This is a genomic window from Leclercia sp. M-A074-M, assembly GCF_965195605.1.
Lineage (GTDB): Bacteria > Pseudomonadota > Gammaproteobacteria > Enterobacterales > Enterobacteriaceae > Enterobacter.
Map to the genome: position 1 here is coordinate 172,061 of NZ_CBDAHM010000007.1, position 56,992 is coordinate 229,052.

General features: G+C 57.1%; 52 protein-coding genes, 1 other RNA gene and 1 other annotated feature (2 of these 54 cut by a window edge). Of the genes, 28 read left to right on the top strand and 25 right to left on the bottom strand.

What is annotated here, in order from left to right; translation table 11 throughout:
* From ACOKCT_RS15590 to amtB, 3 genes are all read left to right on the top strand, one after another.
* A protein-coding gene (locus ACOKCT_RS15590) for a SmdB family multidrug efflux ABC transporter permease/ATP-binding protein (RefSeq protein ID WP_159339715.1) crosses the window boundary here: on the top strand, window positions 1–151 show its end. 1,628 nt of this gene lie to the left of the window's left edge; 151 of the gene's 1,779 nt are visible here — the last part of the coding sequence; its start codon lies off the left edge, out of view; the stop codon is at window positions 149–151.
* A gap of 196 nt (window positions 152–347) precedes the next feature.
* Entirely contained in the window at window positions 348–686 is a 339-nt protein-coding gene (glnK, locus tag ACOKCT_RS15595) for a P-II family nitrogen regulator (RefSeq protein WP_103178493.1), read from the top strand.
* A gap of 33 nt (window positions 687–719) precedes the next feature.
* Window positions 720–2,006, top strand: a complete 1,287-nt coding sequence (gene amtB, locus ACOKCT_RS15600; RefSeq protein ID WP_032616850.1) for an ammonium transporter AmtB — start codon at window positions 720–722, stop codon at window positions 2,004–2,006.
* Between the two features lie 96 nt (window positions 2,007–2,102).
* Here amtB and tesB read toward each other — a convergent pair whose 3' ends face one another.
* Window positions 2,103–2,963, bottom strand: a complete 861-nt coding sequence (gene tesB / locus ACOKCT_RS15605) for an acyl-CoA thioesterase II (protein ID WP_420193641.1) — start codon at window positions 2,961–2,963, stop codon at window positions 2,103–2,105.
* A 208-nt stretch (window positions 2,964–3,171) separates the two neighbouring features.
* Here tesB and ACOKCT_RS15610 point away from each other — a divergent pair, with 208 nt between their 5' ends.
* A complete protein-coding gene (locus ACOKCT_RS15610) occupies window positions 3,172–3,741 on the top strand; it encodes a YbaY family lipoprotein (RefSeq protein WP_103178495.1) in 570 nt (189 codons plus the stop codon).
* Window positions 3,742–3,774: 33 nt separating this feature from the next.
* Here ACOKCT_RS15610 and ACOKCT_RS15615 read toward each other — a convergent pair whose 3' ends face one another.
* Window positions 3,775–4,110, bottom strand: a complete 336-nt coding sequence (locus tag ACOKCT_RS15615; RefSeq protein ID WP_168194659.1) for an MGMT family protein — start codon at window positions 4,108–4,110, stop codon at window positions 3,775–3,777.
* A 154-nt stretch (window positions 4,111–4,264) separates the two neighbouring features.
* Between ACOKCT_RS15615 and ffs the strand changes: the two genes are divergently transcribed.
* From ffs to ACOKCT_RS15630, 3 genes are all read left to right on the top strand, one after another.
* Window positions 4,265–4,361: signal recognition particle sRNA small type (ffs, locus tag ACOKCT_RS15620), an RNA gene on the top strand.
* A 270-nt stretch (window positions 4,362–4,631) separates the two neighbouring features.
* Entirely contained in the window at window positions 4,632–4,883 is a 252-nt protein-coding gene (locus ACOKCT_RS15625; RefSeq protein WP_039032396.1) for a hypothetical protein, read from the top strand.
* Window positions 4,880–5,098 carry a hypothetical protein gene (locus ACOKCT_RS15630; RefSeq protein ID WP_032616855.1) on the top strand — a complete coding sequence of 73 codons (219 nt, stop codon included), beginning with the start codon at window positions 4,880–4,882 and terminating at the stop codon, window positions 5,096–5,098. The genes ACOKCT_RS15625 and ACOKCT_RS15630 overlap by 4 nt, the downstream gene beginning before the upstream one ends.
* A 142-nt stretch (window positions 5,099–5,240) precedes the next feature.
* Here the strand turns inward: ACOKCT_RS15630 and ACOKCT_RS15635 are convergent, their stop codons facing one another.
* Window positions 5,241–6,662 (bottom strand): PLP-dependent aminotransferase family protein, encoded by a 1,422-nt coding sequence (locus ACOKCT_RS15635; protein ID WP_325941686.1) that lies wholly within the window; start codon window positions 6,660–6,662, stop codon window positions 5,241–5,243.
* Between the two features lie 84 nt (window positions 6,663–6,746).
* On the opposite strand from ACOKCT_RS15635, the gene ACOKCT_RS15640 reads away from it, so the two are divergent.
* The 4 genes from ACOKCT_RS15640 to ACOKCT_RS15655 all read left to right on the top strand — a co-directional run bounded on the left by ACOKCT_RS15640 (window position 6,747) and on the right by ACOKCT_RS15655 (window position 12,109).
* On the top strand, window positions 6,747–7,355 hold the full coding sequence (locus ACOKCT_RS15640; protein WP_103178497.1) for a YczE/YyaS/YitT family protein: 609 nt from the start codon (window positions 6,747–6,749) through the stop codon (window positions 7,353–7,355).
* Between the two features lie 76 nt (window positions 7,356–7,431).
* A complete protein-coding gene (locus tag ACOKCT_RS15645) occupies window positions 7,432–8,505 on the top strand; it encodes a LacI family DNA-binding transcriptional regulator (RefSeq protein WP_159339719.1) in 1,074 nt (357 codons plus the stop codon).
* 104 nt (window positions 8,506–8,609) lie between these two features.
* A complete protein-coding gene (locus ACOKCT_RS15650) occupies window positions 8,610–11,696 on the top strand; it encodes a beta-galactosidase (protein ID WP_420193642.1) in 3,087 nt (1,028 codons plus the stop codon).
* A gap of 59 nt (window positions 11,697–11,755) precedes the next feature.
* Window positions 11,756–12,109 (top strand): DUF1428 domain-containing protein, encoded by a 354-nt coding sequence (locus tag ACOKCT_RS15655; RefSeq protein ID WP_420193643.1) that lies wholly within the window; start codon window positions 11,756–11,758, stop codon window positions 12,107–12,109.
* Window positions 12,110–12,141: 32 nt separating this feature from the next.
* Here ACOKCT_RS15655 and ACOKCT_RS15660 read toward each other — a convergent pair whose 3' ends face one another.
* On the bottom strand, window positions 12,142–13,710 hold the full coding sequence (locus tag ACOKCT_RS15660; RefSeq protein ID WP_103178501.1) for an EAL domain-containing protein: 1,569 nt from the start codon (window positions 13,708–13,710) through the stop codon (window positions 12,142–12,144).
* Window positions 13,711–13,967: 257 nt separating this feature from the next.
* Here ACOKCT_RS15660 and ykgO point away from each other — a divergent pair, with 257 nt between their 5' ends.
* On the top strand, window positions 13,968–14,108 hold the full coding sequence (gene ykgO / locus ACOKCT_RS15665) for a type B 50S ribosomal protein L36 (RefSeq protein ID WP_003859006.1): 141 nt from the start codon (window positions 13,968–13,970) through the stop codon (window positions 14,106–14,108).
* A 49-nt stretch (window positions 14,109–14,157) separates the two neighbouring features.
* Here ykgO and ACOKCT_RS15670 read toward each other — a convergent pair whose 3' ends face one another.
* The 5 genes from ACOKCT_RS15670 to acrA form a co-directional block, all read right to left on the bottom strand.
* The gene (locus ACOKCT_RS15670; protein ID WP_103178502.1) at window positions 14,158–14,622 is read right to left on the bottom strand and encodes a YlaC family protein; all 465 of its coding nucleotides are present in this window, start codon (window positions 14,620–14,622) and stop codon (window positions 14,158–14,160) included.
* A 263-nt stretch (window positions 14,623–14,885) separates the two neighbouring features.
* Window positions 14,886–15,104 (bottom strand): HHA domain-containing protein, encoded by a 219-nt coding sequence (locus tag ACOKCT_RS15675; protein ID WP_032616864.1) that lies wholly within the window; start codon window positions 15,102–15,104, stop codon window positions 14,886–14,888.
* 8 nt (window positions 15,105–15,112) lie between these two features.
* Window positions 15,113–15,505, bottom strand: coding sequence for an Hha toxicity modulator TomB (gene tomB / locus ACOKCT_RS15680; protein WP_103178503.1), 393 nt, complete (start codon window positions 15,503–15,505; stop codon window positions 15,113–15,115).
* A 489-nt stretch (window positions 15,506–15,994) separates the two neighbouring features.
* Complete coding sequence (gene acrB, locus ACOKCT_RS15685; RefSeq protein WP_103178504.1) at window positions 15,995–19,135, bottom strand: multidrug efflux RND transporter permease subunit AcrB; 3,141 nt, start codon at window positions 19,133–19,135, stop codon at window positions 15,995–15,997.
* Window positions 19,136–19,157: 22 nt separating this feature from the next.
* Window positions 19,158–20,351: a multidrug efflux RND transporter periplasmic adaptor subunit AcrA gene (gene acrA, locus ACOKCT_RS15690; protein WP_156654007.1), complete on the bottom strand. Its 1,194-nt coding sequence runs from the start codon at window positions 20,349–20,351 to the stop codon at window positions 19,158–19,160.
* 142 nt (window positions 20,352–20,493) lie between these two features.
* On the opposite strand from acrA, the gene acrR reads away from it, so the two are divergent.
* Window positions 20,494–21,147 carry a multidrug efflux transporter transcriptional repressor AcrR gene (gene acrR, locus ACOKCT_RS15695; RefSeq protein ID WP_103178506.1) on the top strand — a complete coding sequence of 218 codons (654 nt, stop codon included), beginning with the start codon at window positions 20,494–20,496 and terminating at the stop codon, window positions 21,145–21,147.
* Between the two features lie 110 nt (window positions 21,148–21,257).
* Window positions 21,258–24,605 (top strand): mechanosensitive channel MscK, encoded by a 3,348-nt coding sequence (mscK, locus tag ACOKCT_RS15700; protein WP_103178507.1) that lies wholly within the window; start codon window positions 21,258–21,260, stop codon window positions 24,603–24,605.
* Between the two features lie 29 nt (window positions 24,606–24,634).
* On the opposite strand, the gene rsmS is transcribed toward mscK, so the two are convergent.
* Both rsmS and priC read right to left on the bottom strand, forming a co-directional pair.
* The gene (gene rsmS / locus ACOKCT_RS15705; RefSeq protein ID WP_103178508.1) at window positions 24,635–24,793 is read right to left on the bottom strand and encodes a pleiotropic regulatory protein RsmS; all 159 of its coding nucleotides are present in this window, start codon (window positions 24,791–24,793) and stop codon (window positions 24,635–24,637) included.
* 12 nt (window positions 24,794–24,805) lie between these two features.
* Window positions 24,806–25,333, bottom strand: a complete 528-nt coding sequence (gene priC / locus ACOKCT_RS15710; protein WP_103178509.1) for a primosomal replication protein N'' — start codon at window positions 25,331–25,333, stop codon at window positions 24,806–24,808.
* A gap of 50 nt (window positions 25,334–25,383) precedes the next feature.
* Between priC and ACOKCT_RS15715 the strand changes: the two genes are divergently transcribed.
* The 9 genes from ACOKCT_RS15715 (at window position 25,384) to ACOKCT_RS15755 (ending at window position 34,742) form a co-directional block, all read left to right on the top strand.
* Window positions 25,384–25,752 (top strand): DUF454 family protein, encoded by a 369-nt coding sequence (locus tag ACOKCT_RS15715; protein ID WP_103178510.1) that lies wholly within the window; start codon window positions 25,384–25,386, stop codon window positions 25,750–25,752.
* Between the two features lie 152 nt (window positions 25,753–25,904).
* Entirely contained in the window at window positions 25,905–26,456 is a 552-nt protein-coding gene (gene apt / locus ACOKCT_RS15720; RefSeq protein WP_010428187.1) for an adenine phosphoribosyltransferase, read from the top strand.
* Between the two features lie 89 nt (window positions 26,457–26,545).
* Window positions 26,546–28,474 (top strand): DNA polymerase III subunit gamma/tau, encoded by a 1,929-nt coding sequence (dnaX, locus tag ACOKCT_RS15725; protein ID WP_103178511.1) that lies wholly within the window; start codon window positions 26,546–26,548, stop codon window positions 28,472–28,474.
* Window positions 27,804–27,868, top strand: a sequence feature (DnaX frameshifting element). Its footprint overlaps the gene before it by 65 nt.
* A 53-nt stretch (window positions 28,475–28,527) precedes the next feature.
* Complete coding sequence (locus tag ACOKCT_RS15730) at window positions 28,528–28,860, top strand: YbaB/EbfC family nucleoid-associated protein (RefSeq protein ID WP_014882811.1); 333 nt, start codon at window positions 28,528–28,530, stop codon at window positions 28,858–28,860.
* A complete protein-coding gene (gene recR, locus ACOKCT_RS15735) occupies window positions 28,860–29,465 on the top strand; it encodes a recombination mediator RecR (RefSeq protein ID WP_103178512.1) in 606 nt (201 codons plus the stop codon). Before ACOKCT_RS15730 ends, recR begins: the two co-directional genes overlap by 1 nt.
* Window positions 29,466–29,576: 111 nt before the next feature.
* Complete coding sequence (gene htpG / locus ACOKCT_RS15740; protein WP_103178513.1) at window positions 29,577–31,451, top strand: molecular chaperone HtpG; 1,875 nt, start codon at window positions 29,577–29,579, stop codon at window positions 31,449–31,451.
* Between the two features lie 179 nt (window positions 31,452–31,630).
* Window positions 31,631–32,275 (top strand): adenylate kinase, encoded by a 645-nt coding sequence (adk, locus tag ACOKCT_RS15745; RefSeq protein ID WP_103178514.1) that lies wholly within the window; start codon window positions 31,631–31,633, stop codon window positions 32,273–32,275.
* A gap of 137 nt (window positions 32,276–32,412) precedes the next feature.
* Window positions 32,413–33,375, top strand: a complete 963-nt coding sequence (hemH, locus tag ACOKCT_RS15750) for a ferrochelatase (protein WP_103178515.1) — start codon at window positions 32,413–32,415, stop codon at window positions 33,373–33,375.
* Window positions 33,376–33,437: 62 nt separating this feature from the next.
* On the top strand, window positions 33,438–34,742 hold the full coding sequence (locus ACOKCT_RS15755) for an inosine/guanosine kinase (protein ID WP_103178516.1): 1,305 nt from the start codon (window positions 33,438–33,440) through the stop codon (window positions 34,740–34,742).
* A gap of 76 nt (window positions 34,743–34,818) precedes the next feature.
* Here ACOKCT_RS15755 and ybaL read toward each other — a convergent pair whose 3' ends face one another.
* A complete protein-coding gene (gene ybaL, locus ACOKCT_RS15760) occupies window positions 34,819–36,483 on the bottom strand; it encodes a YbaL family putative K(+) efflux transporter (RefSeq protein WP_103178517.1) in 1,665 nt (554 codons plus the stop codon).
* Between the two features lie 233 nt (window positions 36,484–36,716).
* A complete protein-coding gene (locus tag ACOKCT_RS15765) occupies window positions 36,717–37,922 on the bottom strand; it encodes an MFS transporter (RefSeq protein ID WP_159339724.1) in 1,206 nt (401 codons plus the stop codon).
* 163 nt (window positions 37,923–38,085) lie between these two features.
* On the opposite strand from ACOKCT_RS15765, the gene ushA reads away from it, so the two are divergent.
* On the top strand, window positions 38,086–39,738 hold the full coding sequence (ushA, locus tag ACOKCT_RS15770; RefSeq protein ID WP_103178519.1) for a bifunctional UDP-sugar hydrolase/5'-nucleotidase UshA: 1,653 nt from the start codon (window positions 38,086–38,088) through the stop codon (window positions 39,736–39,738).
* Between the two features lie 102 nt (window positions 39,739–39,840).
* Here the strand turns inward: ushA and ybaK are convergent, their stop codons facing one another.
* The 3 genes from ybaK to copA form a co-directional block, all read right to left on the bottom strand.
* The gene (gene ybaK / locus ACOKCT_RS15775) at window positions 39,841–40,320 is read right to left on the bottom strand and encodes a Cys-tRNA(Pro)/Cys-tRNA(Cys) deacylase YbaK (protein WP_103178520.1); all 480 of its coding nucleotides are present in this window, start codon (window positions 40,318–40,320) and stop codon (window positions 39,841–39,843) included.
* A 199-nt stretch (window positions 40,321–40,519) separates the two neighbouring features.
* Window positions 40,520–41,314 carry a TraB/GumN family protein gene (locus ACOKCT_RS15780; protein WP_103178521.1) on the bottom strand — a complete coding sequence of 265 codons (795 nt, stop codon included), beginning with the start codon at window positions 41,312–41,314 and terminating at the stop codon, window positions 40,520–40,522.
* A 75-nt stretch (window positions 41,315–41,389) separates the two neighbouring features.
* Window positions 41,390–43,888: a copper-exporting P-type ATPase CopA gene (gene copA, locus ACOKCT_RS15785; RefSeq protein ID WP_159339725.1), complete on the bottom strand. Its 2,499-nt coding sequence runs from the start codon at window positions 43,886–43,888 to the stop codon at window positions 41,390–41,392.
* A 106-nt stretch (window positions 43,889–43,994) separates the two neighbouring features.
* Here copA and cueR point away from each other — a divergent pair, with 106 nt between their 5' ends.
* Window positions 43,995–44,405, top strand: coding sequence for a Cu(I)-responsive transcriptional regulator (gene cueR, locus ACOKCT_RS15790; protein ID WP_103824084.1), 411 nt, complete (start codon window positions 43,995–43,997; stop codon window positions 44,403–44,405).
* Here the strand turns inward: cueR and ACOKCT_RS15795 are convergent.
* The 8 genes from ACOKCT_RS15795 to tesA all read right to left on the bottom strand — a co-directional run bounded on the left by ACOKCT_RS15795 (window position 44,402) and on the right by tesA (window position 52,308).
* Window positions 44,402–45,118 carry a DUF3142 domain-containing protein gene (locus ACOKCT_RS15795; protein WP_103178524.1) on the bottom strand — a complete coding sequence of 239 codons (717 nt, stop codon included), beginning with the start codon at window positions 45,116–45,118 and terminating at the stop codon, window positions 44,402–44,404. The two genes, cueR and ACOKCT_RS15795, sit on opposite strands and share 4 nt — an antisense overlap.
* Entirely contained in the window at window positions 45,088–47,232 is a 2,145-nt protein-coding gene (locus tag ACOKCT_RS15800; RefSeq protein ID WP_420193669.1) for a hypothetical protein, read from the bottom strand. Before ACOKCT_RS15800 ends, ACOKCT_RS15795 begins: the two co-directional genes overlap by 31 nt.
* Before the next feature lie 16 nt (window positions 47,233–47,248).
* On the bottom strand, window positions 47,249–47,707 hold the full coding sequence (locus ACOKCT_RS15805) for an NfeD family protein (RefSeq protein WP_214422573.1): 459 nt from the start codon (window positions 47,705–47,707) through the stop codon (window positions 47,249–47,251).
* Window positions 47,707–48,618, bottom strand: a complete 912-nt coding sequence (locus ACOKCT_RS15810; protein WP_103178526.1) for an SPFH domain-containing protein — start codon at window positions 48,616–48,618, stop codon at window positions 47,707–47,709. Before ACOKCT_RS15810 ends, ACOKCT_RS15805 begins: the two co-directional genes overlap by 1 nt.
* A gap of 177 nt (window positions 48,619–48,795) precedes the next feature.
* On the bottom strand, window positions 48,796–49,650 hold the full coding sequence (locus ACOKCT_RS15815) for a hypothetical protein (protein ID WP_103178527.1): 855 nt from the start codon (window positions 49,648–49,650) through the stop codon (window positions 48,796–48,798).
* 323 nt (window positions 49,651–49,973) lie between these two features.
* Window positions 49,974–50,828: a co-chaperone YbbN gene (locus tag ACOKCT_RS15820; protein ID WP_156654014.1), complete on the bottom strand. Its 855-nt coding sequence runs from the start codon at window positions 50,826–50,828 to the stop codon at window positions 49,974–49,976.
* A gap of 57 nt (window positions 50,829–50,885) precedes the next feature.
* Complete coding sequence (locus ACOKCT_RS15825; protein WP_103178529.1) at window positions 50,886–51,695, bottom strand: SDR family oxidoreductase; 810 nt, start codon at window positions 51,693–51,695, stop codon at window positions 50,886–50,888.
* Window positions 51,685–52,308, bottom strand: coding sequence for a multifunctional acyl-CoA thioesterase I/protease I/lysophospholipase L1 (gene tesA, locus ACOKCT_RS15830; RefSeq protein WP_103178530.1), 624 nt, complete (start codon window positions 52,306–52,308; stop codon window positions 51,685–51,687). Before tesA ends, ACOKCT_RS15825 begins: the two co-directional genes overlap by 11 nt.
* Between tesA and ybbA the strand changes: the two genes are divergently transcribed.
* The 3 genes from ybbA to ACOKCT_RS15845 all read left to right on the top strand — a co-directional run bounded on the left by ybbA (window position 52,279) and on the right by ACOKCT_RS15845 (window position 56,704).
* Window positions 52,279–52,965 (top strand): putative ABC transporter ATP-binding protein YbbA, encoded by a 687-nt coding sequence (gene ybbA / locus ACOKCT_RS15835; protein WP_159339728.1) that lies wholly within the window; start codon window positions 52,279–52,281, stop codon window positions 52,963–52,965. The two genes, tesA and ybbA, sit on opposite strands and share 30 nt — an antisense overlap.
* Complete coding sequence (gene ybbP / locus ACOKCT_RS15840) at window positions 52,962–55,376, top strand: putative ABC transporter permease subunit YbbP (RefSeq protein ID WP_103178532.1); 2,415 nt, start codon at window positions 52,962–52,964, stop codon at window positions 55,374–55,376. The genes ybbA and ybbP overlap by 4 nt, the downstream gene beginning before the upstream one ends.
* 182 nt (window positions 55,377–55,558) lie before the next feature.
* Complete coding sequence (locus tag ACOKCT_RS15845) at window positions 55,559–56,704, top strand: porin (RefSeq protein WP_156654017.1); 1,146 nt, start codon at window positions 55,559–55,561, stop codon at window positions 56,702–56,704.
* 215 nt (window positions 56,705–56,919) lie between these two features.
* Here the strand turns inward: ACOKCT_RS15845 and mnmH are convergent, their stop codons facing one another.
* Window positions 56,920–56,992: the final stretch of a tRNA 2-selenouridine(34) synthase MnmH gene (gene mnmH, locus ACOKCT_RS15850; protein WP_420193644.1), read on the bottom strand. Its footprint extends 998 nt past the window's final position; only the last 73 of its 1,071 coding nucleotides appear in the window; its start codon lies beyond the right edge, outside the window — the gene reads right to left on this strand; its stop codon occupies window positions 56,920–56,922.

The following is a 56,992-nucleotide window of genomic DNA, read 5'->3' on the forward strand; positions in this document are numbered from 1 at the left end:
CATTCTGGTGCTTCATCGCGGCCAGGCGGTTGAGCGCGGTACCCATAAGCAACTGCTTGAGGCGAAAGGGCGTTACTGGCAAATGTATCAACTGCAGCTCGCTGGCGAAGAGCTGGCCGCCAGCGCGCGGGAGGAGTCCCTCAGCGCCTGATGCACTAAAATTAAGCAACCTGCCAGCCGCTGAATCGGTTGGTGCAAAAATGAAACGCACCCTGCACTGTCATGGTGCGTTTTTTTCGCCATCTTATCGCGATGCCTCGTATTCACGCCCTTTTCACTTTTGGCACACCCCTTGCAATACCACCTTCGTTAGCTCGCCAAAACCGAATTCTGACTGGAGGGGATATATGAAGCTGGTTACCGTGGTAATCAAACCATTCAAGCTCGAAGACGTGCGTGAAGCGCTCTCTTCAATGGGTATTCAGGGGCTGACCGTCACCGAGGTGAAAGGCTTTGGTCGACAGAAGGGGCATGCAGAGCTCTACCGTGGCGCGGAATATAGCGTCAACTTTCTGCCAAAGGTGAAGATTGACGTGGCGATCGCCGACGATCAGCTGGAAGAAGTCATCGACGTGATTAGCAAAGCAGCCTACACCGGCAAAATTGGCGACGGCAAAATTTTCGTTGCTGAGCTGCAACGCGTTATTCGCATTCGTACAGGCGAAGCCGACGAAGCGGCACTGTAAAACAGCAGGCACACAGTGATAGGGATCGAGAAAATGAACACAACAACACTTAAAGCAGGTCTGGGGTCTCTGGCGCTGTTGCCGGGGCTGGCAATGGCTGCACCCGCGGTAGCAGACAAAGCCGATAACGCCTTTATGATGATTTGCACCGCGCTGGTGCTGTTTATGACCATTCCGGGGATCGCGCTCTTCTACGGCGGCCTGATCCGCGGCAAAAACGTCCTCTCCATGCTCACCCAGGTGACGGTGACCTTCGCGCTGGTTTGTGTGCTGTGGGTGGTTTACGGCTACTCGCTGGCCTTCGGGGAGGGCAACGCCTTCTTCGGCAGCTTTAACTGGGCGATGCTGAAAAATATCGAGCTGACCGCGGTAATGGGCAGCTTCTATCAGTACATCCACGTGGCGTTCCAGGGCTCGTTCGCCTGTATCACCGTCGGGCTGATTGTCGGGGCGCTGGCGGAACGTATCCGCTTCTCCGCCGTGCTGATCTTCGTGGTGGTGTGGCTCACGCTCTCCTACGTGCCGGTGGCGCATATGGTGTGGGGCGGCGGCCTGCTGGCCTCTCATGGCGCGCTGGACTTTGCGGGCGGTACCGTTGTGCATATCAACGCCGCGGTAGCGGGGCTGGTGGGAGCATACCTGATCGGCAAACGCGTCGGTTTTGGCAAAGAGGCCTTCAAACCGCACAACCTGCCGATGGTCTTTACCGGCACGGCTATCCTCTACTTCGGCTGGTTTGGCTTTAACGCTGGCTCAGCAAGCGCAGCAAACGAAATCGCGGCGCTGGCCTTCGTGAATACCGTTGTGGCGACAGCGGGCGCAATCCTCTCCTGGATCTTTGGCGAGTGGGCGGTACGCGGCAAGCCTTCGCTGCTGGGTGCCTGTTCCGGTGCCATTGCCGGTCTGGTGGGCATCACCCCGGCCTGTGGCTTCGTCGGTGTCGGTGGCGCGCTGATCATTGGTATCGTGGCAGGTCTGGCCGGTCTGTGGGGCGTAACGGCGCTGAAACGTGTTCTGCGTGTGGACGACCCGTGTGATGTCTTTGGTGTGCACGGCGTGTGCGGCATCATCGGCTGTATCATGACCGGTTTCTTCGCCTCAACGTCCCTTGGCGGCGTGGGTTATGCGGAAGGCGTGACCATGGGTCACCAGGTTCTGGTTCAGCTGGAAAGTATCGCCATCACGGTGGTCTGGTCGGGTGTGGTGGCCTTTATCGGCTACAAGCTGGCAGACATGACGGTGGGGCTGCGCGTACCGGAAGAGCAGGAGCGCGAAGGTCTGGACGTCAACAGCCACGGCGAGAACGCATACAACGCGTAAAGTTAAAGTATTGCCCGGTGGCGCTACGCTTACCGGGCCTACGGATTGTGCTTTTGTAGGCCGGGTAAGGCAAAGACGCCGCCCGGCTTTTTCATATCATCCGCGGTTACGCATCACCCCTTCCTGCACGGTGGAGGCCACCAGCACGCCATCCTGGGTATAAAACTCACCACGAACAAAGCCGCGAGCGCTGGATGCCGAGGTACTCTCCACGCTGTACAGCAGCCACTCATTCATATTAAACGGACGGTGGAACCACATCGAATGGTCGATGGTGGCAACCTGCATCCCTTTCTCAAGGAAGCCCACACCATGTGGCTGCAGGGCAACCGGCAGGAAGTTGAAGTCGGAGGCATAACCCAGCAGATATTGATGCACGCGGAAATCTTCCGGCATCGCGCCGTTCGCGCGGATCCAGACCTGACGAGCCGGCTCGGCAATATGGCCCTTCATTGGGTTGTGGAACTCAACCGGGCGGATCTCCAGTGGTTTATCGCAAAGAAACTTCTCTTTAACCTGCGGAGGCAGCAGATGCGCCAGCGCACGGGCAATGTCCGTCTCGGAACGCAAATCGTCGGGTGCGGGGGCAGGGGGCATCGCTTTCTGATGCTCATAGCCCGGCTCCGGCGCCTGGAATGAGGCGGTCATGTAAAAGATTGGCTTGCCGTTTTGCACCGCCGCCACGCGGCGGGCGCTGAAACTGGTGCCGTCGCGCAGGACTTCAACGTCATACACGATGGGCTTCTGGCTGTCGCCAGGGCGCAGAAAATAGCTATGAAAGGAGTGCACAAAGCGCTCCTGGGGTACGGTCTCTTTTGCAGCGTAGAGGGCTTGTCCCACAACCTGGCCGCCGAAAACCTGGCGTAGCCCCAGATCTTCGCTTTGTCCCCGAAAGAGTCCTTCTTCAATTTTTTCCAGGTTTAATAATGTCAGCAGATTGCTTAATGCCTGACTCATAGTCGTCCTCAATTAATACGCCGTGGCGAAAGATACGCAGAGTATAACGCAGAAATGCAAGTGGTCCGATGGGTGCAATAATCTGAATAACAGGGGGATTCCAGGCATAAATAATTGATCTGTGCCACACTTAGTCTCGTTATCTTTATGTTAACCACTCATCTGGCGGTATCGATCCCGCTGGTGCATTGATGATAAGGAGAACTCAATGAAACTCGTGCACATGTTAAGTGGTTTAGCGGTAGCGGTTGCTCTCTCTGCCTGCGCGGATAAAAGCGCAGACATTCAGACGCCGGCGCCGAACCCTAACACTGCTGGCGTAGCGACGCAGCCGACCATTCAGCAGCCAAATGTCTCAGGTACAATCTGGATCCGCCAGAAGGTGGCTTTACCGCCGGATGCAGTGTTAACCGTTACTCTGTCTGATGCCTCGCTGGCGGATTCGCCATCGAAGGTTCTGGCGCAGCGGGCGACGCGTACCGAGGGTAAACAGGCGCCATTTAAATTTGAACTGCCGTTTAACCCGGCGGATGTTCAGCCTAACGCCCGCATCCTGCTGAGCGCAGCCATTACCATTGACGATAAGGTTGTCCTGATGACCGATATCGTTAAACCGGTGATCAATCAGGGCGGTACCAAAGCCGATCTGGTCCTGGTGCCGGTACAGCAGACCTCGCTGCCGCTGCAGCCTGGCGGCGGTGCGCCGACAACTGTGCCGTCAACGTCACCAACCCAGGTTAGCCCATCTACGGCTACGCCGGCGCCAACCCAGCTTTAATGCTTCATGCCCCTCTCGTCTGAGAGGGGCTATTCAATACCGCCAGCGATAACGCTGCATATCAATTTGCCCACTTCCCGACACCTGCACACCTTCGCTGAGTAAGGCCTGACGCTGGCGCTGTAAATCTGGCCCGGTTAAGGAGATTGCTCCGTGGCGGTTGACCACCCGATGCCAGGGCAGGGTGCTACCTTCAGGCAGCCTTCTCAGCACACCGCCTACCTGTCGCGCTGCACGGGGAGAACCCGCCAGCTGCGCCACCTCGCCATAGGTGGTGACCGTGCCTTCGGGAATCGAGGCCACTATCTGCCATACCCGCTGGGGAAAAGAGTCGTGCTCGTCCATTTTGTGCTCCTGTGTTAAGGGCATGATAAAGATTTACGGACAAGACAGGAAGAAAGTGCCCACTCTGTAAACGCTTTGCGCAATAAAACATCACCCGGACGCGGTTAACTTGCAATTGCTATCCCGTACAGTGATAATGCGCCAGCGCGTTGGTTAACAACGCTCTCAATGGGGGCTCTGTTGGTTCTCCCGCAACGCTACTCTGTTCACCAGGTCAGGTCCGGAAGGAAGCAGCCAGGGCAGACGACGTGTGTGCCGGGATGTAGCTGGCAGGGCCCCCACCCATTTCTGCTCTTCTCAGCATCGCTTCATATCCATTATCGCCATTATCCCCAACAATAGTGCGCGTATTATATATTTTTAAACCGACCTGTATATTTCGCAAATTGTCATCATACTGAAACATGGTTGTCATTATTCTGTCATAAATTTTCTGCAGGGTAAGTGTGACATTTTTATGATGTATAAGCAGAGAATATATATCTGGATAATAATGTTAACTTCGTGTATTAATTTAAGAAAAAATAGCCAGGGATGTAAAAACGATGACGACTGCAGTCCTGAATGTAAAAATTGACGAAGCGCTGAAAGAGAAACTTCGTCATTATGCCGAAGTGAATAATGAGAATCTCAGCGTTACCACTGAGAAGCTGCTGCAGATGGCATTTGCTGTAGCAGATGAGGCGGGAGTGACGGAGGAGGATATCGACAATCAGCATACGGAAGAAGAGAGTGTAGCTCCATTTACTCCTAAAGAAATCAAGGCACTAAGAAAAATTCTGAAGAAGAAAAAATGAAACAACATCAACAATCCACCGCCAGCAGCTACTCCGAAGCCTGCACGCTTCTGCGCTCTGGCTATGTCAAACATGTCCGCCTGGGCTGGGACGTTGGCAGTGATGAGTTCTTTCGAATTGCGTCTGACTGGTGTGATACCGGCGCAAAAATAAAGAAAGAAGGCGATAGTTTTGTTATTTCCCTGAAAGGTTTTCCTATTCCTGCTCAGCACTGACCTCCCATGCTGAAAATGTCTGACTGTAACAATTACAGTCAGACATTTTTAAATTGCCCGTTATGCGCGATTATTTGTGCGCCCGCTCACTTTTTTCCCGTAATTAATATCAACGTTGCAGTCGCCCACGGCGAAAAGGCGATTACACCAGGGTACGTTTTACGTTTTGCCCACCGTTAATCAGCGCCAGCCACAGCGGCTTGATCCGCACCAGGGCGTTTTCCAGCGCCATTGGCTCCAGAGAGAAGGGCATGCGCAGGTAGCGGTCAAACGCCCCGGAAAGCCCGAACCGCGTCCCGGTCCCCAGATGAATACCCGCCGCTTCGGCGCGGGTGGCGAGCTGAGTGGCCAACATATCCGGCAGTTCCACCCAGTAGGATAAGCCCCCTTCCGGCACCTGGAAACGCCAGTCGGGAAAATGTTCCCGCAGTAGCGCGGCGCAGCCATCTCGCCGCTCACGCAGCATCTGCCGTCGGGCAGGTAAAAAGGTTTCGCCCTGCTCAATCAACCACAGGGTCGCCAGCTGTTCCAGCAGCGGCGAGCCGAGATCGAGCGTATCGCGCGTTTGCGCCAGCGTGGCGATGGTGCGCGCCGGGGCGCGAACCCAGCCCAGACGCAGGCCGCCCCAGAAACTTTTTCCCGCCGAGCCGAGGGTAATGACATTGCCGTTCGGGCAGAAGGCAGCCAGCGGCGCTGGGGGAGGTGCATCGAACCAGAGATCCACCATGGTTTCATCGACGACCAGCAGAGTGCGGGCCCGGGCAGCCACGGCGGCGATAGCTTGCCGGCTCGTCGCATCCATGCAGCGGCCCGTGGGATTGTGGAAATCCGGCATCAGATAAGCCAGGCGCGGCGCGGTCTGGGCGAGGGTGGCGGCAAAGCCGTCAATATCCCAGCCGGTCTGCGGCAGCGAGACACCTACCGGTCGGCAGGAGGCGCCCTGGATGGCGGCAATAGCCAGCGGGTAAGTGGGGTGATCCACCACTACCCGATCGCCTGGCCCGGTGAACATGCGCAGTACCAGCGCCAGCCCGCTGACGGCACCGTTAACCACCATCACCTCTTCTGCCCGGGTCGGCAGGCCGCGCGCCGTATAGCGTGCGGCAATGGCTTCGCGCAGGGCCAGCAGTCCCAGTTGGTCATAGCCTGTTTGCGTCAGATGCGGCGTCATGGCGGTCAGGGCATGGGTATAGGCCTGATGGATCTCCGGCCCGGCTCCCAGCGCGGCGGTAGAGAGATCCAGCGCCGCACTGGCGTTGGCGCGGGTAGGGGGTGTGCGGCTGTTGGGCAAGATCACCCGCGAGCCGCTACCGTGTCGGCTTTCGAGGTAGCCCTCATCCCGCAGATGGGCAAGGGCGCTGCTGACGGTGGTCCGGCTGACTTCCAGCGTTAAAGCCAGCTCCCGCTCTCCCGGCAGGCGTGTATCCAGCGCCAGCCTGCCGTCCAGGATCAGCAGGCGCAGGGCATCGGCCAGCTGTCGCCACAGCGGGGTACGGGAGGGGCTCCCCTGCCAGTGACCCAGCAGACGCACTAATGACTGACTTCCAAATCGACGTGATGACACAGGCAGTCCACTTTTTGAAAACTGGTCATTAATCATAGGGCCATTTCAGGCAATGATAAAAGCAGAAACCATCGGAGAGCGATCATGTTACGTCGATTACTTCAGCTTTACGTCGGATTAAGCCTCTATGGCCTGTCAACGGCGATGTTTGTGCGCGCGGATCTGGGGGCCGATCCGTGGAATGTCTTCCACCTGGGGGTGGCAAAACTGCTGGGAATGGATATTGGCACCGTTATCATTCTGACCGGTGTGCTGGTGCTGCTGCTGTGGATCCCACTGCGCCAGCGCCCGGGGCTCGGCACCATCAGCAACGTGATTGCCATCGGTCTGGCGGCCGATGTCGCGCTGGCGTTTATTCCGGCTATCGATTCGCTGATGGCCCGCTGCGTATTGCTGGTCAGCGCGGTTATCGTAAATGCGCTGGCGACCGGCATGTACATCGGGGCCGGATTTGGCGCCGGGCCGCGCGATGGCCTGATGACTGGTATCAACGCCCGCACCGGCTGGTCGGTTCGCAGCGTGCGCACGGCGATTGAGATTTCAGTTTTGCTGACTGGCTGCCTGCTGGGGGGCACTTTTGGTGTCGGTACCGTGCTCTATGCGTTAAGCATCGGCCCGCTGATCCAGATCTGTCTGCCATGGTTTCGTCAGAGACCGCGCCCGCTAGTCCCGCAGCCTGAGCGCGTTGTCTGATTTTGCGAAGCGCTCACATGCTTTACGCCAGGCGTTATGACAGAATAGGTACCTCTGTCACTGCAACGCGAAGCGCATGAAAGCCATAACGCTCTATGATGTTGCCCGCCTCGCGGGCGTCTCTTATCAAACCGTCTCACGGGTCATTAATGATGCGGCCCACGTCTCGGCCCGGACCCGGGAGAAAGTGCTGCAGGCGATGGCCGAGCTGCACTATGTTCCCAATCGCGGCGCCCAGCAGTTGGCCGGTAAACGCACCCGCACCCTGGGGTTGATTACTACAGATCTGGCCCTGCATGCCCCCTCGCAGATTGCCTCAGCGGTGAAGACCCGCGCAGGCGAGCGCGGGGCGAGCGTGCTGATCTCGATGGTGGAAAATCCCCAGCAATGCATGGCGGCGCTGCAGGAGCTGCTGGCCCAGCGCGTGGAAGGGCTGCTGGTTAACGTGCCGCTCGAAGAGGCCCAGGCAGAAAGCCTGCAGGCGCAGGCCCTTCCGGTGCCGGTACTGTTTCTTGATGTCTCCCCTGACGCCCGGGTACACAGCCTGGTGTTTGATGCCGGACAGGGGGCCACTCTGGGGGCGCAACATCTGCTGGCGCTGGGCCATCAGCGGATCGCCCTGCTTGGCGGGCCACAAAGTTCCGTCTCTGCCCGGGCGCGTCTTGCCGGCTGGTTGTCTGCCTTAGGCGATGCGGGCCTGGAACCGTGTGCGGTTGCGGAGGGGGACTGGAGCGCGGCTTCAGGTTATGAAAAAGGCCATCAGCTGCTGGCGGGGGCGACCCTCCCGCAGGGGATCCTGGTGGCGAACGATCAGATGGCCCTTGGCGTGATGCGCGCCTGTGCCGAAAAGGGTATTGCTGTGCCGGGCCAGATCTCGGTGGTCGGTTTTGACGATACCACCGACAGCGCGTGGTTTACCCCGCCGCTGACCACGGTTCGTCAGGCGTTCCGTGAGGCGGGACTGCGCAGCGTGGAGTGGTTACTGGCGCAGCAGGGGACGAGTGAAGCAGCCCCGGCACAAACCCGGCTGCCGGTGACGCTTGTCGAGCGCCACTCCACCGCCCGGGAAGGGATCCCGCAGGGAAGTGAAGATCTGGCCCGTCAGCTTAAATCGCTGGCGCTGCTGGCCGAACAGCTGGCGCGTCGTTAACGCTTTTGTGATCGCCATCGCTTCATGACGCTCTCCCCCTTTACCCTGGCAACCTGACAGGGCATTGTAGCCATAAATTGTGAGCGCTTCGCAAAGAGGTAACTATGTCCCATCCTGCTTCGCTGACCCTCAGCACACTTCTTGCCCGTCGTGACTGGGAGAATCCCGGCGTCACCCAATGGAACCGACTTCCTGCCCACGTCCCGCTAAGCGGCTGGCGTGATGAGCACGCCGCGCGGGATGAGGAGCCAACCCCGGCCATCCGCTCGCTGAACGGTGACTGGCAGTTCAGCTTCTTTCCTGCACCCGAGCAGGTTCCCGACAGCTGGACGCAGGAGGATTGCGCGGATGCGGTGGTGATGCCCGTTCCCTCCAACTGGCAGATGCAGGGCTTTGATACGCCGATCTACACCAACGTCACCTATCCTATTGCGGTGGATCCGCCCTTTGTCCCGGCTGAGAACCCGACCGGTTGTTACTCGCTCACATTCGAGATGGACGCCAGCTGGCTGGAAAGCGGTCAGACGCGACTGGTCTTTGACGGCGTCAATTCCGCCTTTCACCTCTGGTGCAACGGGCAGTGGGTGGGCTACTCCCAGGATAGCCGTCTGCCTGCGGAGTTTGACGTGTCTGCGTTCCTGCGGGCAGGCAGCAACCGGCTGGCGGTAATGGTGCTGCGCTGGTGTGACGGCAGCTATCTTGAAGACCAGGATATGTGGCGGATGAGCGGTATCTTCCGCGACGTGACCCTGCTGCATAAGCCAGATACCCATATCGCCGACTATCACGTTGTGACGGAGCTGAACGCCGATTATGACCGCGCACAGCTTCAGCTGGGGCTGACCCTTGGCGGGAACGACTACGCAGGCTGTGAGGTGAGCGTAAACCTGTGGCGGGACGGAGAGCGTATCGCCAGCGCCATCGGCACACCGGGCTCTGCGGTTGTCGATGAGCGCGGAAGCTGGCAGGAGAGGGTAAATGTTGCACTGAAGGTGGAACACCCGGCGCTGTGGAGTGCGGAAATCCCCGCCCTTTACCGGCTGACTCTGGTGTTGCATGACGCTCAGGGCCAGATCCTGGACGTAGAAGCCTGCGATGTGGGATTCCGTCGTGTCGAGATCGCAAACGGGCTGTTGAAGCTCAACGGCAAGCCGCTGCTGATCCGTGGCGTAAACCGTCACGAGCATCACCCTGAGCGCGGACAGGTGATGGACGAAGCCACCATGCGCCGCGACATTGAGCTGATGAAGCAGCACAACTTTAACGCCGTGCGCTGCTCGCATTACCCTAACCACCCGCTCTGGTATCGCCTGTGCGATCGCTATGGGCTCTATGTGGTGGATGAGGCCAACATCGAAACTCACGGCATGGTGCCGATGAGCCGCCTGGCTGACGATCCGCGCTGGCTACCCGCCATGAGCGAACGCGTCACCCGCATGGTGCAGCGCGATCGTAACCACCCGTCGATCATCATCTGGTCTCTGGGCAACGAGTCTGGTCATGGCGCCAACCATGACGCCCTTTACCGCTGGGTGAAAACGACCGATCCTGGCCGTCCGGTGCAGTATGAGGGCGGTGGGGCGAATACGGCGGCGACCGACATCGTCTGTCCGATGTATGCCCGCGTCGATCAGGACCAACCCTTCCCGGCAGTACCGAAATGGTCCCTTAAAAAGTGGATCGGTATGCCGGATGAGACGCGTCCGCTGATCCTCTGCGAATACGCGCACGCGATGGGCAACAGCTTTGGCGGGTTCGCTAAATACTGGGAAGCCTTCCGCAAACATCCTCGTCTGCAGGGCGGTTTCGTCTGGGACTGGGTCGACCAGGCGCTGACGAAGCATGACGAACAGGGCAATCCTTTCTGGGCCTACGGTGGCGATTTTGGTGATAAACCGAATGACAGACAGTTTTGTCTGAACGGGCTGGTCTTCCCCGATCGCACGCCGCATCCGGCCCTCTATGAGGCCCAGCGCGCGCAGCAGTTCTTCACCTTTACCCTGCAAAGCCACTCCCCGCTGGTGGTGGAGGTGCAGAGCGATTATCTCTTCCGCACCACGGACAACGAGCAGTTACGCTGGTCGGTAATGCGGAATGGCGAGGTGCTGGCCACCGACGTTGTGGCGCTGGACATTCCGCCACAAGGGACGCAACGGCTGGAGCTCGCTCTGCCGCAGTGGGCATCTGCACCGGGTGAACTGTGGCTGAACGTTGAGGTTATTCAGCCTGCCGCCACGCCGTGGTCCGCTGAAAACCACCTTTGCGCCTGGGAACAATGGCCCTTGCCAGCGCCGTTATGCATCGCGACACCGAAGGCTGCCGGAGCCATTCCACAGCTGATCCATGAGGATGACGCGCTGGTCATAACCCATCAGCAGCAGCGCTGGCAGTTTGATCGCACCAGCGGCAATCTGACGCAATGGTGGCGCGACGGCGTGCCGACATTGCTTTCGCCGCTGACCGATAACTTTACCCGCGCCCCACTGGATAACGATATCGGCGTCAGCGAAGCGACCCGCATCGATCCGAATGCCTGGGTGGAACGCTGGAAGGCGGCAGGGATGTACAGCCTGACGCCGCGTTTGCTGCTGTGCGAGGGAGAGCAGCTGGCGCAGGGGGTAACGATCGCCACGCTCCAGGCCTGGGAGCACAACAATCAGGTGCTGTTCCTGAGCCGTAAATGCTGGCGCATCGATAGCCAGGGCGTGCTGCACGGCGACGTTGAGGTGCAGGTGGCGAGTGATATGCCAGAGCCCGCCCGAATCGGGCTGAGCTGTCAGCTGGCGCAGACGCCGCAGACCGTAAGCTGGCAGGGGCTCGGGCCGCATGAGAACTACCCGGATCGCAAGCTCGCTGCCCGTCAGGGACGCTGGGAACTGCCGCTTGCTGAGCTGCACACTCCCTACATTTTCCCGACCGACAACGGCCTGCGCTGCGATACGCGTCAACTGAATGTAGGGCAGCATCAGCTGGAGGGTGATTTTCACTTCTCGGTAAGCCGCTACAGCCAGACGCAGCTGCGCGAGACCTCGCATCACCATCTGTTACGTGAGGAGCCCGGCTGCTGGCTGAACCTTGACGCGTTCCATATGGGCGTTGGGGGCGATGATTCCTGGAGCCCAAGCGTCTCTCCGGAGTTTATCCTGCAGGTGAAAAAGGTGCGTTACGCCTTTAGCTGGCAACAGAACTAAACTTAATCGCTGATGCGGCCACACCGCGTGGCCGCACGTTCACTTCGGAGGTTTATCTGATGAAGTATGTCGACGATTTTGTGGTTGCCGTGCCCGCAGATAATAAGGAGGCTTATCGCGAGCTGGCGGCGAAAGCCGCGCCGCTGTTTAAAGAGTTTGGCGCGCTGCGTATTGTTGAGTGTTGGGCAGATGACGTACCCGACGGCAAATTAACGGACTTTCGCATGGCGGTGAAGGCGGAAGAGAACGAAGAGGTGGTTTTCAGCTGGATCGAATATCCTTCAAAGGCGGTTCGCGACGAGGCGAATCAGAAGATGATGAACGATCCCAGAATGAAAGCGTTTGGCGAAGCCATGCCTTTTGATGGTAAGCGCATGATTTATGGCGGCTTCTCGCCGCTTCTGGACGAATAAGCGTGACGCCCGGCGGCGCTTCCCGCCGGGCGTTAAGCGTGGCTCTCGGGATCGAGATTCGTTTCCGCCCACTGGATAAACGCCTCTTTCGGCAGCGCCTTGCTGTAAAACCAGCCCTGGCCGTACTGCACACCGTGGCGACGAAGCCATGCCAGCTGGCCTTCGGTTTCAATACCTTCTGCTACCATGTCCAGATCGAGCGACCTGGCCATCTCTATGATGTGCGAGGTGACATTTTTATATTCCAGCGCATCCACAAACGATTTATCAATTTTCAGCGTATCGACATCCAGATCCTGAAGGTAGCTGAGGCTGGAGTAACCCGTTCCGAAATCATCAATATAGACAGAGTGCCCGGCACGTCGGAATGCGGCAATGGCCGGGGCGCTGACCGCAGGATCGGCGAACCCGCGCTCGGTGAGCTCCAGTGCAATCTGCGAAGGGTGCAGTTGCCACTGATTCAGCAGGCGGCTCAGCAGCGGAAGCACGGTGCCCGAGATCAAATCCGCCGGCGCCAGGTTTATCGAGATATGGTGGCCCGGATGCTGGCGTAACCATTCGCCCATCTCCTCAAACACTTTTTCGATGATAAGTGTCGTCAGCGGGTTGGTCAGGCCCGTCTGTTCCGCCAGGGAGACAAAAATATCGGGTGACAGATAGCTGCCGTCCGGCTGCGGCCAGCGTGCGAGGGCTTCCGCACCGGTGAGTCTGCCGCTGTTCAGATTCACAATCGGCTGGAAATGAACCTGGAATTCCCTGGCATTAATCGCATCCATTAAACGATACCGGGGCGATTGCAAACGGCGTAACACGCGCAATATAAACCAGGCTGTCAGCAGACTGATCAGGACACCAAAAGGCAGCCAGAAAATAAGCTGGTGGTGCCAGCTCTTTTGCAAAGGGGTCAGAGAGGACCACGCCACAATAGTGAAGCCCAGGTCAGATACATCGTGCCGGTTGTACATCACGCCGTTATGCTGAAAATTCGCGCGGCCATTGCGCTGCATTTCCTGAAAGACCTGCATATCCAGCTTGTTGCTGCTGGCAAAAACGATATTGCGGCGAAGCCCCACCAGGGCGACATCGATCGGCCATGAGCCAAAGGGGATCACATCGATCAGCGAGGCCGGATCGATCATGACAATGTAGTGCTCTGTACCAATCGCGGCCATATAGCGGTCGAGGCCCAGATCGTTATGCGAGGTGACCCAGGCCCGGTAGCCATCGGAGGTGATGCGCATTGCTGGCGGAAACGGGGCGGCATGGCTCACTTGTTCCAGCGAGGAGCAGCGCGGTTTCAGATCCTCAACGTAAAGAACTTCCTGAATGTAGCGCCAGGAAAAGGAGGCGCGGCGCATCGCCATCGCATGTTCGTAACTGCATGGGGTTCCATTAAAAGCGTGCATCTCCTTCAGGGCGGATTCCGCCTGGCTAATGACTCTGTCGGTACGTATCTGTACGCGCGAAGAGTAGCTGTTCAGATCATCGACAAACTTATCTTCTGCATTGCGGTGCGCCAGCCAGACACTCAGGCAGACAGGAACAAGGACAGCAATGATGAGTACACAGGTAACCACACTGACCAGGTGTCGGGTTGTCATGCTCCTGTTTCCTTTTATAACGCCGTTGTTGGGCGCCCAAGCCGATGACATTAAAACGAAAACGCCGTTGACATGTAGTGTTATAGCACGCAGTTGATAGTGAGTTCATTTAGCAATTGAGACACTGAATTAAATACCATTTTAAGTGACTTTTTCACAGAGCGAAAACCTGACGAACGCTACAGGCGCAGGTTGTTTTTGCCTCGCTACTCAGATATGCTAATTGTTATGTTATAACAAATCATAATGAGGTAGGTATGCAGGTTCTGAATTCATTGCGCAGCGCAAAACAACGCCATCCAGATTGTCAGATTGTGAAGCGTAAAGGGCGGTTATACGTGATTTGTAAATCCAATCCGCGCTTTAAGGCGGTGCAGGGGCGTAAGAAGAGACGTTAAGCGGGATAAAGATGCCTGCCGCCGATATTGGCGGCAGGCCAGGAGAGGTTCAGGCGGCCACGCGGGAGAGGGTGAAAACATCGTAGAAAGAGAGCTCGCCTTTCGTGGCGATCATCTTCTGCAGTTTCTCTTTTTGCTGGGACTCGACGTTAGGGGAATGCAGAATGTTTTCGATCAGCTGAGGAGGCACAAAGCGCGTGTTGTACCACTCACCGTTGTAGCAGACCCGGAAATCAAGCACATCAATATCTTCATAGCGATAACGCGGATTGACGTCAAAGAAGAAGAAGGCGTTAAAGACGATGAACAGGACAACCAGCAACCAGACGGAACCAATCAGCGTTTCGGATTGCAGCATCACTACCAGCGTAGCAAGCCACGCCGCATACATGGCGACAAACAGACCAGGATGTTTGCGAATAAAGCTGATGCTGAAGCGCGGCTTGTTGTCACGCTTTTCGCGAACATTGAGATCATCAATGGTTTCGGTAAGCAGGCGTTGTATCTCGGTCATCTTCTGCCCTTTCTGAATTCGACTCAATACGAAGGATCCGTATATTTTAAGTGACCACAATGTGTGTGGACAGTAACAGTTATGCTAAGAAACATCATAACAGTTACCAGAAAAGGGCGGGTGGGATGAGATGGCTGGCTGTTCAGTACAACGCAATCTTTCCCCTGGCGATAGCGCTAGCCCAGCAATGGAGAACTGCCTGTCACGCAAAGGATGAAACATCTGAACGTAGAATCTTTATCTCTGAGAGTAGTTAGACATAATCAGCGTACAAACTTCCATACAGCGGTCGGGATTTTATCGTACAGCTTATTCATCGTAAGTTCAGCCAGACGATGATCGGCTGCTGAATAGAATACCGCAAGCTCATTATCAGAAAGCTCGTATTTATTTTTTTCAATGACGCGTTCCAGGGTGTCAATGGACTGACAGCGTCGTAAACGCATCAAATAATCAGTCTTGGTTAATGGTTTATCAGACATAAATTCACCTAATTGTTTGTAATAATTTTAATCGGAGAAGCTAACGGGTTAGCTCTGCTTGCATTGACAAAACAACGAAAAAGCCGATTGCCCGATTTACGCCATTTTTGTAAATCCTGTGCGTTAATGCCGTAGCTGCTGAATAACATAAAAGTGTCATCCAGGTATTCGTCAATTTGCTCAATCAACTTATTATCTTCGTTATACTTAATTTTATAATTAAGCGCGAAGGTAGCAATATGTTCAATCAACTCGTTTAACTGCAAGTTAATGGCAGAAGTCGGGTCATTTACCCAGCCATGATTGCTTTCATCGAGATTGGTCAGGCAGTCATGGTACAGGGATTCACAAAGAAATTTCAACTGTGCAATATCTTGCCTTTTAGGCGAGTATTCGTCCATAGCGTATCCCCTTTTTGAGTGATTTTTTACTCACCGAACATCGTTGTCGGGAAGGGTACAACTGACTCAGCGTCAATGACTACTGTTATGCCTCTTGCTTTAACTATAATCTACTCTAATCAGGATTTCACCGCGCTATTACGAAAAATTACAATTACGCAGCATTTTACCGTCTCTGGCGGCCACTATGTTATATATTGTTTTATCCTGATACAGCTCTTTACTTATCACCCTGTGTGATTTCTTAACCAGTCTAAAAATCATTGGTAAGCGCGGGTGAAATCAAAAAACACCAGGAATACTCTTAATACCTAAGACGTGACGCAAAAATTTGGGAATTTCTGTAATAGAACCAGGTTAAATAGGATAAGCCGTTTAAGGGTGACATTAAATATATAAACCCTCAATAAGCTAATTTTATGATTTTTAATTGTTGAAAAAAAGGCCGCATATGCGGCCTTTTTAACGGTTAAACCCGGATGGGGGTCATCACACCGGATGATTGTGTTCGGTTTCGTCGTTCTTACGGCTGAAACGGCGACGTACGACCACGAAGAACACCGGCACGAAGAAGATTGCCAGGATGGTTGCGGTCACCATCCCGCCCATTACACCGGTACCTACGGCGTTCTGTGCACCGGAGCCTGCACCCGAGCTAATAACCAGCGGCATAACGCCGAGGATAAAGGCCAGCGAGGTCATCAGAATAGGACGCAGACGCATACGTACCGCCTCCAGCGTCGCTTCAATCAGGCCTTTCCCTTCTTTATCCATCAGATCCTTGGCGAATTCGACGATTAATATCGCGTTCTTCGCCGACAAGCCAATGGTTGTCAGCAGGCCCACCTGGAAGTAAACGTCGTTATTCAGGCTACGGAACGTGGCGGCCAGCAGGGCGCCGATAACGCCGAGCGGAACGACCAGCATAACCGAGAACGGAATCGACCAGCTCTCATACAGCGCCGCCAGACACAGGAAGACCACAATCAGCGAGATAGCATACAGGGCAGGGGCCTGGTTGCCGGACAGCCGTTCCTGGTAGGACATCCCCGTCCAGTCGTAGCCGATGCCCGCTGGCAGTTTACCTGCCAGTTCTTCCATCAGGTTCATGGCCTCACCGGTACTTCTGCCCGGTGCCGCCTGACCCAGGATCTCCATGGATGGCAGACCGTTGTAACGTTCCAGACGCGGCGAGCCGTATTCCCAGCGTGAAGTGGAGAAGGCTGAGAATGGCACCATCTGTCCGTTGCTGCCGCGCACATACCAGTTATTGATATCGCTCGGCAACATACGGTACTGCGCTTCAGACATCACGTAGACCTTCTTCACGCGACCGCGGTCGATGAAGTCGTTGACGTAGCTACCGCCCCAGGCTGCGCCCAGCGTGGTATTGATGTCACTGATAGAGACGCCCAGCGCCTGTGCTTTTTCCTGATCGATATCCACTTTGAACTGCGGTGTATCTTCCAGGCCGTTCGGACGAACGCCAACCAGCAGGTCAGGGTGCTTCGCAACTTCGCCAAACAGCTGGTTACGCGCCTGAGTCAGTTTCTCATGGCCCAGACCACCCTGGTCGATAAGCTGGAAGTCAAAGCCGGTTGCCGTACCCAGTTCAACAATCGCTGGCAGGTTAAAGGCGAAGACCATCGCATCTTTAATCTGCGAGAAAGTGCCCATCGCACGACCCGTAATGGCCTCAACTTTGTTCTCGTCGCCTGGACGCTCAGCCCAGTCTTTCAGAGAGACGAAGGCGATACCGGTGTTCTGGCCACGACCCGCAAAGCCAAAGCCGTTAACCGCAAACACCGATTCAACGTTGGCTTTCTCTTTGTTCAGGTAGTAATCCGTGACCTCATCCAGCACTTTCTGGGTACGTTCCTGGGAAGCACCTGCAGGCAGCTGAGCCATGGTCAGGAATACGCCCTGGTCTTCATCCGGCAGGAACGAGCTTGGCAGACGAACGAACAGGTAAGCCATGCCGACCACGATGATGATATAGAGCAGCAGATAACGACCGGTGCTGCGCAGGATGTTGCCCACGCTGTCGGTGTAGTGGTGCGTGCTCTTATCGAACATACGGTTAAACCAGCCGAAGAAGCCTTTTTTGTTCTCGCCGTGATCGCCTTTTGCCACCGGTTTCAGCATGGTGGCGCACAGGGCCGGCGTCAGGATCAGTGCCACCAGAACCGACAGGGCCATCGCGGAAACGATAGTGATCGAGAACTGACGATAGATCGCACCGGTAGAACCACCAAAGAAGGCCATCGGGATAAATACCGCCGACAGCACCATGGCGATACCGACCAGAGCGCCCTGGATCTGGCCCATGGATTTACGGGTCGCCTCTTTCGGCGGGAGTCCCTCTTCGGACATCACACGCTCGACGTTTTCGACCACCACGATGGCGTCATCCACGAGCAGGCCGATCGCCAGCACCATCCCGAACATCGTCAGGGTGTTTATCGAGAAACCAAAGGCCGCCAGGATCGCAAAGGTCCCGAGCAGAACCACCGGTACGGCGATGGTTGGAATCAGCGTCGCACGGAAGTTTTGCAGGAACAGATACATCACCAGGAAGACCAGGATGATCGCTTCTACCAGCGTTTTCACCACTTCGTGGATGGAGATTTTCACGAACGGCGTTGTGTCATACGGGTAAACGATTTTCAGGCCTGACGGGAAGAACGGTTCCATTTTCTTCAGTTCGGCACGGATCGCCGTCGCGGTATCCAGGGCGTTGGCGCCAGTCGCCAGTTTAATCCCCAGACCGGATGCCGGCTGGCCGTTAAACTTCGCGATCACGTCATAGTTTTCACCACCCAGTTCCACCTTTGCCACGTCGCGCAGGCGAACCTGGGAACCGTCCGGATTCACCTTCAACAGGATCTTACTGAACTCATCCGCAGAGGTCAGACGGGTCTGGGCGATGATCGAGGCGTTCAGCTGCTGGCCTTTAACCGGCGGCGTACCGCCTAACTGACCGGCTGCAACCTGGGCGTTCTGCGCTTTAATGGCGTTAATCACGTCTACCGGCGTCAGCTGGAAGTTGTTCAGTTTGTTCGGATCCATCCAGATACGCATCGCGTACTGAGAACCGAAGAGCTGAACGTCACCGACACCAGAAGTACGGCTAATAGCGTCCTTCATGTTGGCGCCCACGTAGTCGGAAATATCCTCCTGCGTCATGGTGCCGTTGGTGTTGATAACGCCGACAACCATCAGGAAGCTACTGGAGGATTTCTCCACGCTCACACCCTGCTGTTGTACTTCCTGCGGCAGCAGCGGCATCGCCAGCTGCAGTTTGTTCTGTACCTGAACCTGGGCAATGTCCGCATCCGTACCCGACTCGAAGGTCAGGGTGATCTGAACAGTACCGGTTGAGTCACTGTTGGAGGACATGTACATCAGGTTATCGATACCGTTCATGTTCTGTTCGATAACCTGCGTGACGGTGTCCTGCACCGTTTTTGCATCAGCCCCTGGGTAGGTTGCGGCGATTGAAATTGCTGGCGGCGCAATGGTTGGATATTGCGCGACAGGCAGCTTCAGGATCGCAAGTCCCCCGGCTAGCATGATGATGATGGCGATCACCCACGCGAAAATGGGGCGATCGATAAAGAAATTAGGCATGTCTTAACGGCTCCTGTTTAAGTTAAGACTTAGGTTGTTCTGACTGACCGCCTGCTGAGGCTTGCTGTTGATTGTCAGACGTGACCTCTTGCGCTTTTACCTTGGCGCCTGGGCGAACTTTTTGTAATCCGGTAATGATGACGCGATCGCCATCTTTCAGACCGTCAGTCACCAGCCATTTGTCACCAATCGCCTGGGTTGCCTTGATCTGACGAACTTCGACTTTGTCTTCAGCGCCAATCACCATCGCACTGGCATCGCCGCGCGGAGTACGGGTCACGCCCTGCTGTGGCACCAGCAGTGCGGTTGGGTTGGTCCCTTCTTCCAGGCTGGCGCGAACGAACATACCCGGTAACAGCGTATGGTTCGGGTTCGGGAAGATGGCGCGCAGGGTAATCGAACCGGTGGTCTGATCGACCGTTACGTCTGAGAACTCCAGGCTGCCGGTCTCCGGGAATTTGATGCCGTCGCTGGTGACCAGCTCAACTTTCGCTTTGCCGTTTTCCTGCTTCAGGGTGCCGTTTTCCAGCTCCTGTTTCAGACGCAGGAAATCGTTGCTCGACTGGGTGACATCGACATAGATCGGGTCCAGTTGCTGCACGGTTGCCAGCGCAGTGGTCTGGCCGTTCTGTACCAGCGCACCCTCGGTCACCGCGGATTTACCAATACGGCCGCTGATAGGGGAGGTCACTTTAGTATAGGCCAGGTTGATACGCGCGGTTTCAACGGCAGCCTTCGCAGCGACGACCGCAGCGTTAGCCTGCTGGGCATCCGCCTGCGCACTGTCATATTCCTGTTGGCTGATGTACTGCGTACCCAACAGTTTCTGATAACGGTTGACGGTCAGCTGGGCAATTTTTGCAGCAGCCTGCGCTTTGGCCAGATCGCCTTTCGCGCTTTCGTAGTTCGCCTGATAGGTTGCAGGATCAATCTGATACAGAGACTCGCCCGCTTTAACATCACCGCCTTCAGTAAAATTACGTTTCAGAATGATGCCACTCACCTGTGGACGCACTTCAGCAATACGGTAAGCGCTGGTTCGGCCGGGTAATTCTGTTGTCATCTGGAGAGGTTCGGTTTTGAGCGTCACGACACCAACTTCTGGCACCTGCTGCGCTCCTTGTTGAGCCTGTTTTTCGTCACATCCTGTAAGCGCTAAGCTGCCTGAGAGCATCAGAACGATCGCCAGAGGCGTTAACCCTCTGTTTTTGTTCATATGTAAACCTCGAGTTTCCGATTTCAAATTGATCAATGGATCAAGCGTCCACAAACCCATTGCTGCGTTTATATTATCGTCGTGCTATGGTACATACATTCATAAATGTATGTAAATCTGGCTCCTGTAAATTCACCTGCGCATGGCACGAAAAACCAAACAACAAGCACTTGCAACACGCCAACACATCCTTGATGTCGCTTTACGCTTGTTTTCGCAACAGGGGGTCTCCTCCACCTCTCTGGCTCAGATTGCTCAGGCGGCTGGGGTTACCCGGGGAGCGATTTACTGGCATTTCAAAAATAAGTCAGATTTATTTGGCGAAATTTGGGAGCTGTCAGAATCCAGTATTGGGGATCTTGAGACTGAGTATCGGGCAAAATTCCCTGGCGATCCACTCTCAGTTTTAAGAGAGATTCTGGTCTATATCCTTGAGGCGACGGTTATAGAAGAGCGACGCCGTCTGATGATGGAGATCATCTTCCATAAATGTGAATTCGTTGGGGAAATGGCGGTGGTGCAGCAGGCGCAGCGCAGCCTCTGTCTGGCCAGTTACGACCGAATCGAACAAACCCTGACGCACTGTATTAAAGCCAACATGCTCCCGGCTAATCTGCTGACCCGTCGCGCCGCCATTCTGATGCGCAGTTATATTTCCGGCATTATGGAAAACTGGCTGTTTGCTCCCCAGTCTTTTGATCTGCAACGTGAAGCCCGTGATTATGTCGCGATCCTGCTGGAGATGTACCAGCTCTGTCCCACGCTACGGGCGCAGCCTGAGCCGCTCCTGGCCTGACGCCCAGGAATTATCCGGGAGCCATCAGTTCACGCTATTTTGCTTTCGACGGCCGTGATATTCTTCACGCCGGTCATCCCGGTCATTCATCACACAAATTACACACTACTATGTCGCACTACACACGCCAATCGCATCCTGTTTTTGCCTTTATTTTGCTTCTCTTTTTTGCCTTACTGGCTTCCCCGGTTGCGTTTGCACGTGGTGATAACACCAGTGATACGCCAACCCGGGCAGATATTCAGAGCCAGCTTGATGTCCTGAACAAACAAAAAGAGCTCACTCCGCAGGACAAGCTGGTACAAAAAGACCTGACGGAAACCCTCGAGACTATTGATAAGCTTGAGCGGATCAAGGCCGAAACCACACAGTTACGCCAGAAAGTGGCCCAGGCGCCGGAAGCGATGCGTAAGGCGACCGAAAGCCTGAATGCGCTAAGTGATGTGGACAATGATGAAGAAACCCGCAAAACGCTGGCCACGCTCTCATTACGCCAGCTGGAACTGCGCGTATCGCAGTTGCTCGACGACCTACAAACCGCCCAGAGCGATCTCTCAACCTACAACAGCCAGCTGGTTTCCCTGCAAACTCAGCCGGAGCGCGTACAGAATGCAATGTATGCCGCCTCTCAGGAGCTGCAGCAGATCCGCAATCGCCTGAACGGCACCACGGTGGGCGAGGCGGCGTTACGCCCCACGCAGCAAACGTTGCTCATGACGCAGCAGCTTCTGCTGAATGCCCAGATCGAACAGCAGCGCAAGAGCCTGGAAGGCAATACCGTCCTGCAGGATACCCTGCAAAAACAGCGCGACTACGTCACCGCGAACATCAACCGTCTGGAGCACCAGCTGCAGCTGCTGCAGGAGGCGGTCAACAGCAAGCGACTGACCCTGACGGAGAAAACGGCTCAGGAAGCGGTAAACCCGGATGAAACCGCGCGTATCCAGGAAAATCCGCTGGTGAAGCAAGAGCTGGACGTTAACCACCAGCTCAGCCAGCGCCTGATTAAAGCCACTGAAAACGGCAACACCCTGGTTCAGCAGAACATTAAAGTGAAAAACTGGCTGGATCGCGCCCTACAGTCCGAACGCAATATTAAAGAGCAGATTGCCGTCCTGAAAGGCAGCCTGCTGCTGTCGCGTATCCTTTATCAGCAGCAGCAGACTTTACCTTCTGCCGATGAGCTGGAGGACATGACCAACCGCATTGCGGATCTGCGCCTGGAGCAGTTTGAGGTCAACCAACAGCGCGATGCCCTGTTCCAGAGCGATGCCTTCGTGGCGAAGCTGGAAGAGGGGCACAAGAGCGAGGTCAATGGAGAGGTTCACGATGCGCTGTTGCAGGTGGTGGATATGCGCCGCGAACTGCTTGACCAGATGAATAAACAGCTGGGTAATCAGCTCATGATGGCCATTAACCTGCAGATCAACCAGCAGCAACTGGTGAGCGTATCCAAAAGTCTGCAGGAGATCCTCACCCAGCAAATCTTCTGGGTGAACAGCAATAAACCGATGGACTGGGACTGGATCAAATCCTTCCCGGGCATGCTGAAAGATCAGATTAAGGGGATGAAAATCTCTGTTAACTGGGAAAAAGCAGGCCCTGCGGTGGCGTTTGCTTTCCTGGCGGGTCTGCCGCTGTTGTTGATTGCCGGCCTCATTCGCTGGCGTCTTGGCTGGCTGAAAAAGTATCAGGCGAAGCTGGCGCAGGAAGTGGGGCAGTTGCGTAATGACAGCCAGCTTCATACCCCAAAAGCGATTCTTATCGATCTGATCCGCGCCCTGCCGGTCTGTCTGCTGATCCTCGCCGCCGGCCTGATCCTGTTCACGATGCAGCTCAATATCAGCGATCTGCTGTGGGCCTTCAGCAAAAAGCTGGCGCTGTTCTGGCTGGTCTTTGGCCTGTGCTGGAAAGTGCTGGAGAAGGATGGCGTGGCGGTGAGCCACTTTAATATGCCTGCGCAGCTGACCAGCCACTGGCGCCGCCAGATTGTGCGCATCAGCCTGGCGCTGTTGCCGCTGCACTTCTGGTCGGTGGTGGCGGAGCTCTCTCCGCTCCATCTGATGGATGATGTGCTGGGGCAGTTTGTTATCCTGCTTAACCTGCTGCTGATCAGCGTCCTGATGTGGCCGATATTCCGTGACAGCTGGCGTGACAAAGAGTCGCATACCATTCGTCTGGTGACGGTCACCGTACTCTCTATTATTCCTATCGCCCTGATGGTGCTGACGGCCACCGGCTATTTCTATACCACCCTGCGTCTGTCGGGTCGCTGGATTGAAACCGTCTATCTGGTGATCTTCTGGAACCTGCTCTATCAGACCGTGCTGCGCGGGCTGAGCGTTGCCGCCCGCCGTATTGCCTATCGCCGCGCGCTGGCGCGTCGGCAGAATATGGTGAAGGAGGGGGCCGAAGGCGCTGAACCGCAGGAAGAGCCGACCATTGCCCTGGAGCAGGTTAACCAGCAAACGCTGCGTATCACCATGCTGGTGATGATAGCCCTGTTCGGCGTGATGTTCTGGGCGATCTGGTCTGATTTAATCACCGTCTTTGCCTATCTCGACAGCATTACGTTGTGGCACTACAGCGGCACCGAAGCGGGTGCGGCGGTGATGAAAAATGTCACTATGGGCAGCCTGCTGTTTGCACTGGTCTCGTCGGTGGTGGCATGGGCCTTGATCCGCAACTTACCCGGCCTGCTGGAGGTACTGATCCTCTCGCGCCTGAATATGCGTCAGGGGGCCTCCTACGCCATTACCACCATCCTGAACTATGTGATTCTGGTGGTGGGCGCCATGACCGTCTTCGGTTCGCTCGGGGTGTCGTGGGACAAACTGCAGTGGCTGGCGGCGGCGTTGTCGGTGGGCCTTGGTTTCGGTTTGCAGGAGATCTTCGGTAACTTCGTCTCCGGCCTGATTATTCTGTTCGAACGTCCGGTGCGAATCGGCGATACCGTCACCATCGGTACCTTCTCGGGCACCGTCAGCAAGATCCGTATCCGCGCGACCACCATCACTGATTTCGATCGCAAAGAGGTGATCATCCCGAACAAAGCGTTCGTCACCGAGCGGTTGATTAACTGGTCACTGTCGGACACCATCACCCGCGTGGTGATCCGCATCGGCGTGGCTTACGGTTCCGATCTGGAGATGGTGAAAAACGTCCTGCTGAAAGCGGCGATGGATCATCCAAAAGTGATGCACGATCCGGAGCCAGCCGTCTTCTTTACGACCTTCGGGCCGAGCACGTTAGATCATGAGCTGCGTCTGTACGTGCGTGAACTGCGCGATCGCAGCTACACGGTGGATGAACTGAACCGCACCATCGAACGTATGTGCCGCGAGAACAACATCAATATCGCCTTTAACCAGCTGGAAGTGCATCTGCGCAATGAAAAGGGCGACGAGCACACTGAAGTGAAACGTGACATTAAGGGTGACGATCCGACCCCGGCGTGATGTGCCCCCTCGCTCTGGCCTTCTCCCTTTCAGGGAGAGGGCAGGGGGGAGGGCAATTTCCCTTCAAAATCCCGCTTCACAATCTCCAGCGCTTTCAGCACTGTTTCAGTGGGGATGCCATGGTTCTCCAGCAACATGATGAGGTCGACGGCCAGCTTGACTTCGTCGGGGGCATTTTCCAGTGACACACACTACTCCTGTTAACGGGTCAGACGCGCGATAACGCGTTCAATATCATCCAGTGCCTTACGACAGCGTTCAAGCCGTCCTTCCAGGGCTGTGATTTCGCGCATCAGCATCTGCTGTTCTTCCAGCGTTTCGGCCTGATTCAGCCGCGCCGCGCGCGCCTTTTTCATTTCACATAGCCGACGTTCAAACTCCTGGTGTTCCAGACGCTTGCGCTGCCATTTTGTGGTGCCGGCAGAGGAACTGTCCCAGACGCGTAGCGGCCAGGCGGCAATCTCCCGATGCAGGGCGGCAATCTGTTCCGCCAGATGACCGGCGAGCCAGGCCACCTGCTCAGATTGCCCCTTTTCCACGGCGTGACGCAGCTCATCCAGGTTGTGCTGGGCTTCATCCAGATAGGCATTCATCACCGTGCTGCGGGTGCGAAACAGCTGCCGGTCAAAGCGCGGCTTCAGCGTGGCGTGCTGCATCAGCGGTGCGGCCTGCGTGCGCAGGGCCGACAGCTGATTTTGCAGCGTTTGTAAAAGCAAGGCTGTTTTCAATCCGCACTCCAGTGGTACAGTAGCCGTTCAGTTTGATACCGATTCGCATTATGCAGCGTACTATTCTAATCATCATTGGCTGGCTTGCGGTAGTGCTCGGCACGCTGGGTGTCGTTTTACCCCTCCTGCCGACTACCCCTTTTATATTGCTGGCGGCGTGGTGCTTCGCCCGCTCCTCGCCGCGTTTTCACCACTGGCTGCTCTACCGCTCATGGTTTGGCGGCTATCTGCGTCACTGGCAACAGTACCGTGCAATGCCGCCCGGGGCTAAGCCGCGGGCCATTGCGCTGATCCTGGTGACCTTCGCCATTTCATTATGGCTGGTCAAAATGATGTGGGTACGGATCCTGCTGCTGGCGATCCTCACCTGCCTGCTCATTTTCATGTGGCGGATCCCCGTTGTTGATGAAAAGCAATAATCATCAGACTGGCTGTTGCATTTCTTGTGCGCAGCCAGTAAATTCGACCGTTTTCGAGCACGGGCGGGCCTGGTTAAAGGTTAAACAATTGTTACTTTGACCAACCCTTTATCCGCTCCGTGAGTAACACCGTTTTCATCAGGCATCCATTTATGACCGCAACTGCGCAGCAGCTTGAATTTCTTAAAAACAGCATCAAAAGCATCCAGGATTATCCAAAGCCTGGCATTCTTTTCCGTGATGTCACCAGCTTGCTGGAAGACCCAAAAGCGTACGCGCTCAGCATCGAACTGCTGGTTGAGCGTTATAAGAACGCTGGGATCACCAAAGTTGTAGGCACCGAGGCCCGTGGTTTCCTCTTTGGCGCCCCGGTTGCGCTGGCAATGGGCGTGGGTTTTGTACCGGTGCGTAAACCGCGTAAACTGCCTCGCGAAACCATCGCCGAGAGCTACGAGCTGGAGTACGGCACCGACCAGCTTGAGATCCACGTTGATGCGATAAAGCCAGGCGACAAAGTGCTGGTGGTTGACGATCTGCTGGCCACCGGCGGCACCATTGAAGCGACCGTGAAGCTGATCCGTCGCCTGGGTGGCGAAGTAACCGATGCGGCCTTTATCATCAACCTGTTCGATCTGGGCGGTGAACAGCGCCTCGAAAAACAGGGCATCACCAGCTACAGCCTCGTGCCATTCCCGGGACATTAATCCTCCCGCCCGCAACCTCGCCCAACGGGTGAGGTTGTGTTAGCATTACCCCCCTGAATATCCACCTTCCAGCGTTGCAGAGCCTGCCCATGAGTTATCAGGTGTTAGCCCGTAAATGGCGACCCCAAACCTTTGCTGACGTTGTCGGCCAGGAACATGTGCTGACCGCCCTGGCGAACAGCTTATCGCTAGGACGTATCCACCACGCCTGGCTTTTTTCCGGCACCCGTGGCGTCGGTAAAACCTCTATTGCCCGTTTGCTGGCGAAAGGCCTTAACTGCGAAACCGGGATCACCGCCACGCCGTGCGGCGTGTGTGATAACTGCCGTGAAATCGAGCAGGGGCGCTTTGTCGATCTGATTGAGATCGATGCCGCATCACGCACCAAAGTCGAAGATACCCGCGATCTGCTGGATAACGTCCAGTACGCCCCGGCGCGTGGCCGCTTCAAGGTCTATCTGATCGATGAAGTGCACATGCTGTCGCGCCACAGCTTTAACGCCCTGCTGAAAACGCTGGAAGAACCGCCTGCACACGTTAAATTCCTGCTGGCGACCACCGATCCGCAAAAGCTGCCGGTCACTATCTTGTCCCGCTGTCTGCAGTTCCATCTGAAGGCGCTGGACGTCACGCAGATCCGCGATCGGCTCGAATATATCCTGAATGAAGAGCAGGTTGCCCATGAACCGCGGGCGCTGCAGCTGCTGGCGCGTGCCGCAGATGGCAGCCTGCGCGATGCGCTCAGCCTCACGGATCAGGCGATTGCCAGCGGCGAAGGCAAGCTGACGACCCAGGCGGTGAGCACCATGCTCGGCACGCTGGATGACGATCAGGCGCTGTCGCTGATTGAAGCGGTTGTCGAGGCCAACGGCGAGCGGGTGATGGAGCTGGTCAACGCCTCAGCCTCACGCGGCGTGGAGTGGGAAGCCCTGCTGGTAGAGATGCTCAGCCTGCTGCACCGGATCGCGATGGTGCAACTCTCCCCGGCGGCGCTGGGCCCGGATATGGCGGCCATAGAACAGCGGATGCGCGAGCTGGCCCGCACCATTCCGCCAACGGATGTACAGCTTTACTACCAAACCCTGTTAATTGGTCGTAAGGAACTGCCGTTCGCGCCCGACAGACGTATGGGGGTTGAGATGACCCTGCTGCGCGCGCTGGCGTTCCATCCGCGCATGCCGTTGCCGGAACCCGAGGTGCAGCCACAGTCTTTCGCACCGGCCGCGCCGACGGCGGTTATGTCACCGCAGCAGGTGCCTGTACAGCCGGCAGCGCCATCGCCGCAAAATGTGCCGCTGTCGGACGCCACCAGTTCGGTGCTTGCTGCCCGCAGCCAGCTACAGCGCGCGCAGGGAGCACCCAGACCAAAAAAGAGTGAACCGGCAGCGCCTGCAAGAGCGCGGCCGGTAAATAACGCCGCGCTTGAACGTCTGGCTTCGGTCACGGATCGTGTCCAGTCGCGTTCGGCATCGGTCACTTCTGAGCCTAAGGCGCCGGTTAAGCAAGAAGCCTATCGCTGGAAAGCCACCACCGTCACCGAAGAGGTGAAGGTGGAGATTGCCACGCCGAAGGCGCTGAAAAAGGCGCTGGAGCATGAGAAAACGCCGGAGCTCTCCGCGAAGCTTGCGGAAGAGTCGCTTGTGCGCGATGCCTGGGCAGCAGAGGTCAGTAAACTGAAGCTGCCGAAGCTGGTGGAGCAGGTCGCGCTCAACGCCTGGCGTGAGCAGGAGGGCAACCGCATCTGCCTGCATCTGCGTCCGGGCCAGCGTCACCTGAACTCGGCGAGCGCGCAGCAGGTGCTGAGTGAGGCGCTCTCCACATTACAGGGCGCGCCGGTTGAATTGACTATCATTGAAGATGATAATCCGGCGGTCCGTACCCCGCTGGAGTGGCGTCAGGCCATTTATGAAGAGAAGCTCGCGCAGGCGCGTGAGGCGATTATCGCGGATAATAACATTCAGACCCTGCAGCGTTACTTCGATGCAGAACTGGATGAAGAGAGTATTCGACCCATTTGATCGTGAGTCTGACTTACGGTTGTTATCTTTAACGTGAAAGAAGAGAGAAGCCTATGTTTGGTGGTAAAGGCGGTCTGGGTGGTCTGATGAAGCAGGCCCAGCAGATGCAGGAAAAAATGCAGAAGATGCAGGAAGAGATCGCACAGATGGAAGTCACTGGCGAATCGGGCGCAGGTCTGGTCAAAGTGACCATCAACGGCGCACACAACTGCCGTCGCGTGGAGATCGACCCAAGCCTGCTCGAAGACGACAAAGAGATGCTGGAAGATCTGGTCGCCGCTGCGTTTAACGATGCTGCGCGCCGTATCGACGAAACTCAGAAAGAAAAAATGGCCTCTGTATCCTCCGGAATGCAGCTGCCACCGGGCTTTAAGATGCCATTCTGATGCAAACCAGTCCGCTGCTTACGCAGTTAATGGAAGCGCTACGCTGCCTGCCGGGCGTAGGCCCGAAGTCGGCGCAGCGCATGGCGTTTACCCTGCTGCAACGCGATCGTAGCGGCGGCATGCGTCTGGCGCAGGCCCTGACCCGCGCCATGTCAGAAATTGGCCACTGTGCCGACTGCCGCACCTTTACCGAGCAGGAGGTGTGTAACATCTGCGCCAATCCGCGTCGTCAGGAAAATGGTCAGATCTGCGTGGTGGAGAGTCCTGCGGACATCTATGCCATCGAGCAGACCGGGCAGTTTTCCGGCCGCTATTTTGTGCTGATGGGGCATCTCTCGCCGCTGGACGGCATTGGTCCGGATGATATCGGCCTGGACCGTCTTGAACAGCGCCTGAAATCGGAAACGATCAACGAGGTGATCCTCGCCACCAACCCAACGGTGGAAGGGGAGGCGACAGCCAACTATATCGCCGAGCTGTGTGCGGAGTCGGGCGTTGATGCCAGTCGAATTGCCCACGGCGTGCCGGTGGGCGGCGAGCTGGAAATGGTCGATGGCACCACGCTGTCCCACTCTCTGGCAGGTCGTCACAAGATTAATTTCTGACCAAACGGAGGCTGCAGTCGTGGCCTCCGCTTGAAAAAATTCCCCCCTGGCCCCATCTCTCCCTCAACGCTTTTAAACCCCATTAAATGGCATTGTTGAGGTCGACTTAGTATGAAAGGACAAGAAACCCGTGGTTTCCAGTCAGAGGTAAAACAGCTTCTGCACCTGATGATCCATTCTCTTTATTCCAATAAAGAAATTTTCCTGCGCGAGCTTATCTCTAACGCCTCTGATGCGGCAGACAAGCTGCGTTTTCGTGCGCTCTCGAAGCCAGAGCTGTATGAAGGTGACGGCGAACTGCGCGTGCGCGTCTCATTTGATAAAGAGAACCGCACCCTGACCATCGCCGACAACGGCATCGGTATGACCCGTGATGAAGCCATTGACCATCTCGGCACCATCGCCAAATCCGGCACCAAAGCGTTCCTGCAGTCGATGGGTTCCGATCAGGCCAAAGACAGCCAGCTGATCGGCCAGTTCGGTGTGGGCTTCTATTCCGCCTTCATCGTGGCGGATAAAGTTACCGTGCGCACGCGTGCGGCAGGCGAAAGCGCTGAAAGCGGCGTATTCTGGGAATCCCACGGCGAAGGTGAATACACCGTTGCCGACATCACCAAAGCCGATCGCGGCACCGAGATCACCCTGCACCTGCGCGAAGGGGAGGACGATTTCCTCAACGACTGGCGCGTACGCTCCATCATCAGCAAATATTCTGACCATATCGCCCTGCCGGTAGAGATCGAAAAACAGGAAGAGAAAGATGGCGAAACCGTCATCTCCTGGGAGAAGATCAACAAAGCGCAGGCGCTGTGGACGCGTAACAAGTCTGAAATCAAAGACGACGAATACAACGAATTCTACAAGCACATCGCCCACGACTTTACCGATCCGCTGACCTGGAGCCACAACCGCGTGGAAGGGAAGCAGGAGTACACCAGCCTGCTCTACATCCCGGCGCAGGCACCGTGGGATATGTGGAACCGCGATCACAAGCACGGCCTGAAGCTGTACGTGCAGCGCGTGTTCATCATGGATGAAGCTGAACAGTTCATGCCGAACTACCTGCGCTTTGTGCGCGGCCTGATTGACTCCAACGATCTGCCGCTGAACGTCTCCCGTGAGATCCTGCAGGACAGCACCGTCACCCGTAATCTGCGCACCGCGCTGAGCAAGCGTGCGCTGCAGATGCTGGATAAGCTGGCGAAAGACGACGCCGAAAAATACCAGACTTTCTGGAAACAGTTCGGCCTGGTGCTGAAAGAGGGCCCGGCGGAAGATCCGTCTAACGTTGAAGCCATTGCCAAACTGCTGCGCTTCGCCTCCACACACAACGACTCTTCCGAGCAGAATGTGTCGCTGGAAGAGTACATCTCCCGCATGAAAGAAGGGCAGGAGAAGATCTACTACATCACCGCCGACAGCTATGCCGCGGCGAAGAGCAGCCCGCACCTGGAGCTGCTGCGTAAGAAAGGCATCGAAGTGCTGCTGCTTTCCGATCGCATCGATGAGTGGATGATGAACTACCTGACCGAGTTCAGCGGCAAAGCGTTCCAGTCCGTTGCCAAAGCCGATGAGTCCATCGACAAGCTGGCAGATGAAGTGGACGATACCGCGAAAGAGGCGGAAAAAGCGCTGGAGCCGTTTGTTGAGCGCGTGAAAACCCATCTGGGCGATCGCGTGAAAGAGGTGCGTTTCACCCACCGTCTGACCGATACCCCTGCCATCGTCACCACTGATGCTGACGAGATGAGCACCCAGATGGCGAAGCTGTTCGCCGCTGCGGGTCAGGCAGTGCCGGAGGTGAAATACATCTTTGAACTGAACCCGGACCACGCGCTGGTGAAACGTGCAGCCGAGACCCAGGATGAAGCCCGCTTCGCCGAGTGGGTTGAACTGCTGCTGGATCAGTCCCTGCTGGCTGAACGCGGCACGCTGGAAGATCCAAACCAGTTCATCAAACGCGTGAATGCGTTGCTGCTGGCGTAAATCACTTCCCTCTCTTCGCTGAAGAGAGGATAAGGGTGCAGGTTATCTGCCTGCACCCACTAATAAATTCCCCTCATTAACCGTTTCAGCCTGCCCGCCTTTCTTGAGCGATACCCGTTCTGGTGGTATTGTTTAGCGCTTTTTGAAAAATTGAATCGACTTTTGAGGGGATTTTCGCAATGCGTATTATTCTGCTTGGCGCTCCGGGCGCGGGTAAAGGAACTCAGGCTCAGTTCATCATGGAGAAATACGGTATTCCGCAAATCTCTACGGGTGACATGCTGCGTGCCGCTGTTAAATCTGGCTCCGAGCTGGGTAAACAGGCGAAAGACATTATGGACGCCGGCAAACTGGTGACCGACGAGCTGGTTATCGCTCTGGTTAAAGAACGCATTTCTCAGGAAGATTGCCGTAACGGTTTCCTGCTGGACGGCTTCCCACGTACCATTCCGCAGGCGGATGCCATGAAAGACGCGGGCATCAACGTAGACTACGTGCTGGAGTTCGACGTACCGGACGAACTGATCGTTGACCGTATCATCGGTCGTCGCGTACACGCCGCTTCCGGCCGCGTTTACCACGTTAAGTTCAATCCGCCGCAGGTGGAAGGCAAAGACGACGTGACCGGCGAAGAGCTGACCACTCGTAAAGACGATCAGGAAGAGACCGTGCGTAAGCGCCTGGTGGAATACCATCAGATGACCGCGCCGCTGATCGGCTACTACTCTAAAGAAGCGCAGGCGGGTAACACCAAATACGCAAAAGTCGACGGTACTAAGCCTGTCGCTGACGTTCGTGCAGAGCTGGAAAAGATCCTCGGCTAATCGCACCACCACTTAACGTGGTTCTCACCCGGGTTCCCGGGTGAGAAAAATTCTCATTTTACCTTTTGCTGCAATTGGTTCCGTTTACGTACTTTTCAGATACACTTATCAGCCTGTTAAAAGGTTATGAGGCGTGAATGAGTCAGGCGAAAACCGGCATCCTGCTTGCCAATCTGGGAACCCCCGAAGCACCTACTCCAGCGGCGGTAAAACGCTACCTGCGACAATTTTTAAGCGATACGCGCGTTGTGGATACCCCACGCCTGCTGTGGTGGCCTTTGCTGCGCGGCGTGATTCTGCCGATCCGTTCGCCGCGCGTGGCAAAGCTCTATCAGTCCGTCTGGATGGAAGAGGGCTCACCGCTGATGGTCTACAGCCGTCGTCAGGAGAAGGCGCTGGCCGCCCGTCTGCCGGATATGCCGGTGGCGCTGGGCATGAGCTACGGCAAACCTTCCTTGAAAAGCGCCGTCGATGAACTGCTGGCGCAGGGCGTTGAGCACATTGTGGTGCTGACGCTCTATCCGCAGTATTCCTGCTCCACTGTGGCAGCCGTCTGGGATGAGCTGGCGCGCATTCTGGCAACCCGTCGTCGCATACCCGGCGTGACCTTTATTCGCGACTACGCGGATAACGAGCTCTATATCAACGCCCTTGCCAGCAGCGCCCGCGCGTCGTTTGAGAAACACGGCGAGCCGGATCTGCTGCTGCTCTCCTATCACGGCATCCCGCAGCGATTCGCCAACGAAGGGGACGACTATCCGCAGCGCTGCCGCGATACCACCCGTGAGCTGGTATCCGCCCTCGGCCTGCCGCCCGAGAAGGTGATGATGACCTTCCAGTCGCGCTTTGGCCGCGAGCCGTGGCTGACCCCTTATACCGATGAGACCCTCAAAATGCTGGGTGAGAAGGGGGTGAAGCATATCCAGGTGATGTCGCCGGGCTTTGCGTCAGACTGTCTGGAAACCCTGGAAGAGATCGCGGTGCAAAACCGGGAGTTCTTCCTCGAAGCGGGCGGGACGAAGTACGAGTATATTCCGGCCCTTAACGACAATCCTGAGCACATCGAGATGATGGCATCACTGGTGACCCGCAGCCGCTGATCGCACTCTGCGCCGGGTTTGTGCTACCATTCCCGGCCCATCCGTCACTCATAGCTCAGAACATGAAATTTCCCGGTAAACGTAAATCCAAACACTACTTTCCCGTTAACGCCCGCGATCCGCTGCTGCAGCAAATTCAGCCGGAAAATGAGTCCAGTGCCGCCTGGGTGGTGGGTATCGACCAGACGCTGGTGGATATTGAAGCAAAAGTGGACGATGCGTTTGTCGAACGTTACGGCCTGAGCGCCGGGCACTCTCTGGTGATTGAAGACGATGTAGCGGAAGCGCTCTATCAGGAGCTGGTGCGGGATAACCTGATCACCCATCAGTTTGCCGGGGGGACCATCGGCAACACCATGCACAACTACTCCGTGCTGGCGGACGACCGCTCCGTGCTGCTGGGCGTGATGTGCAGCAATGTCGAAATCGGCAGTTACGCCTACCGTTATCTCTGCAACACCTCCAGCCGGACCGATCTGAACTACCTCCAGGGCGTGGACGGGGCGATTGGCCGCTGTTTTACGCTGATCGGTGAATCCGGCGAGCGGACCTTCGCCATCAGCCCTGGCCATATGAACCAGCTGCGCGCCGACAGCATTCCTGAAGAGGTGATCGCCGGGGCATCGGCACTGGTGCTGACCTCCTATCTGGTGCGCTGCAAGCCCGGTGAGCCGATGCCGGAAGCGACCATGAAGGCCGTGGAATACGCGAAGAAATACAACGTGCCGGTGGTCCTTACCCTGGGCACCAAATTTGTCATCGCCGATAACCCGGAGTGGTGGCAGGCGTTCCTGAAGGAGCACGTCTCGATTCTGGCGATGAACGAAGAAGAGGCCGAAGCCCTGACCGGGGAGAGCGATCCGCTGCTGGCATCCGATAAAGCGCTGGACTGGGTCGATCTGGTGCTCTGCACCGCCGGGCCGGTAGGATTGTATATGGCTGGCTTCACCGAAGAAGAGGCAAAACGCAAGACCCAGCATCCGCTGTTGCCGGGGGCGATTGCCGAGTTCAACCAGTTTGAATTCAGCCGCGCCATGCGCCATAAGGACTGCGTAAATCCGCTGCGTATCTTCTCGCATATCGCCCCGTACATGGGTGGCCCGGAGAAGATCATGAACACCAACGGCGCAGGCGACGGCGCGCTGGCGGCGCTGCTGCACGATATCACTGCCAACGCGTTCCACCGTACCAACGTGCCGAACTCCAGCAAACACAAGTTTAACTGGCTGACCTATTCGTCGCTGGCGCAGGTATGTAAGTACGCAAACCGCGTGAGTTATCAGGTGTTGAACCAGCACTCACCGCGCTTAACGCGCGGCCTGCCGGAGCGGGAAGACAGTCTGGAAGAGTCCTACTGGGACAGATAAGTCCATTCCCCGGCAGCGCTGCGCTTGCCGGGGCGACGTCCAGGCCTGCTAAGCGAAGCGCCAGCAGGCTTTTTTTTTACCCCATCACCGGCGCCTTATCCAGCAGCGCCAGCATCGTATTGGCAATTTCACGCTCACCCATCACCACCTGATTCGCGCCACGCTCGGTGATGTAATCCACCTCGTCGTCGTAATGGGCGCGGGCAATAATTTCAATATCCGGACACTTTTCGCGCGCCGAGGCGACAATCTCACCCGCTTCATAGCCGTTGGGAATGGTCAGCAGCAGCCAGCGCGCGCAGTCCAGATGCGCCAGATTCATGATCTCTTCGTTCGCCGCATTCCCCAGCACCGCCCGGATCCCGCGTGCGCGCAACTCATCCACGCGGGTACGGGAGTTTTCAATCACCACCAGCGGAATGCCCTGGGCCATCAGCTTCTCACCCAGCAGGCTGCCGACGCGGCCAAAACCCACCAGCAGGGCGTGGTTACAGATATCCACCGGGATCTGCTTCTCATCCTCAATGGCCTCTTCCAGCGTCTGATCGTCCAGGATTTCGGTTTTATCGAGGTATTTTTCCAGCAGCGCGAACAGTATCGGGTTCAGCATAATTGAGAGGATCGCCCCCGCCAGCACCAGGTTTTGCCCGGCCTGCGGCAGCAGATCCAGCGCCATGCCCAGCCCGGCGAGAATAAAGGCAAATTCACCAATCTGGGCGAGACTGGCGGCAATAGTCAGCGCGGTACGCGGCGAGTGGCCGAACATGCGCACCAGGAAGAAAGCGGCGAGTGACTTACCGAAGATAATGATGGCCAGCGTGCCGAGCACCGCCAGCGGCTGTTCAATGAGGATCATCGGATTGAACAGCATCCCTACCGAGACGAAGAACAGCACTGCAAAGGCGTCGCGCAGGGGCAGGGTATCGTGGGCGGCACGGTGGCTCAGCTCCGATTCGTTCAGCACCATACCGGCAAAGAAAGCCCCCAGCGCGAAGGAGACGTCGAACAGCTCCACGGCCCCGAACGCAATACCCAACGCCAGCGCCAGCACCGAGAGGGTGAACAGTTCACGCGAGCCGGTCGCTGCGCTACGGGCGAGGATCCACGGCACCAGGCGGCGGCCCACCAGCATCATAATGGCAATAAACGCCACTACCTTACCGATGGTAATACTCATATCGAGCGCCAGCGAGGCTAAACCGACATTCTCTTTTTCCAGCATGCCGGCGATGGCAGGCAGCAGCACCAGGGTTAAGACCATCACCAGATCTTCAACAATCAGCCAGCCGATGGCGATCTGCCCCCGCTGGCTGTCAATCAGCTGTCTCTCTTCAAGCGCGCGCAGCAGTACCACGGTACTGGCGGTAGAAAGACAGAGCCCAAACACGATGCCGGTCATCAGCGGCCAGCCCAGCACCGCGGAAAGCGCCATACCCAACAACGTCGCCACGGCTATCTGGGCGATCGCGCCGGGAATGGCGATGGACTTTACCGCCATCAAATCCTTCAGGGAGAAATGCAAACCCACACCGAACATCAGCAGGATCACGCCAAGCTCTGCCAGCTCCGGGGCGAGTTTCGTATCAGCAACAAAACCTGGGGTAAAAGGTCCGGCTAACACGCCCGCCAATAAATAGCCCACCAGAGGGGAAATACGCAGTTTGTTGGCAATCATGCCGAGAATAAAAGCGAGTACAAGTCCACCAACAATGGTGGTGATAAGCGGTGTGGCGTGGTGCATTCCGTCTCCTTTCGTTGCTGTATGACGCCATTTTTGGTCGGGAAACCAAAAAGCTGTGTAATAGTTTATGACAAAATTAATGATTACGTTTATGAATAATCATTGAATTTTGGTAAAAACAGCAATAAAGGAGAAACGGAAGCCTGGGCGGGGAATTTTCAGAAGGAAAGTAAAGAAAGGCTGATGGTATAAGGAGAGGGCGCGGCCAAACCGGAAGATTGACCGCCAATAAATCAGGCGTTATGCCGGTTATCAGGCAGGAATATAGTCAACATCCCGAGAAGCGGCAGGAAAGCGCAGATTTTGTAGACCAGGAAGATGCTGGTATGGTCTGCAATCAAGCCTAATACCGCTGCACCAAGGCCACCCATGCCAAAAGCAAAACCAAAAAACAGCCCGGAAACCATGCCGATACGCCCCGGAAGCAGCTCCTGGGCATAGACCAGAATGGCAGAAAACGCAGAGGCGAGGATAAAACCAATGATCACGGTTAAAATACCCGTCCACCACAGGGTTGCGTAGGGCAAAATAAGCGTGAAGGGCGCAACGCCAAGGATAGAGCCCCAAATCACATATTTACGCCCGATTTTGTCACCCAATGGCCCACCAATAACGGTTCCGGCGGCAACGGCAAACAGGAAGGCGAAGAGATGAAACTGGGCGTTTTGTACCGATAATCCGAATTTTTCCATCAGGTAAAAGGTGTAATAGCTGCTGATGCTCGCCATATAGAAATATTTGGAGAAAATCAGCATCAGCAGAATGCTGACCGCCAGAATAACCTTGTTACGGGGAAGGGGATTGATAACCGGCGCTTTTGGTTTGCCCTTATTAACCCGGTGCTGGGCGGCGTACCAGCGGCTGATTTGCGCCAGCACCACAATCGCCAGCAGCGCAGCCAGCACAAACCAGGCCACGTTTCCTTTTCCATAGGGGGCAATAATTACCGCCGCCAACAGCGGGCCGAGGGAGCTGCCGAAGTTACCGCCCACCTGGAACAGCGACTGCGCCAGCCCGTGACGGCCACCGGAGGCCATACGTGCCACGCGGGACGACTCCGGGTGAAATACCGACGAGCCGGTGCCCACCAGCGCGGCGGCCACCAGTACCCCTTCAAAGCTCCCGGCCATCGCCAGCAGGATCAGGCCGCTCAGGGTAAAGCACATACCAATGGGCAGCGACCACGGCATCGGGTATTTGTCCGTCCAGTAGCCCACCACCGGTTGTAGCAGCGACGACGCCAGCTGGAAGGTGAGGGTGATCATGCCGATCTGCACGAAGGTAAGAGAGAACTCGGACTGCAATAAGGGGTAGATCGCCAGAATAAGCGACTGGATCATATCGTTCAGCAGATGCGAAAGACTGATTGCGCCAAGAATACCAAATGAGGTGCGAGCCTTAGCAGCCGACACCGGTGGAGTAGATTCACTGATTGCCATAAATACCACGTCGATTGTTATAGGAAGTGCAGGATGTAATTATTATCCGCCTAACATACCTGTCCCCGACATTTGAGGAAAGTCGCAATTCTGAAAACATATTTGTCTATTCTGATTACTCATTGTAATTTTTGCGTTTGTCTATGCATCAGGGAGTGAAGAAATGAAGTTAATGAAGCGAGGCGTCGCGCTGGCAATCATTGCGGCGTGTGGGCTGATCAGCCTGCCGGCCCAGGCCTGGGAAAAAGATAAAACCTATAACATCACCATCCTGCATACCAACGATCACCACGGCCACTTCTGGCGCAGCGAATATGGCGAATATGGCCTTTCGGCACAGAAAACGCTGGTGGATGGGATCCGTAAAGAGGTGGCGGCAAAAGGCGGCAGCGTGCTGCTCCTCTCCGGCGGCGACATTAATACCGGCGTGCCGGAATCAGATTTACAGGACGCGGAACCCGATTTTCGCGGCATGAATTTGATTGGCTACGATGCGATGGCCGTGGGCAACCATGAGTTTGATAATCCCATCGAAGTATTACGCCAGCAGGAGAAGTGGGCCAAATTTCCGTTCCTCTCCGCCAATATTTATCAGAAAAGCACCGGCGAACGCTTATTTAAACCCTGGGCCATTTTCAAACGCCAGGATATTAAAATTGCGGTGGTGGGGCTGACCACCGACGACACGGCGAAAATTGGCAACCCGGAATATTTCACCGATATCGAATTCCGTAAGCCGGCTGACGAAGCGAAGCTGGTGATCCAGGAGTTGCAGCAGAACGAAAAGCCGGACGTGATTATCGCCACTACCCATATGGGTCATTACGATAATGGCGAGCACGGCTCGAACGCGCCAGGGGATGTCGAGATGGCGCGTAGCCTGCCGGCGGGCTCCCTGGCGATGATCGTGGGGGGGCACTCCCAGGATCCGGTCTGCATGGCCTCGGAAAATAAAAAGCAGGTGGACTATGTGCCAGGCACGCCGTGCGCGCCCGATAAGCAGAACGGGATCTGGATTGTGCAGGCGCACGAGTGGGGCAAATATGTGGGCCGGGCCGATTTCGAATTCCGTAACGGCGAGATGAAGCTGGTTCACTACCAGCTCATCCCGGTCAACCTGAAGAAGAAGGTGACCTACGATAATGGCCAGAGCGAGCGCGTTCTCTATACGCCAGAAATTGCGGAAAACCCACAGATGCTCTCCCTGCTGACGCCGTTCCAGAATAAAGGTAAAGCGCAGCTGGATGTGAAGATCGGTACGCTCAATGGCAGACTGGAAGGCGATCGCAGCAAGGTGCGCTTCGTGCAGACCAATATGGGCCATCTGATCCTGGCCGCCCAGATGGCGCGCACCAATGCCGATTTTGCGGTGATGAGCGGCGGCGGCATCCGCGACTCCATTGAGGGCGGCGATATCACCTATAAAGATGTCCTCAAGGTGCAGCCGTTCGGCAACGTGCTGGTCTATGTCGATATGAGCGGTAAAGAGGTTACCGACTATCTCACCGCGGTGGCGCAGATGAAACCGGACTCCGGTGCCTATCCGCAGTTTGCCAACGTGAGCTTTGTGGCGAAAGGTGGGGTGCTCAACGACCTGAAGATCAAGGGTGAACCGGTTGATCCGGCGAAAACCTACCGTATGGCGACCCTGAGCTTCAACGCCACCGGCGGCGATGGTTATCCGCATATCGACGACAAACCAGGCTATGTGAATACCGGCTTTATTGATGCCGAGGTGCTGAAGCAATACATCCAGCAGAACTCACCGCTGGATGTAAATGCCTATGAACCGCAGGGTGAAGTGAGCTGGCAGTAAGCGCCGTCAGTGCCGGGTGGCGGCTTCGCCTTACCCGGCCTACGGTTTTAACGGTTTTTGGGTTTTGTAGGCCGGGTAAGCGCAGCGCCACCCGGCGTTTTTTTAATCCCGACGCGCGATATCCGCAAACTGCGCATCCAGCATTTTCGCCAGATCGCTCGCCGCCAGCTCAATATCCATCCCGCGCTTGCCGCCGGAAATATAGATCGTCTCAAACGCCTGTGAAGGTGCATCAATCAGCGTCGGCAGGCGCTTCTTCTGCCCCAGCGGGCTAATTCCCCCCACCAGATACCCCGTGGTGCGTTGCGCCACCATCGGGTCGGCCATATCCACCTTTTTGGCGCCCAGCGCTTTGGCCACTTTCTTCAGATCCAGCTGACTGGCAACCGGCGTCACCGCCACGGCGAGGTGTTTCATATCGCCATTCACCGCGACCAGCAACGTTTTATAGACCTGATCCGCATTCAGACCCAGTTTACGCACCACTTCATCACCAAAATTGGTTTCAGCCGGATCGTGGTCATAGCTGTGGATCCGAAACGGAATCTTGTTTTTTTCGAGTAATTTAACGGCGGGAGTCATAGCAATCCTTCTTGGCCCGGACAATAAACGCCTTAAGAATACGCCTCAAAAGCGGCTAAAAAATAGCACCATCTTGCGCAATAGTGTTGGCAGTGATGGTCACTTTGAGCGACAATCTGCTGAACCGGAGGTCTCCTCCGGCATAATAACAATGATGAAATTCCTCTTTGACGGGCCAATAGAAATATTGGCCACTTTTTTATCTCAGCAGCGACGGCAAATTCCCCTCGCCGTACAGATGCAACGCCCCCACCGCCACCACATACCGCCCAGCCGGCAACGCGTGCAGCTTTTCGCACCACGCCTGATTACGCTCATGCATCAGCACATCATACAGCGACTCGCTGAAGGTCGCCGGAAGCGCCAGCTTGTCGACGACAGGGGGGGAATCCAGCCACCAGCTCACCATGGTTTGCAGCAGGCGGGCATTGGTGTGCCAGTGAGTCAGGGTATCTTCCAGCAGCAGCAAACCGTCGTCTGGCATCTGGCGCAGCAGGGCGATCTGGCTGGCCGCCCCTTCCAGCTCAATGACCGGTAGGTTCTGCGTGCGCGCGGCATTCAGCAATTGGTAATCGATGCCGTAATCTCCCCGCAGCCCTAACCGCTGCGCCTGGGTAGCCTGCAACACCATAGCGATCTGCCACAGCGGCTGGCTCTCAAGCTGATTAAGCGATAATCCAAGCTCCCCGGCGACCCGTTGCAGTTCCGTAAGCTGGGTCGGGCTGATACGCTCCGCCAGCGGAGGCGGGATCGCAAGTCCTGCGAAGGGCGACTCATCCCCGGAGATATCCGCTTCGACGATCAGCGCGTCGGCATGATGCAAGCGGGTAACCAGGCCATCGGGCAGGGGAGACATATCCCGCGTACCCATATGGATACTGCCGACCAGATGCAGATGCTGTCCGCCGGGAAGGGTGATATCAAGACCAGGCCAGCGATAGCGGCGGGGGAAGAGGGCGCGAAACGATGCTTTCAGACGTTGAAACAGACCCATACGCGCTCCCTGATGAAAAATTCATGCTAGCGCGTGGGGAGGAGTGGCGCAAGACGTCCTTGTCCTGCGACCACCTCAGGCTTTAGGTTTAAAGCGCAACAGGCGGTTGGCGTTGCTGACCACGGTAATAGAGGAGAGGGCCATGGCGGCACCCGCCACTACCGGGTTCAGCAGCGTGCCGGTCAGCGGCCATAAGATCCCGGCGGCGACAGGAATACCGAAGGCGTTGTAGATAAAGGCCCCCAGCAAATTCTGCTTCATGTTGCGCAGCGTCGCTTTCGAGATGGCGAGCGCGTCGGCCACGCCGGTCAGACTGTGGCGCATCAGGGTTATCGCCGCCGTTTCGATAGCGACATCGCTGCCGCCGCCCATGGCAATTCCGACATCGGCCTGTGCCAGCGCCGGGGCATCGTTGATGCCGTCGCCAACCATCGCCACCCGGCGCCCCTGCTTCTGCAGTTTGATAATCGCCTCCGCCTTGCCATCCGGCAGGACGCCCGCAATCACCTCATCAATGCCAGCTTCCCTGGCGATAGCCTGTGCGGTAGTGGCGTTATCGCCGGTCAACATCACCAGACGATAACCCTCCCGGTGCAGGCGTTGCAGTGCGGTCACGCTGTCTGCGCGCAGCGGATCGCGGATGGCAAACAGCGCCGCGGCCCGCCCGTCAATCGCCAGCAACACCGGCGTTGCGCCCCTGGTGGCCCAGGTGTGCAGATGTTCATCCAGCGCGCTGGTATCAATGCCATTTTCCGCAAGCAGCGCCTGATTACCGAGCAGCAGGGTGCGGTTGTCCACCTCGCCGCTGACGCCAAGGCCACGCAGGGTGCGGAAGTTATCTACCTGGGCGAGCGCGCGCTCCGCTTTATCCAGAATCGCCCGCGCCAGCGGGTGGCTGGAGCCCTGCTCAAGTGCGCCTGCCAGATTGAGGGCGGCAGCTTCGTCGATCCCACCCAGGGTATGGACGGCAACCACCTGCGGTTTACCTTCGGTCAGGGTGCCGGTTTTATCAAAGACCAGCGTATCCAGAGTGCTGGCGCGTTGCAGGGCGTCGGCGTCGCGCACCAGCACGCCCGACTCCGCGGCACGTCCGACGCCGGAGATAATCGACATCGGCGTCGCCAGCCCCAGGGCGCAAGGGCAGGCGATAATCAGCACCGTGGTGGCGATCACCAGGGTGTAAACAATCTGCGGCGCGGGGCCAAAAAAGTACCAGATAGCGGCGCTGAACAGGGCGATACCCACCACCACCGGCACGAAAATGGCAGAGATTTTATCCGCCAGCTTGCCGATCTCCGGTTTGCTGCTCTGGGCCTGGCGCACCATCCGAATAATGCGCGACAGCGTGGTGTGACTGCCGACGGCGCTGGCGCGGAACAGCACGCTGCCATCCTGCACGACAGTACCGGCATGAACGCTCTCCCCGTCGCTTTTCTGCTGCGGTACCGGCTCGCCGGTGAGCATCGCCTCGTCAAACCAGGCTTCGCCCTGGGTGATCTCCCCGTCCACCGGGACGCGATCCCCGGTGGTCAGGCGCAGGATCATGCCTGCTTCAACCTCTGCCAGCGGCACGCTTTGTTCGCCGCTCTCCGTTACCACCCGGGCGGTGGGCGGTGTTAAATCGAGTAATCTTTCCAGCGCTTTCGACGAACGCTGCCGGGCCCGCGCCTCCAGCATATGGCCTAAGTTGATCAGGCCGATGATCATGGCGCTGGCTTCATAGTAGAGATGGCGCGCTTCCATCGGGAACCACTGTGGCCAGAGGTTTACGCTCATCGAGTAGAGCCACGCCGCGCCGGTACCCAGCGCCACCAGCGTGTCCATGGTGGCGGTGCGGTTTTTCAGGCTCTTCCAGGCGCTGGTATAAAAGTGGCCGCCGGCGACGATCATCACGCCGAGGGTGAGCACGCCGATCGCCAGCCACAGCGTGCGGTTATCGTCGGTGACCATCATGTTGTCGCCGAGCATACCCCAGCCCATCACCGGGATACCTACCAGCAGGGCGACAATCGCCTGCCAGCGAAAACGTTTCATGGTGGCGATGGCCGTCTCCTGCTGGCGCGCCCGCCGTTCGATGTCATCCTCAATCGCTTCGGCGCCGTAGCCCGCTTTCTCAACGGCCTGCACTAAATCAGCGGCGGAAGCACTGCCCATCACCAGCGCAGTGCGTTCCGCCAGATTGACCCGTGCCTGTGCCACACCCGGAACCGCCTGCAGGGCATCCTGCACCCGGGTGACGCAGCTGGCGCAGCTCATGCCGTTGATCAACAGCTGTTGGCTGTCATCACTGTCGTGAGCTGCCGGAAGCTCAGAGGGGTCCGCTGTCAGTGCTTCCGACGGAGTTGTTGACGCTGTCAGCGGATCAGCCTTTGGGTGGCTTAACGCCGCACCGTACCCGGCCTGTTTGATGGTGTCGATCAGGGCATCGGCGCTGGCGCTGCCGGTAACGACCGCGTGCTCGATGGTCACCTCTGCATGCTCAACGTCCGGGCGTTGCTCCAGACTCTCTTTAACGCGTTTGACACAGTGGCCGCAGGAGAGGCCGTCCAGTGTCAGATCGATGGTTTGAGACATAATTAGCTCCTTATAAATCTCCAGCCAGATATTGACCGGAGAGACACTTTCATCTAACTGTTATCAAGGTTAAACCTTCCATCAAGGGGAAGGTCAAGGGGGAAACGTGAATATCAGTGATGTTGCCAAAAAAACTGGCTTAACCAGCAAAGCGATTCGTTTTTACGAAGAGAAAGGGCTGGTGACACCGCCGCTGCGCAGTGAGAACGGCTACCGGAGCTATACGCAAAAGCACCTTGATGAACTCACGCTGCTGCGCCAGGCGCGTCAGGTAGGGTTCAATCTGGATGAGTGCGGGGATCTGGTGACGCTGTTTAACGATCCTGCCCGCCACAGCGCCGATGTAAAAAGCCGGACGCTGGATAAGGTGGCTGAAATTGAGCGGCATATTGTAGAGCTACAGGCGATGCGCGATCGGCTGCTGGCCCTGGCCGAGAGCTGCCCGGGGGATGAGAGCGCCGACTGCCCGATCATCGATAATCTCTCCGGCTGCTGTCACCGTAAGGTGAAGGCTTAACGCCGGGCCGGGTTGAGCATAAACACCACCGTCCCGCGATACCAGGGAGATTTTTGCAGTTGCGCTTCGGCCTGCACATCCCGCTGGCCGTTTTGTACCAGCCCGAGCTTGAAGGGAATGCGCAGCCGGGCAAGCGCGGGTAGATAGGCCTGATAATTGTCTACCGTGTGGCGGCCCTGATAGCTCTGGATCACCAGCTCATCCACTGCCAGGCTATTCAGCGTGGCGACATCGCCGGTTTTCGCCCAGTCCAGTAGCCCGGTCACCCCCAGCGCAAACTCCGGCGGCAGCTGCTGGCGAAGTGTACGCAAAAAGCGCGCGTAGTCTGCCAGCTGGTGGGTAGCGGCATCAAAATCGATCTGTAACCCCACGACCTGATTCCCTGCGGCCTGCCAGCGCTGCATCAGGCGGACAATTCTCGGCACGATGGTCGGCGGCACCTCCAGGGTGGTAAAGCGCACGGTCAGCCAGATGGAGGGAAAGGCCAGGCGACTGACCGGCAGGCCGAGGCGCTGAAACACCACCTCATCGGGCTGGGCCAGCACTTCGCCCTGATGGAGATAGACCGTTTGCGCCTCTTTCAGTGCGTCGCTGGCCTTCACCCCTGACCAGAGCCAGAAGGCCGGATGCTCGTGGGCGGTAACGATTTCTGCCGCCTGCGCCTCTCCGGCCAGCAGCGCGGCTACCAGTAGTATTTGAGTTTTTGCGCCCACGGACTGCCCGGATACTGCGTTTTTAACTGCGAGAACCAGCCTTTGCGCTGGGCTTTGTCCACATCGGTTCCGCCACATTCGTTATAGCCGGACGGGGCGTAGCACATGATGGCCCGATAGAGCGCATAGCTCTTATCTTCATGTTCTGCCTTTGGTGAGGTGATGACCTGCTGGTAGTAAGCCTGTCTGTCGAACTGCCCGTAGGGTTCTTTGCGGTGGATGGCCGCCTCCAGCAGACCGTTGCCCGCACTCTCTTTCCACAGATCGACATGGGTATTGGTTGTGCGGAAAAACTCGCCCAGACAGTTCAGGGCATGGGCATCTGCGGCGTTCTGGCTGAGCACCTGCACCGTTTGGTCCAGGCTTCGACAGACGTAACCGGCTTCGGCGGCATCGCCGTTCCAGTCAAATACGCTCAGGTTAACATCGTCAAACGCTTTGCCAATGACTGGCGAGGTTATCGCGCTGGCGAGCTTTCTGTCATTTAACCAGTCGCTAAAGCGGTTCTCCGTTAAATCGCGCACCAGCAGGGTATGCAGCGCAATGGTCCGCTCTTCATTGTTGGGTCCCTGACTGGCCTGCTGACGTAACCGCTCAGGCGAGGCTACCGCTTTCAGCACCCGGGAGCGATAACGCAGGCTGGTGATGGCGCTATCCGCGGCAAAGATCGCCTCTGGATTACCGCTATAGACCAGGGTGGCCGCTAGTCTGGACTGCACGTACTGCTGCTGTTCAGCATCCTGGCTGAGTTTCAGCAGCTTAAGCCAGAAATCACGCGCCTCAGGCCACTGCTTTTGCGCCATCAGCGCGTCGCCGTACAGTACCTGCTCGCTGAAGGCGACAATGTCGTGCGCCGGGAGTCTTTCTGCCGGTTTAACGGCCTGAAGGATGGCGGCAGGGTTATTCGTCGCCTGCCACAGGTTCAACTGTAAATTGCGCCACAGCGCCAGCTTGCCGCTCTGTTCAAACGCCGGTTTGCTGCTGTTGAGATCGTCCTGCGTCAGGGTCGGTTTCTCGTCGCTGTTCAGGCGAAGGGCGCGCAGCAGTTCGATATAGCTGACCTGCGGCGCGTCGGGGAAGGCTTCCCGCACGGCACGACCGTAGAACTGCATGCCGTAGACATTATCGTATTCGGTCACCAGGCCGCGCAGCGCCTCAGCATTCTCAGCCTGCTGGAACCGCTGCTCGTATAGCCCTGCCAGCTGCGGCCACGCCTGCAGATACCAGTTGATGCGGCGCAGCATACCGCGCGCCGAATCGGCGTAACGCCCCTCCGGCCAGCGCTGGAGGTAAGCCTGGGCCGCTTTCTGCGCCTGTTCAGCGGCCGGACGGTCGATGCGGTCGATATCAAAATCGCCATACTCTCCGGTGCTGTTCTGGCTGCTTTTGTTCAGCGCCGTGCGCATCAGCATATAGCCCGCGGTCTCTGCCAGCCACGGACGATCGCTGTCGACAAGCGAGGTAAACGCCCGTTCCGCCTCCTCGTAATCTCCGGCATAAAAACGGGCCGCCCCGGTCAGATAAGTTTGATACAGCAGGGCAGAAGAGTGGGCAGGAAGGGTCGTCAGGGAGGCGGAGATCTGCTCATCGGTTGCGCCGGAGTAAAGCCCCAGACGCGCCTGCCCCAGGACATGGCGCTGTTCCGCCGTCAGCGCGTCGTCGGCCAGCAGCGCGGCAAAAAACTGGCTGAGGCTGTCGGCACTGTTCGAGACGAAGCGGTTTTCCTGCTCGCTGTCCTGCCGGGTGTCGACGGCCCCGAGCTGCAATGCGGCCAGCTGCTGATTGAGAAGGCTCTCTTCAGCGGGTTTGTCCGCGGCTGGGGTGACAGGATCTTCCGGGTCATCCCACTCCGGGTGGTAAGCAAAATAGAAATCCCGGGAGCGGGTGATATCCACAGGCATCGACTGCACGGGCAGGGCAAAGGATTTGGCTTCGCTCAGCAGGCGCAGCAGGTTATCGCGGGAGTCGTTACCGGGCGTCAGCACCGGGTCGCCTTTCAGCAGACAGTGCTCATCGCTCCAGTTGCAGTCTTCCATATCAAATGAGGCAAATGCCGGAGCGGCGCTCGCCAGTAAGGCGCTAACGCTGAGTGCCAGCGTTGTCTTCCTGACCATCATGCTATTCCTGTTCTTATCGGGAAAGGGCCCGGACGCGAAGGGTAATACCCTCTACGGCCACCACCTCAACTTTGGTGCCGACGCTTAAATCCTCGTCGGCAATAACCGGCCACGAACTGTCGCCGACACGCATATGACCGCGCCCGTTAACCAGGGCGGTGTCCAGGGTAAACTGCATCCCCACCAGCTGTTTTCCTCGCTGGTTGAGCCGGGCATCGGCGGGCTTCTGGGCGCGCACCTGCCTTGAGAGCCAGCGCCACCAGAGCCAGGCGGCAATCAGGGTCAGCAGGGCAAACAGCACCCCCTGCCATGCCCAGTCGAACGGTAAGATCCACACCAGCAGCCCGGTGATAACGGCCGCCACGCCGCTCCACAGCAGATAGCCGTTGCCGCCGAGCATCTCTGCCGCCAGCAGCAGGCCGCCGAGGCTAAGCCAGAAAACGTGCGGATGTGCAGCAATCATCTCGATCATCATTTGCGCTCGTTGCCGCTGTTTTTAATCAGTTCCGCGATCCCGCCGATCGAACCCATCAGGCTGCTGGCATCCAGCGGCATCATCACCACCTTGCTGTTATCCGCCGAGCCTATAGCCTGCAGCGCCTCGGTGTACTTCTGCGCCACAAAGTAGTTAACCGCCTGGATATCCCCGGCTGCGATAGCTTCCGAAACCATTTTCGTGGCGCGGGCTTCAGCTTCCGCCGAACGTTCACGGGCTTCAGCCTGTAAGAAGGCCGACTGGCGTTCGCCTTCAGCTTTCAGGATCTGCGACTGTTTTTCCCCTTCAGCCTTCAGGATCTCCGCCTGACGTACCCCCTCGGCCTCCAGAATGTAGGCGCGCTTGGTTCGCTCGGCCTTCATCTGGGCGTTCATGGAGGTGATCAACTCTGCTGGCGGGCGCACGTCGCGGATCTCAATACGCGTAACTTTAATACCCCAGGGGTTGGTGGCTTCATCGACGATGTGCAGCAGGCGGGTATTGATGCTGTCGCGCTGGGAGAGCATTTCGTCCAGCTCCATTGAACCCAGCACGGTTCGAATATTCGTCATCGTGAGGTTTATGATGGCTAACTCAAGGTTGCTGACCTCGTAAGCCGCTTTCGGCGCGTCAATCACCTGAATAAAGCAGACCGCATCGATGGTGACATTGGCGTTATCCCGGGAGATAACCTCCTGAGACGGAATATCGAGGACCTGCTCCATCATATTGATTTTGCGGCCAATGCGGTCCATAAACGGCACGACCAGGCTTAAGCCCGGCTGCAGCGTCGTGGTATATCGACCAAAACGTTCCACCGTCCACTGGTAGCCCTGCGGAACGATTTTGACGCCGGCGGCGACGATCACCAGCGCCACGAAGATTAAAATAGGGATGACGATGAACATGTAAAACCTCCTGTTTTGTATTCCATGTTGCGATTAAAACTGTTCGTTTGTTGCGCATAAGTATACCGGCAAACAGGGGTAAATTCCCGCCAAATCAACGAGCCGGGCTGGATTCAGACAGAAAAAAGCCCCGCTAAAAATAGCAGGGCAACGCGTGTTTTCCGTTATCAGAGAAGATCAGGCGCTGGAGGTAGTGTAAGAGAAGTCAGCGATATACTGTTCGCCCGCGTCAACGATCGCCCGCGACAGTCCCGCATAATATTTTTCCAGGCCCATCGCTTCTATCTGCTGCAGCTGCTCGCGCACCGGGGCACAGAACAGACCGGCGTTACCCGCTTCGACGCGCTTATTATTCGGTGGCAGATCGCCGGTGATCGCTTTAAACCAGGTGCGGATACCCTGTTTAAGGTTATTTGGCGCTTTCGACAGATCGTCGATCCCCGTCAGCACCTGCAGGGTCGGGAAGCGATCTTCCGCCACGGCGCTTTTCAGGCGGTCAAAGAACTGGCTGAACAGTTCAAAGGAGCCCAGTTCGATAATTTTCGGTTTTGTGGTTTTACCGTTTTTATTGCCGATTTTGCTTGCCGCAGGCGTGCTGGACGGCACGATACCTGTCTTATGCAAGTCTAAACCAAACAGCAGATTGCAGTGGGCACGGCGCTCTTTCAGCGGGTAAGACATCAGCACATCGATAAACGTCGTCGCCATCACATCCGACAGCTTATGGTTGATCAGCCACTGCGAGCGAGAGAAATCGGCCGGGGAGACAAACCAGTGCGGAACCTCGTTGTAACGCTTCGACTTACCTTTGCCATCAAATTCAATGAAATGCGTGCCGTTGTCGAAAGCAAATTTGCAGTTTTTAAAGCTGACGATGGTGGTGTTGACGATCAGCGCTTTTTTGACGAAATCAACGACTTCCGGTCCAATAACGAAGCTGGTCTCTGCCGATGAGTGGATGACTTGCATTAATGTTTCTACATCAGGAACACCCGGCTTGAGAGAGGTGAACTCATAAAAGATATGTGCCATGCCGCATACTTCCTATAGTTATTAGCGTGCCCTTTTCATAACGAAAAAGTTTAACATCATCCTGATAAAGCTGGCTAATGGCAGCGTGTGTGGGCGTTTTGCCACGATCACAAATGGAAGATAAACGTTACTCCAGACGGGCTATTCGTTCAGAAACGTGGACATAGGGAAGGCTATATTTTACATCGTTAAAGTCTGGTTAACATTTTCTCAAAATTAAACATCAGGAAGACTAAACAAACGCTATCGGCAGAGATAAAAAAGCCGCCATAACGGCGGCTGACAGAGTGTTCGTGGCGGCACTGACCGGCCAGCTGGCAGAATCAGTACAGCAGAGCGTAAAGTTTACGGCGATAGGTCGAAGCCAGTGAATCACCCGTCCCGAGGGCGGCCAGAATTTCCTGGAACATTTTGCGCGCCTGGCCGTCTGCCGCAGCCAGATCCTTTTTAAGATGGCTGAACAGCAGTTCCAGCGCCTCTTCGTTACGACCTACCTGATGCAGCTGCAGCGCCAGCTGGCTCGCCAGTACCGCGTCGTCAGGGTTGTCGGCAACCTGCTGTTGCAGCTGCTGGATTTCCGGCGTATCCGCCGCCTGCTTCAGCAGTTCAATTTGCGCCACCAGCCCCTGATAGCGGGTATCCTGATCCTGCAATGGGATCGTTTTGAGCACCACTTCGGCCTCTTCAGAACGCTTTAAGATAATTTGCGTTTCCGCCAGCAGCAGGCCGATTTCACTATTCTGACCGGAGAGCTGCCACGCCTCTTTCAACAGCGGCAGGGCTTCGTCATGTTTGCCTTCGGCCATCAACGCTGCCGCCTGCTGCGCTTTCAGCTCCTCTTCGCGCGGCAGCACTTTATCCAGCAGGGCGCGGATCGCCTCTTCCGGCTGCGGGCCCTGGAAGCCATCCACCGGCTGACCGTTCTGGAACAGATAAACCGTAGGAATGGCGCGCAGGCCAAACTGGGAGGCAATCATCTGCTCGGCGTCGCAGTCCAGCTTCGCCAGGATAAACTGACCGTTGTACTGGGCTGCCAGCTTCTCGAGCACCGGCGTCAGCTCCAGACAGTGCTGACTACGTTCAGACCAGAAGTAGAACAGCACCGGTTTGGTCATCGACTGTTCAAGGGTCTGGTGCAGGTTGGCTTCGGTAATGTTGACAATATTCTGTACGGACATGCGGCTATCCCAATTATGAGTTTCTGTTTACATGGGGGCGTGGCGCGAGGCTTCAACTCAACCCTGTAAAAATTTGTCCATCATCCGGCCAGGCAGCAGGCGCTTCAGCAGGCCGACGGCATGGGTCACCAGCGTGACCGGATAACGCAGCTTGGGGTTTTTGCTCTCAAAAGCATGGCGCACTTTGGCGACCACCGCCTCCGGCCCCAGGGTAAAACGGGCGGCGATACCGGGGTTTTCCACCGGCTTGTCGGCCTGGGTTTGATTGACATTGTCGGTAAAGCGGGTGCGGATAGGGCCCGGTTCAATCAGGCTCACCTTAATGCCGCTGTGGCGAAGCTCCATGCGCAGGGCATCAGACCAGGCTTCCAGCGCATATTTGCTGGCGGCGTAAGCCCCGCGGCCCGGAGTAGAGATAAGCCCCATCACCGAGGAGGTCATCACAATCCGGCCTTCGCCGTGTGGCAGCATGGCCGGCAGCAGGCGCATGGTCAGCTGATGAACGCCAAAAAAGTTGGCGGAGAATTGCGCTTCAAGCTGCTGGCGGGTAACGCTCTGTAGCGGGCCGTAAACGCCGAAACCGGCATTATTAAACAGCCCGTACAGACGATTGCCGGTCAGGGCGATCACCTCATCGGCGGCGCGCTCAATGCTGTCGGTACAATCCAGATCCAGCTGTACGCCGGTTAAACCCATGCCGTTCATCCGTTCAACGTCTTCCGGTTTACGGCAGGCGGCCAGCACCCAGAACCCCTGACGCTTCAGCTCAAGGGCGCTTTCCAGGCCAATGCCACTGGAACATCCTGTAATTAAGACCGATTTTTGCATAACTTTACCTGTCAGGATCTCCGTTGAATTACGAGTCATGTTTAACTAATGGAGCCAACCGGGTTGCCATCCAGTCGGCGATAAACGGTTGGGCGTCCCGATTGGGGTGAATACCGTCGTCCTGCATCCACTGCGGTTTCAGGTAAACCTCTTCCATAAAAAAGGGCAGCAGCGGAATATCGAACTCTTTAGCAAGCTTCGGATATATCGCGCTAAAGGCTTCATTATACCGACGACCATAGTTGGCAGGCAGTCGAATTTGCATCAGCAACGGCTGGGCGTTCGCGGCGCGGATATCCTGCAGAATTTTGCGCAGGGTTTGCTCGGTCTGCTGTGGCTGGAAACCGCGCAGGCCGTCATTGCCGCCAAGCTCCACCAGCACCCAGCGCGGCTGGTGCTGTTTCAGCAGGGCCGGCAGACGGGAGAGACCTTGCTGGGAGGTGTCCCCGCTAATGCTGCCGTTAACAACCGACGTTTTGCTCTGCCATTTATCATTCAGCAGCGCAGGCCAGGCGGCACTGGCCGCCATCCGGTAGCCAGCGCTCAGACTGTCACCCAGAATTAATAGCGTGTCCGCAGCCGCGGCGCGAAATGAGAACAGCATCAAAAACAGGAAGGGCAAATGCCAGCGGAAAACATTGTTGAAGTTCATCATCTTAAGAAGTCCGTGGGTCAGGGTGAGCACGAGCTTTCCATCCTCACCGGAGTTGAACTCATTGTCAAACGCGGGCAGAGCATCGCCCTGATTGGAGAATCGGGCTCCGGCAAATCCACGCTGCTGGCGATCCTCGCCGGTCTGGATGACGGCAGCAGCGGTGAGGTCAACCTGGTCGGGCAACCCTTGCATAAGCTCGATGAAGAGGCGCGCGCCGCCCTGCGGGCAAAGCACATTGGCTTTGTGTTCCAGTCATTTATGTTGATTCCAACCCTTAACGCGCTGGAGAACGTCGAGCTGCCGGGGCTGCTGCGCGGTGAGAACACCACCCAGAGCCGGGAGAGCGCCAGCGCGCTGCTGCAACAGCTGGGGCTGGGGAAACGCCTCGATCACCTTCCGGCGCAGCTCTCCGGCGGCGAGCAGCAGCGCGTAGCGCTGGCCAGGGCGTTTAACGGTCGCCCGGATGTGCTGTTTGCCGACGAACCCACCGGTAACCTCGATCGCCAGACCGGAGACAAAATTGCCGATCTGCTCTTTTCGCTGAACCGTGAACACGGCACGACGCTGATCCTCGTCACCCACGATCCGCAGCTGGCCGCCCGCTGCGATCGCCGCCTGCGCCTGGTCAATGGCGAACTGCAGGAGGATGCATGATTGCCCGCTGGTTCTGGCGCGAATGGCGCTCCCCTTCGCTGCTGATTGTCTGGCTGGCGCTAAGCCTGGCGGTGGCCTGCGTACTGGCGCTCGGCAGCGTCAGCGATCGGATGGAAAAGGGACTCAGCCAGCAAAGCCGTGAGTTTATGGCCGGCGACCGGACGCTGCGCAGCTCCCGCGAAGTGCCGCAGGCGTGGATTGAGGAGGCGAGAAAGCAGGGGCTGAAGGTCAGCGAGCAGATCGGTTTCCAGACCATGACCTTTGCCGCCGGGACGCCGCAGCTGGCGAGCGTGAAGGCGGTCGATGATATCTATCCGCTCTACGGCGAGCTTCAGACCAACCCGCCGGGGCTGAAGCCTGCGCCGGGCACGGTGCTGCTGGCGTCGCGTCTGATGGCGCTGCTGAATTTAAAAACCGGCGACAGCATTGATGTCGGCGATGCCACCCTGAAAATCGCCGGGGAGGTGGTGCAGGAGCCGGACGCCGGATTCAATCCGTTTCAGATGGCGCCGCGTCTGCTGATGAACACCGCAGATGTCGCCAAAACCGCGGCGGTACAGCCCGGCAGCCGCGTCACCTGGCGCTTTAAGTTTGGCGGCACGCCCGCGCAACTGGAACGTTACGAAAAATGGCTCCTGCCGCAGCTGAAGCCGGAGCACCGCTGGTCCGGGATGGAGCAGGAGGAGGGCGCACTCGGCAAATCGCTGGAGCGTTCCCAGCAATTCCTGCTGCTCTCGGCGCTGCTCACGCTGCTGCTGGCGGTGGCGGCGGTGGCAGTCGCCATGGGCCACTACTGCCGCAGCCGCTACGATCTGGTGGCGATCCTCAAAACGTTGGGGGCGGGCAGGGCGCAGCTGCGCAAACTGATTATCGGTCAGTGGCTGATGGTGCTGACGCTCTCGGCTGTCACCGGCGGGATGATGGGGCTACTGTTTGAAAAAGTGCTGATGGTACTCCTCAAGCCGGTGCTGCCCGTCGCGCTGCCCCCTGCCAGCCTCTGGCCGTGGCTCTGGGCGATCGGGGCGATGACCGTCATTTCGCTGCTGGTGGGGCTGCGTCCTTACCGCCTGCTGCTCGCGACACAGCCCCTGCGCGTTCTGCGTCGCGACGTGGTGGCCAGCGTCTGGCCGCTGAAATATTACATTCCGGCTATCGTGGCGGTGGTGGTGATGCTCCTCGCCTGGCTGATGGGCGGGAGCATGCTGCTGTGGGCCGTGCTGGCTGGCGCCGTCGTGCTGGCGTTGCTCTGCGGTGTGCTGGGCTGGATGCTGCTCAGTGTGCTGAAAGGGCTCACGGTAAAATCGCTGCCGGTGCGTCTGGCGGTGAATCGCCTGCTGCGCCAGCCGTGGTCGACCCTCAGCCAGCTGTCGGCATTTTCGCTCTCGTTCATGCTGCTGGCATTGTTGCTGGTGCTGCGCGGCGATCTGCTGGATCGCTGGCAACAGCAGCTTCCACCAGAAAGCCCGAACTACTTTTTGATCAACATTGCCCCGGAGCAGGTAACGCCCCTGAAAGCGTTTCTCGCTGAACACCAGATTATCCCGGAGTCTTACTACCCCATTGTGCGGGCGCGCCTGACCCAGATTAACGGGCAGTCCACCGAGGGCAATAAAGATGAATCCCTCAACCGGGAGCTGAACCTCACCTGGCAGGATAAGCGCCCGGATCATAATCCGATCACCGCCGGCAGCTGGCCGCCGAAAGCGGGGGAGGTATCGATGGAGGAGGGGCTGGCGAAACGCCTCAACGTCGCGCTGGGCGATACGGTGACCTTTACCGGCGATACCCAGGATTTCAGCGCGAAAGTGACCAGCCTGCGCAAGGTCGACTGGGAGAGTCTGCGGCCTAACTTCTTCTTTATCTTCCCCCCCGGGGCGCTGGACGGGCAGCCCCAGAGCTGGCTGACCAGCTTCCGCTGGGAGAATGGCAACGGCATGCTCACCCAGCTTAACCGCGAGTTCCCCACCATCAGCCTGCTGGATATCGGCGCGATCCTCAAACAGGTCGGGCAGGTGCTGGAGCAGGTGAGCCGGGCGCTGGAGGTGATGGTGGTGCTGGTGACCATCTGCGGCGTGCTGCTGCTGCTGGCCCAGGTGCAGGTCGGGATGCGCCAGCGTCATCAGGAGCTGGTGGTCTACCGTACTCTGGGGGCAGGTAAAAAGCTGCTGCGCACCACGCTGTGGAGCGAGTTCGCCCTGCTGGGGCTGGTGGCTGGCCTGGTGGCGGCCATTGGTGCCGAAACTGCGCTGGCGGTGCTGCAAACCCGGGTATTTGACTTCCCGTGGGAGCCAGACTGGCGGCTGTGGGCGATCCTGCCCCTGAGCGGTGCGGTGCTGCTTTCGCTGTGCGGCGGCTGGCTGGGGGCGCGTTTACTGAAAGGCAAAGCCCTGTTCCGCCAGTTCTCCGGTTAATTCCTTTCCTGAACTATCACGTGCCAGTTTTTATACTGGCACGTGATGACTAAGTAGCATAAAAAGATAAATCATTGAATTTTAGCGGCACAAAACATTAAAAACCGGGCAACACGGACAGATAAATCCTGGTTAATATTCACCTGCTAAATAAATGGCAGTGTGTTTAACAAGGAAAAACAGTGACTATAAATAAAAAAGCGCTGGCAGTGGCTATTGGCGCAGCAGTGGCATTGACCTCTTTTGCATCCCAGGCTGAAATCACCGTTCTTAAACAAGATCCGCAGGCGGGCAACCCGCTGAGCCGTCTGAACTTCACCGTTGGCGGCAGTATTCGTCCTCAGTTCCAGAACATGACCGGCGACGACGGCAAAAACAGCTATAAGCGTAATGGCTTTGACGGCGGTACCCGCTTCCGTTTCGCGGCGGATTACTACCTGTTTGATGACATCAGCTGGGTCAGCTACTACGAGCTGGGGGTGAACATTCCGGCGCAGTTTAACTGGGACAACCACCACGCCGACGGCGCGCACGACACCTCCCGCCGCATGCTCTACACCGGCCTGAAGAGCGACACCTGGGGCACCCTGACCTTTGGTCAGCAGAACAGCGTCTATTACGATGTGGTCGGCGCGAAAACCGATATCTGGGACTACGACATGATCGGCCAGGCGCCGGGTAATGGCATCAACGGTGACTACGACGGCTCTTACCGTTCACGCCAGATGCTGAAATACAAGAAAACCCTCGGCGATGCCGATCTCTACGCCTCTTACCTGTTCGAAGATAGCGAATATCTGCCGGGCAACGGCCTCCGTTACAAGCGTAAAGGCGGCGGTTCACTGGGTCTGGATTATCGTCTGACCACCGATCTGACCTGGGGCGCGGCCTGGAACTACACCCGCGCCGACATGCGTAACCCGGATAATGGCGACAGTAAAACCTGGGATCAGAACATCCTCGGTACCGCGCTGAGCTGGACGCCGGACAACTGGACCTTCTCCGCAGGCGGCGGCTGGTATCAGAACTTTATGACCAGCAAAAAAGTGTCGGTAAATGACTACTTCGCGGGTGATGCGTGGGGTATTGAGTACTTCGCCGGCTATAAATTCCCGATTGGTCAGTATGCGGTGAAATCGATCCAGCCTTACTTCATGGGTGACCGTATTGAGACCATGAATGGCCGCAACTACCAGCGCATCGACAACGGCGTGGGTGTCAGCTTCCAACTGGACTACGGCTTCCGCGTCGATTACGAGCACGTATTCACCTCCAGCACCGACGATCTGGGCGATATGAACCTGGTACGTTTGCGTTACGACTTCTGAGTCGTCTGTTCCCCGGTAGCGCGCAGCGATCCGGGGCTACGTGCGGTGCGGTTTGTTCCCCGGTAGCGCTGCGCTTACCGGGGCTACGTGTGGTGCGGTTTGTTTCCGGTGGCGCTGCGCTTACCGGGGCTACGTGTGGTGCGGTTTGTTTCCGGTGGCACTGCGCGTACTGGAACGGTGTAGGCCGGGTAAGCGCAGCGCCACCCGGCGTTCTGTCAGCGGCTCAGCCACTCCGCCACGTCCCCATACGTCCCGCGATAGACAATCTTCTCCGCCTTCTTCTCCAGC

What these genes read in the sequence shown, in the direction of transcription:
- glnK (WP_103178493.1), top strand. Translation starts at nt 348, where the DNA reads ATGAAGCTGGTTACCGTGGTAATCAAACCATTCAAGCTCGAAGACGTG.
- amtB (WP_032616850.1), top strand. Translation starts at nt 720, where the DNA reads ATGAACACAACAACACTTAAAGCAGGTCTGGGGTCTCTGGCGCTGTTG.
- tesB (WP_420193641.1), bottom strand. Translation starts at nt 2,963, where the DNA reads ATGAGTCAGGCATTAAGCAATCTGCTGACATTATTAAACCTGGAAAAA.
- ACOKCT_RS15610 (WP_103178495.1), top strand. Translation starts at nt 3,172, where the DNA reads ATGAAACTCGTGCACATGTTAAGTGGTTTAGCGGTAGCGGTTGCTCTC.
- ACOKCT_RS15615 (WP_168194659.1), bottom strand. Translation starts at nt 4,110, where the DNA reads ATGCCCTTAACACAGGAGCACAAAATGGACGAGCACGACTCTTTTCCC.
- ACOKCT_RS15625 (WP_039032396.1), top strand. Translation starts at nt 4,632, where the DNA reads ATGACGACTGCAGTCCTGAATGTAAAAATTGACGAAGCGCTGAAAGAG.
- ACOKCT_RS15630 (WP_032616855.1), top strand. Translation starts at nt 4,880, where the DNA reads ATGAAACAACATCAACAATCCACCGCCAGCAGCTACTCCGAAGCCTGC.
- ACOKCT_RS15640 (WP_103178497.1), top strand. Translation starts at nt 6,747, where the DNA reads ATGTTACGTCGATTACTTCAGCTTTACGTCGGATTAAGCCTCTATGGC.
- ACOKCT_RS15645 (WP_159339719.1), top strand. Translation starts at nt 7,432, where the DNA reads ATGAAAGCCATAACGCTCTATGATGTTGCCCGCCTCGCGGGCGTCTCT.
- ACOKCT_RS15650 (WP_420193642.1), top strand. Translation starts at nt 8,610, where the DNA reads ATGTCCCATCCTGCTTCGCTGACCCTCAGCACACTTCTTGCCCGTCGT.
- ACOKCT_RS15655 (WP_420193643.1), top strand. Translation starts at nt 11,756, where the DNA reads ATGAAGTATGTCGACGATTTTGTGGTTGCCGTGCCCGCAGATAATAAG.
- ACOKCT_RS15660 (WP_103178501.1), bottom strand. Translation starts at nt 13,710, where the DNA reads ATGACAACCCGACACCTGGTCAGTGTGGTTACCTGTGTACTCATCATT.
- ykgO (WP_003859006.1), top strand. Translation starts at nt 13,968, where the DNA reads ATGCAGGTTCTGAATTCATTGCGCAGCGCAAAACAACGCCATCCAGAT.
- ACOKCT_RS15670 (WP_103178502.1), bottom strand. Translation starts at nt 14,622, where the DNA reads ATGACCGAGATACAACGCCTGCTTACCGAAACCATTGATGATCTCAAT.
- ACOKCT_RS15675 (WP_032616864.1), bottom strand. Translation starts at nt 15,104, where the DNA reads ATGTCTGATAAACCATTAACCAAGACTGATTATTTGATGCGTTTACGA.
- tomB (WP_103178503.1), bottom strand. Translation starts at nt 15,505, where the DNA reads ATGGACGAATACTCGCCTAAAAGGCAAGATATTGCACAGTTGAAATTT.
- acrB (WP_103178504.1), bottom strand. Translation starts at nt 19,135, where the DNA reads ATGCCTAATTTCTTTATCGATCGCCCCATTTTCGCGTGGGTGATCGCC.
- acrA (WP_156654007.1), bottom strand. Translation starts at nt 20,351, where the DNA reads ATGAACAAAAACAGAGGGTTAACGCCTCTGGCGATCGTTCTGATGCTC.
- acrR (WP_103178506.1), top strand. Translation starts at nt 20,494, where the DNA reads ATGGCACGAAAAACCAAACAACAAGCACTTGCAACACGCCAACACATC.
- mscK (WP_103178507.1), top strand. Translation starts at nt 21,258, where the DNA reads ATGTCGCACTACACACGCCAATCGCATCCTGTTTTTGCCTTTATTTTG.
- ACOKCT_RS15715 (WP_103178510.1), top strand. Translation starts at nt 25,384, where the DNA reads ATGCAGCGTACTATTCTAATCATCATTGGCTGGCTTGCGGTAGTGCTC.
- apt (WP_010428187.1), top strand. Translation starts at nt 25,905, where the DNA reads ATGACCGCAACTGCGCAGCAGCTTGAATTTCTTAAAAACAGCATCAAA.
- dnaX (WP_103178511.1), top strand. Translation starts at nt 26,546, where the DNA reads ATGAGTTATCAGGTGTTAGCCCGTAAATGGCGACCCCAAACCTTTGCT.
- ACOKCT_RS15730 (WP_014882811.1), top strand. Translation starts at nt 28,528, where the DNA reads ATGTTTGGTGGTAAAGGCGGTCTGGGTGGTCTGATGAAGCAGGCCCAG.
- recR (WP_103178512.1), top strand. Translation starts at nt 28,860, where the DNA reads ATGCAAACCAGTCCGCTGCTTACGCAGTTAATGGAAGCGCTACGCTGC.
- htpG (WP_103178513.1), top strand. Translation starts at nt 29,577, where the DNA reads ATGAAAGGACAAGAAACCCGTGGTTTCCAGTCAGAGGTAAAACAGCTT.
- adk (WP_103178514.1), top strand. Translation starts at nt 31,631, where the DNA reads ATGCGTATTATTCTGCTTGGCGCTCCGGGCGCGGGTAAAGGAACTCAG.
- hemH (WP_103178515.1), top strand. Translation starts at nt 32,413, where the DNA reads ATGAGTCAGGCGAAAACCGGCATCCTGCTTGCCAATCTGGGAACCCCC.
- ACOKCT_RS15755 (WP_103178516.1), top strand. Translation starts at nt 33,438, where the DNA reads ATGAAATTTCCCGGTAAACGTAAATCCAAACACTACTTTCCCGTTAAC.
- ybaL (WP_103178517.1), bottom strand. Translation starts at nt 36,483, where the DNA reads ATGCACCACGCCACACCGCTTATCACCACCATTGTTGGTGGACTTGTA.
- ACOKCT_RS15765 (WP_159339724.1), bottom strand. Translation starts at nt 37,922, where the DNA reads ATGGCAATCAGTGAATCTACTCCACCGGTGTCGGCTGCTAAGGCTCGC.
- ushA (WP_103178519.1), top strand. Translation starts at nt 38,086, where the DNA reads ATGAAGTTAATGAAGCGAGGCGTCGCGCTGGCAATCATTGCGGCGTGT.
- ybaK (WP_103178520.1), bottom strand. Translation starts at nt 40,320, where the DNA reads ATGACTCCCGCCGTTAAATTACTCGAAAAAAACAAGATTCCGTTTCGG.
- ACOKCT_RS15780 (WP_103178521.1), bottom strand. Translation starts at nt 41,314, where the DNA reads ATGGGTCTGTTTCAACGTCTGAAAGCATCGTTTCGCGCCCTCTTCCCC.
- copA (WP_159339725.1), bottom strand. Translation starts at nt 43,888, where the DNA reads ATGTCTCAAACCATCGATCTGACACTGGACGGCCTCTCCTGCGGCCAC.
- ACOKCT_RS15800 (WP_420193669.1), bottom strand. Translation starts at nt 47,232, where the DNA reads ATGGTCAGGAAGACAACGCTGGCACTCAGCGTTAGCGCCTTACTGGCG.
- ACOKCT_RS15805 (WP_214422573.1), bottom strand. Translation starts at nt 47,707, where the DNA reads ATGATCGAGATGATTGCTGCACATCCGCACGTTTTCTGGCTTAGCCTC.
- ACOKCT_RS15810 (WP_103178526.1), bottom strand. Translation starts at nt 48,618, where the DNA reads ATGTTCATCGTCATCCCTATTTTAATCTTCGTGGCGCTGGTGATCGTC.
- ACOKCT_RS15815 (WP_103178527.1), bottom strand. Translation starts at nt 49,650, where the DNA reads ATGGCACATATCTTTTATGAGTTCACCTCTCTCAAGCCGGGTGTTCCT.
- ACOKCT_RS15820 (WP_156654014.1), bottom strand. Translation starts at nt 50,828, where the DNA reads ATGTCCGTACAGAATATTGTCAACATTACCGAAGCCAACCTGCACCAG.
- ACOKCT_RS15825 (WP_103178529.1), bottom strand. Translation starts at nt 51,695, where the DNA reads ATGACTCGTAATTCAACGGAGATCCTGACAGGTAAAGTTATGCAAAAA.
- ybbA (WP_159339728.1), top strand. Translation starts at nt 52,279, where the DNA reads ATGCCAGCGGAAAACATTGTTGAAGTTCATCATCTTAAGAAGTCCGTG.
- tesA (WP_103178530.1), bottom strand. Translation starts at nt 52,308, where the DNA reads ATGAACTTCAACAATGTTTTCCGCTGGCATTTGCCCTTCCTGTTTTTG.
- ybbP (WP_103178532.1), top strand. Translation starts at nt 52,962, where the DNA reads ATGATTGCCCGCTGGTTCTGGCGCGAATGGCGCTCCCCTTCGCTGCTG.